The 48,785-nt window shown below is 67.4% G+C and carries 41 protein-coding genes, 1 tRNA gene and 5 pseudogenes (1 of these 47 running past the window's edge); 27 read left to right on the forward strand and 20 right to left on the reverse strand.

All coding sequences use genetic code 11. The annotated features are described in order from the left end of the window. The 15 genes and pseudogenes from VGC18_RS06515 to VGC18_RS16200 all read left to right on the forward strand — a co-directional run. On the forward strand, nt 1-78 hold the final stretch of the coding sequence (locus VGC18_RS06515) for a bifunctional DNA primase/polymerase (RefSeq protein ID WP_331095476.1). Its footprint begins 807 nt before the window's first position; the window shows 78 of its 885 coding nt (coding positions 808-885); the start codon falls outside the window, past its left edge; its stop codon occupies nt 76-78. A 63-nt stretch (nt 79-141) separates the two neighbouring features. Then, nucleotides 142-828, forward strand: a complete 687-nt coding sequence (locus VGC18_RS06520) for a hypothetical protein (RefSeq protein ID WP_331095478.1) — start codon at nt 142-144, stop codon at nt 826-828. A 15-nt stretch (nt 829-843) separates the two neighbouring features. After that, a complete protein-coding gene (locus VGC18_RS06525) occupies nt 844-2,475 on the forward strand; it encodes a M23 family metallopeptidase (protein ID WP_331095480.1) in 1,632 nt (543 codons plus the stop codon). A 5-nt stretch (nt 2,476-2,480) separates the two neighbouring features. Continuing rightward, on the forward strand, nt 2,481-2,747 hold the full coding sequence (locus VGC18_RS06530) for a DUF6112 family protein (RefSeq protein WP_331095555.1): 267 nt from the start codon (nt 2,481-2,483) through the stop codon (nt 2,745-2,747). Nucleotides 2,748-2,819: 72 nt separating this feature from the next. Continuing rightward, nucleotides 2,820-3,089, forward strand: coding sequence for a DUF6112 family protein (locus VGC18_RS06535; protein WP_331095482.1), 270 nt, complete (start codon nt 2,820-2,822; stop codon nt 3,087-3,089). A 34-nt stretch (nt 3,090-3,123) separates the two neighbouring features. Further along, nucleotides 3,124-4,570, forward strand: a pseudogene (locus VGC18_RS06540) (conjugal transfer protein TrbL). A 3-nt stretch (nt 4,571-4,573) separates the two neighbouring features. After that, entirely contained in the window at nt 4,574-6,043 is a 1,470-nt protein-coding gene (locus tag VGC18_RS06545; RefSeq protein ID WP_331095484.1) for an SCO6880 family protein, read from the forward strand. A 165-nt stretch (nt 6,044-6,208) separates the two neighbouring features. Next, complete coding sequence (locus VGC18_RS06550) at nt 6,209-7,696, forward strand: ATP-binding protein (RefSeq protein WP_331095486.1); 1,488 nt, start codon at nt 6,209-6,211, stop codon at nt 7,694-7,696. Nucleotides 7,697-8,096: 400 nt separating this feature from the next. Further along, the gene (locus tag VGC18_RS06555; RefSeq protein WP_331095488.1) at nt 8,097-11,075 is read left to right on the forward strand and encodes a hypothetical protein; all 2,979 of its coding nucleotides are present in this window, start codon (nt 8,097-8,099) and stop codon (nt 11,073-11,075) included. A 179-nt stretch (nt 11,076-11,254) separates the two neighbouring features. After that, a complete protein-coding gene (locus VGC18_RS06560) occupies nt 11,255-11,788 on the forward strand; it encodes a hypothetical protein (RefSeq protein WP_331095490.1) in 534 nt (177 codons plus the stop codon). 193 nt (nt 11,789-11,981) lie between these two features. Beyond that, nucleotides 11,982-13,742, forward strand: a complete 1,761-nt coding sequence (locus VGC18_RS06565; RefSeq protein ID WP_331095492.1) for a type IV secretory system conjugative DNA transfer family protein — start codon at nt 11,982-11,984, stop codon at nt 13,740-13,742. Nucleotides 13,743-13,827: 85 nt separating this feature from the next. Next, nucleotides 13,828-14,376, forward strand: coding sequence for a single-stranded DNA-binding protein (locus VGC18_RS06570; RefSeq protein ID WP_331095494.1), 549 nt, complete (start codon nt 13,828-13,830; stop codon nt 14,374-14,376). 140 nt (nt 14,377-14,516) lie between these two features. Next, complete coding sequence (locus tag VGC18_RS06575) at nt 14,517-15,152, forward strand: hypothetical protein (RefSeq protein ID WP_331095496.1); 636 nt, start codon at nt 14,517-14,519, stop codon at nt 15,150-15,152. After that, complete coding sequence (locus tag VGC18_RS06580) at nt 15,149-15,385, forward strand: hypothetical protein (RefSeq protein WP_331095498.1); 237 nt, start codon at nt 15,149-15,151, stop codon at nt 15,383-15,385. The genes VGC18_RS06575 and VGC18_RS06580 overlap by 4 nt, the downstream gene beginning before the upstream one ends. 187 nt (nt 15,386-15,572) lie before the next feature. Continuing rightward, nucleotides 15,573-16,601: pseudogene (locus VGC18_RS16200) on the forward strand (recombinase family protein); the annotation flags it as partial. 81 nt (nt 16,602-16,682) lie between these two features. On the opposite strand, the gene VGC18_RS06590 reads toward VGC18_RS16200, so the two are convergent. The 5 genes from VGC18_RS06590 to nadD form a co-directional block, all read right to left on the reverse strand. Continuing rightward, nucleotides 16,683-17,093, reverse strand: coding sequence for a hypothetical protein (locus tag VGC18_RS06590; RefSeq protein WP_331095501.1), 411 nt, complete (start codon nt 17,091-17,093; stop codon nt 16,683-16,685). Nucleotides 17,094-17,166: 73 nt separating this feature from the next. After that, nucleotides 17,167-17,239: transfer RNA gene (locus VGC18_RS06595), tRNA-Ala, on the reverse strand. Between the two features lie 136 nt (nt 17,240-17,375). After that, a complete protein-coding gene (locus VGC18_RS06600; protein WP_331095503.1) occupies nt 17,376-18,107 on the reverse strand; it encodes a histidine phosphatase family protein in 732 nt (243 codons plus the stop codon). Nucleotides 18,108-18,111: 4 nt separating this feature from the next. Beyond that, the gene (gene rsfS / locus VGC18_RS06605; protein WP_331095505.1) at nt 18,112-18,474 is read right to left on the reverse strand and encodes a ribosome silencing factor; all 363 of its coding nucleotides are present in this window, start codon (nt 18,472-18,474) and stop codon (nt 18,112-18,114) included. Between the two features lie 271 nt (nt 18,475-18,745). After that, the gene (gene nadD / locus VGC18_RS06610) at nt 18,746-19,345 is read right to left on the reverse strand and encodes a nicotinate-nucleotide adenylyltransferase (RefSeq protein WP_331095508.1); all 600 of its coding nucleotides are present in this window, start codon (nt 19,343-19,345) and stop codon (nt 18,746-18,748) included. A 256-nt stretch (nt 19,346-19,601) separates the two neighbouring features. Between nadD and VGC18_RS06615 the strand changes: the two genes are divergently transcribed. After that, nucleotides 19,602-20,387, forward strand: a complete 786-nt coding sequence (locus VGC18_RS06615; RefSeq protein ID WP_331095510.1) for a DeoR/GlpR family DNA-binding transcription regulator — start codon at nt 19,602-19,604, stop codon at nt 20,385-20,387. 32 nt (nt 20,388-20,419) lie between these two features. On the opposite strand, the gene proB is transcribed toward VGC18_RS06615, so the two are convergent. The 5 genes and pseudogenes from proB to VGC18_RS06640 form a co-directional block, all read right to left on the reverse strand. Beyond that, a complete protein-coding gene (gene proB / locus VGC18_RS06620) occupies nt 20,420-21,568 on the reverse strand; it encodes a glutamate 5-kinase (protein ID WP_331095512.1) in 1,149 nt (382 codons plus the stop codon). Next, entirely contained in the window at nt 21,565-23,118 is a 1,554-nt protein-coding gene (obgE, locus tag VGC18_RS06625; RefSeq protein WP_331095514.1) for a GTPase ObgE, read from the reverse strand. The genes proB and obgE overlap by 4 nt, the downstream gene beginning before the upstream one ends. 82 nt (nt 23,119-23,200) lie before the next feature. Further along, a complete protein-coding gene (rpmA, locus tag VGC18_RS06630) occupies nt 23,201-23,470 on the reverse strand; it encodes a 50S ribosomal protein L27 (RefSeq protein ID WP_331095516.1) in 270 nt (89 codons plus the stop codon). 28 nt (nt 23,471-23,498) lie between these two features. Further along, the gene (gene rplU / locus VGC18_RS06635; RefSeq protein WP_331095518.1) at nt 23,499-23,819 is read right to left on the reverse strand and encodes a 50S ribosomal protein L21; all 321 of its coding nucleotides are present in this window, start codon (nt 23,817-23,819) and stop codon (nt 23,499-23,501) included. Nucleotides 23,820-24,007: 188 nt separating this feature from the next. Then, nucleotides 24,008-26,491 (reverse strand): annotated as a pseudogene (locus VGC18_RS06640) (Rne/Rng family ribonuclease); the annotation flags it as partial. Nucleotides 26,492-27,265: 774 nt separating this feature from the next. Between VGC18_RS06640 and VGC18_RS06645 the strand changes: the two are divergent. From VGC18_RS06645 to VGC18_RS06665, 5 genes are all read left to right on the forward strand, one after another. Continuing rightward, nucleotides 27,266-28,834: a cytochrome ubiquinol oxidase subunit I gene (locus VGC18_RS06645; RefSeq protein WP_331095520.1), complete on the forward strand. Its 1,569-nt coding sequence runs from the start codon at nt 27,266-27,268 to the stop codon at nt 28,832-28,834. A gap of 20 nt (nt 28,835-28,854) precedes the next feature. After that, on the forward strand, nt 28,855-29,976 hold the full coding sequence (gene cydB, locus VGC18_RS06650) for a cytochrome d ubiquinol oxidase subunit II (RefSeq protein ID WP_331095522.1): 1,122 nt from the start codon (nt 28,855-28,857) through the stop codon (nt 29,974-29,976). 145 nt (nt 29,977-30,121) lie between these two features. Then, nucleotides 30,122-31,915 (forward strand): thiol reductant ABC exporter subunit CydD, encoded by a 1,794-nt coding sequence (cydD, locus tag VGC18_RS06655; RefSeq protein WP_331095557.1) that lies wholly within the window; start codon nt 30,122-30,124, stop codon nt 31,913-31,915. Further along, the gene (cydC, locus tag VGC18_RS06660) at nt 31,912-33,687 is read left to right on the forward strand and encodes a thiol reductant ABC exporter subunit CydC (protein WP_331095524.1); all 1,776 of its coding nucleotides are present in this window, start codon (nt 31,912-31,914) and stop codon (nt 33,685-33,687) included. Before cydD ends, cydC begins: the two co-directional genes overlap by 4 nt. Continuing rightward, nucleotides 33,684-35,384, forward strand: coding sequence for a GAF domain-containing sensor histidine kinase (locus VGC18_RS06665; RefSeq protein WP_331095526.1), 1,701 nt, complete (start codon nt 33,684-33,686; stop codon nt 35,382-35,384). The genes cydC and VGC18_RS06665 overlap by 4 nt, the downstream gene beginning before the upstream one ends. Nucleotides 35,385-35,396: 12 nt before the next feature. Here the strand turns inward: VGC18_RS06665 and VGC18_RS06670 are convergent, their stop codons facing one another. The 7 genes from VGC18_RS06670 to rsmD form a co-directional block, all read right to left on the reverse strand. Continuing rightward, nucleotides 35,397-36,011, reverse strand: coding sequence for a response regulator transcription factor (locus VGC18_RS06670; RefSeq protein WP_331095559.1), 615 nt, complete (start codon nt 36,009-36,011; stop codon nt 35,397-35,399). Between the two features lie 174 nt (nt 36,012-36,185). Then, nucleotides 36,186-36,920 (reverse strand): ribonuclease III, encoded by a 735-nt coding sequence (gene rnc, locus VGC18_RS06675; RefSeq protein WP_331095528.1) that lies wholly within the window; start codon nt 36,918-36,920, stop codon nt 36,186-36,188. Then, on the reverse strand, nt 36,917-37,411 hold the full coding sequence (locus VGC18_RS06680; RefSeq protein ID WP_331095530.1) for a DUF177 domain-containing protein: 495 nt from the start codon (nt 37,409-37,411) through the stop codon (nt 36,917-36,919). Before VGC18_RS06680 ends, rnc begins: the two co-directional genes overlap by 4 nt. Nucleotides 37,412-37,517: 106 nt before the next feature. Continuing rightward, on the reverse strand, nt 37,518-38,276 hold the full coding sequence (locus VGC18_RS06685; protein ID WP_331095533.1) for a hypothetical protein: 759 nt from the start codon (nt 38,274-38,276) through the stop codon (nt 37,518-37,520). Beyond that, nucleotides 38,269-38,787: a pantetheine-phosphate adenylyltransferase gene (gene coaD / locus VGC18_RS06690; protein ID WP_331095535.1), complete on the reverse strand. Its 519-nt coding sequence runs from the start codon at nt 38,785-38,787 to the stop codon at nt 38,269-38,271. Before coaD ends, VGC18_RS06685 begins: the two co-directional genes overlap by 8 nt. A gap of 118 nt (nt 38,788-38,905) precedes the next feature. Next, nucleotides 38,906-39,217, reverse strand: a complete 312-nt coding sequence (locus VGC18_RS06695) for a DUF2853 family protein (protein WP_331095537.1) — start codon at nt 39,215-39,217, stop codon at nt 38,906-38,908. Between the two features lie 147 nt (nt 39,218-39,364). Continuing rightward, nucleotides 39,365-39,940 (reverse strand): 16S rRNA (guanine(966)-N(2))-methyltransferase RsmD, encoded by a 576-nt coding sequence (rsmD, locus tag VGC18_RS06700; RefSeq protein ID WP_331095539.1) that lies wholly within the window; start codon nt 39,938-39,940, stop codon nt 39,365-39,367. Nucleotides 39,941-40,030: 90 nt separating this feature from the next. Between rsmD and VGC18_RS06705 the strand changes: the two genes are divergently transcribed. After that, complete coding sequence (locus tag VGC18_RS06705; RefSeq protein ID WP_331095541.1) at nt 40,031-40,774, forward strand: AzlC family ABC transporter permease; 744 nt, start codon at nt 40,031-40,033, stop codon at nt 40,772-40,774. Further along, nucleotides 40,764-41,090 (forward strand): branched-chain amino acid transporter permease, encoded by a 327-nt coding sequence (locus VGC18_RS06710; RefSeq protein WP_331095543.1) that lies wholly within the window; start codon nt 40,764-40,766, stop codon nt 41,088-41,090. Before VGC18_RS06705 ends, VGC18_RS06710 begins: the two co-directional genes overlap by 11 nt. Before the next feature lie 22 nt (nt 41,091-41,112). Here VGC18_RS06710 and VGC18_RS06715 read toward each other — a convergent pair whose 3' ends face one another. Together VGC18_RS06715 and VGC18_RS06720 are read right to left on the reverse strand one after the other, a co-directional pair. Further along, nucleotides 41,113-43,362, reverse strand: a complete 2,250-nt coding sequence (locus VGC18_RS06715) for an ATP-dependent DNA helicase RecG (protein WP_331095546.1) — start codon at nt 43,360-43,362, stop codon at nt 41,113-41,115. After that, nucleotides 43,359-45,002 carry a hypothetical protein gene (locus tag VGC18_RS06720; RefSeq protein ID WP_331095548.1) on the reverse strand — a complete coding sequence of 548 codons (1,644 nt, stop codon included), beginning with the start codon at nt 45,000-45,002 and terminating at the stop codon, nt 43,359-43,361. The genes VGC18_RS06715 and VGC18_RS06720 overlap by 4 nt, the downstream gene beginning before the upstream one ends. A 250-nt stretch (nt 45,003-45,252) precedes the next feature. On the opposite strand from VGC18_RS06720, the gene rpmB reads away from it, so the two are divergent. The 3 genes and pseudogenes from rpmB to VGC18_RS06735 form a co-directional block, all read left to right on the forward strand. Then, nucleotides 45,253-45,444: a 50S ribosomal protein L28 gene (gene rpmB, locus VGC18_RS06725; protein WP_331095561.1), complete on the forward strand. Its 192-nt coding sequence runs from the start codon at nt 45,253-45,255 to the stop codon at nt 45,442-45,444. A gap of 356 nt (nt 45,445-45,800) precedes the next feature. Beyond that, a complete protein-coding gene (locus tag VGC18_RS06730; protein ID WP_331095550.1) occupies nt 45,801-46,352 on the forward strand; it encodes a cysteine hydrolase family protein in 552 nt (183 codons plus the stop codon). Further along, nucleotides 46,349-47,227, forward strand: a pseudogene (locus VGC18_RS06735) (GlxA family transcriptional regulator); the annotation flags it as partial. The gene VGC18_RS06730 and the pseudogene VGC18_RS06735, both read left to right, overlap by 4 nt. Nucleotides 47,228-47,278: 51 nt before the next feature. On the opposite strand, the gene thiL reads toward VGC18_RS06735, so the two are convergent. After that, nucleotides 47,279-48,265, reverse strand: coding sequence for a thiamine-phosphate kinase (thiL, locus tag VGC18_RS06740; RefSeq protein WP_331095553.1), 987 nt, complete (start codon nt 48,263-48,265; stop codon nt 47,279-47,281). A gap of 41 nt (nt 48,266-48,306) precedes the next feature. Here thiL and VGC18_RS06745 point away from each other — a divergent pair. After that, nucleotides 48,307-48,785, forward strand: a pseudogene (locus VGC18_RS06745) (hypothetical protein); the annotation flags it as partial.

Below are 48,785 nucleotides of genomic sequence, written 5' to 3' on the forward strand. Positions count from 1 at the left end.
CGCACCGCCACGCCGCGCCTGCCAACGATCACCACGCCGCTCGACGCCCCGGGACGAGACGGCGGGACCTCGCGGTAGCGGCGCGGACCCAGGTCCGCACCTGCCTGATGACGCACCCACCGTATCGAAAGGCCCCTCACCGTGACCACCGAGCAGCCCTCCCACCGCAGACTCCTCATTCTCCTCTTCGCCGGCGGCCTCGCCCTGCTCCTGCTCGTCGGCATCGGCGTCTACGGCCTGCTGCGCGGACCGGGCAGCGAACCAGCCGACCCAACACAGCCCACGGCATCCTCTACCTCCGCTGCGCCGGCGCCGTCCGCACCCGCGACGACGGGACCTGAGGCGATACCGGCCATCTCGGACCCGGAGACGTTCGCCCGACAGGTCGCCTCCGCACTGTTCACCTGGGATACCACGGGGGGCCACGAACCGGCCGACTACGCCCAGGTGCTCTCCGACGTGGCGAGCGACGCCGAGGCCGATGCCCTGGCCGCCGATGTGCGCTCCTACCTGCCCTCCACAGAGGCGTGGGCCCAGTTGCGCCAGTACCAGACACGCCAGTGGTTGACCATCGACGAGGTGGTCGTGCCGCAGGCGTGGACGACCGCACTGGCGCAGGCCGCCCCGGGCCAGCTGCCGGACGGTGCGGGCGCCTACACGATCACCGGCACCCGGCACCGCGCGGGCATCTGGGGCGCCGAACCCGTCGAGACCTCCCGGCCGGTCACGTTCACGGTGTTCATCGCCTGCACGGCACCGGAACCGGAAGCTGCCGACGACCTGTGCCGGCTGATTCGGCTGTCCGAACTCGACAACGCCCTGCGCTGACGGGTGGTGATCGCGGTGGTGAAGAAGCTGCTCGCCCTGGCCGTCGCCCTGGTGTTCTTTGGCCCCTCGGCCGGGCTGGTCGGCGTCGGAGTATTGATGAACCCGGCCGCGGCTGCGGCCGCGACCTGCGCGTCTTCGTCGTCGTTGACGATCGGCGCCATCCCCGACTCGCTGACTGCGACCACGAAGAACGGGGAGACGATCACCCTGAACAAGACTCAGCTCACCCACGCCGCCACCATCGCCACCATCGGCGGGCAGACCCCCGGCGTCGGCCGGCCCGGCGTGGTCGTCGCCCTGATGGCGGCCCTGACGGAGTCGACGCTGCGGATGCTCGCCAACACCAGCGCCTACCCCGAATCCGGCAATCTCCCGAACGACGGCAACGGGTCCGATCACGACTCGCTCGGCCTGTTCCAGATGCGGCCAGCCTCCGGGTGGGGCACGGTCGCCGAGCTCATGGACCCGTCCTACCAAGCCAGGGCCTTCTTCGGTGGCCAGAGCGGACCGAACTACCCCTCCCCGCGCGGCCTGCTCGACATTCCCGGCTGGCAGCAGATGGACCCCGGCGCAGCCGCCCAGGCGGTCGAGGTGTCGGCCTACCCGGACCGATACCAGAACTACCAGAGCGTCGCCGAGGCGATCCTGACCGCCCTCACCGCCCGCCCGGCGGGCAGCGGGGACGGTTCGGGTGAGACGCCCGTGGTGCCGGAGACCAGCCGGATTGTGTTCCCGCTGCCCGAGGGAACCTGGGTGCACACCAGCCCGTTCGGGTGGCGCACCGACCCGTTCACCGGCGAGCGGGCCTTGCACTCGGGCAGCGACTTCGCCGCCGCGGACGGCACCGCGATCCTCACCGTCGCAGACGGGCTCGTGGTGCGCGCCGACTACAGCGACTCCGGTGGCGGCACTATCGTCATCGAGCACACCGTCGCCGGCCAGGCCGTCGCCTCCACCTACCGGCACATGTGGGAGACCGGCATCCACGTTGCCACAGGCGAAACCGTCACCGCCGGGCAACACATCGGCGACGTCGGCAGCTCGGGCCGGTCCACCGGCCCGCACCTGCACCTGGAGATCCGGCCCGGCGGCCAGGATCAGGAGCCCGTCGACGCGGACGCCTGGCTCACCGACCATCAGGCCACGGGCGTCGGCGACAGTCAGGTGCCCCAGTCGGGGTGCGCGGCGGGCCTGGACGCCGCAGTGCCGGCACCGTTCACCGGAGCCGACCCCGACATGCTGGTGGACGACCCGACCACATCGGGGCGGATCACCGCCCGGATGGCGCACCTGTTCACCCAGTCCAAGGCGGCGTTCCCCGACAGCGGCTGGGCGTGCTGGTCGCCGCGGCCCGGCACCGCCTCCGAGCATCCGCTCGGGCGGGCGTGCGACGTGACCAACGGCAACCGGATCGGGCAGGCCGCCACCGGCGGCTCACTAGAAACCGGATGGGCGATGACGAACTGGCTCCAGGCCAACGCCGACGCCCTCGGCGTGGAGTACCTGATCTGGCAAGGCAAGGTCTGGTCACTAGCCCGTTCCGACGCCGGCTGGCGTCCCTACAACGGCGGCGGGATGCACGACCCGGCCAGCATCACCGGCGGCCACTACGACCACGTGCACATCACTGTCCGGGAAGGGGCGTGACCACGATGGACGTGTTCCCCGACTTCAGCGGCGTCGGCGGCGCCAGCGATCTGCGAGCCATCGTCGGCGCGTTGCTCATGTTCGTGCTCATCATCGCCGTGCTCATGGTGATCGTCTGCGCCATCGTGTGGGCGATCGCCTCGGCGAACGGCAACTACCACGCCGCGACCCGGGCCCGCTCCGGCCTGTGGGTTGCCCTCGGCGCAGCTGTCCTGGCCGGGGCCGCAGTCGCGTGGTTGAACTTCCTCCTCGACATCGGCACTCATCTGTAGCCGACCCCGTCCAGGAGACCGCGAGCGCACCTGAGAGTCGAGAAGCCATCTCGACCCATCAAGGAGCACATCGTGATCGACATCGACCCGAACTCGTCGGGACTTCCCGGCATCGAACAGCTACGCGTCATCGTCGGCGCCGTCATGACCGTCGGACTGATCCTCAGTGTCCTGGCCCTGATCGTCTCGGCGGTCGTGTGGGGCTTCGGCGCCAACAGCAGCAACCCCCATCTGGCGTCGCGGGGCAAGACCGGGGTGCTGGTTTCCTGCGGCGCGGCGATTCTGTGCGGGGCCGCCGTCACGCTGATCAACTTCTTCTGGGGCGTCGGGCAGGCCGTATGAATCCCCAGGCAGCACCGGGCTGGGGGTGGACCCGGTGAGCGTGTGCGACGTCCCGGTGATCTCCAGCGTGTGCGACGCCGTCGGCGAGGGCACGGCCTCCCTGGTGGCGGCCCCGTTCGACTGGCTCGCCCAGGCCATGGGCCAGGCCGCGGGCTGGCTGTTCGAGGCCGTCTGGTCGGTCTTCGATACCACCACCCTCGTGGACGTCACCGGCGCGGAGTATGTCGGTGTCTACAACATCCTGTTCGGCGTCGCCTGCTTCCTGTTCCTGATCTTCTTCTGCCTCCAGTTGATCACCGGGCTGATCCACCGCGACCCGACCGCGCTGTCCCGCGCCGGGCTCGGGCTGGCCAAGAGCGTTCTCGGCTCCTTCGTGCTCCTGACGCTGGTGGGGCTGCTGCTGGAGATCACCGACCAGCTCGCCATCGGGATCGTGCAGGCCACCGGCAACACCATGGAGTCCATGGGTGGCCGGATCGCCCTGCTCGCAGCCGGGCTGACAACCATCAACATCGCCGCGCCCGGGGTCGGAGCGGTGGTCACCATCTTCTTGGCCGGCCTGGCCATCTCGGCGGCGGGGATCGTGTGGTTCTCCCTGCTGATCCGCAAGGCGCTGCTGCTTGTCACGGTGGTCTTCGGACCCGTCGCACTGGCCGGAGCGACGTGGGACGCCACGAAGGGCTGGTTCTCCAAGTGGGCGAGCTTCGTCATCGCCCTGATCGCCTCCAAGTTGGTGCTGGTCGTGATCTTCCTGGTCGCCGTCGCCCAGGTCTCCGCGCCCATCGAGGCCGATCTCGCGTCCATCTCCGACCCCATCGCCGGCGTCGTGCTCATGCTCGTCGCCGCGTTCGCCCCCCTACATTACCTACAAGTTCATCAGCTTCGTCGGCTTCGACATGTACCACGCCATGTCCAGCGAACAGGAGGCCAAGCAGGCCCTGAACCGTCCTGTCCCGATCCCGGCAGCACCCTCGGCCGACACTGCCAAGAAGGTGCTCGACGGCGGCACCACAGGTGGCGGGACCAGCGCGGGCGGTGCACCCTCCACCCCCGGCAGCGGAACTGGTCCGGCGCCCACCGACGGCGGGACACCCGCCACTGGTGGCGCGAGCGCGCCTGGTGCGGGCTCGAGTTCCGCGGCGGGAAGCGGTGCCGCGACCTCCGGGGCGAGCGCAGGAGCTGGCGCTGGTGCTGGTGCAGCGGCAGGGCCGATCAGCGTGGCAGCCGTCGCCGGCGCTGCGGTCATCAAGGGCGCTGCCACCGCCGGACCGAAGGCCGGGAAAGCGGTCGGCGGGGCCGCCGAGGGACATGCCGGGGCCGCAGCCGAGCAAGCATCCCCGCCACCGGTCCCACCCACCCTGCCGCCGCGCGCGGACCCTGCCCCCATCCCGCCGGCCCAGTTCCCGTCGTCGCCTCCGCGTCACGCCGAACCGTCCCCGCCGCCCCCGTCGCCTGCACCGGGCACGCCCGGGAAGGAGTAGCCGATGCCCTCCACCAATCACCACGCCACCGGCGGGTATGGGTTGGCGCCCGTCCAGTTCTCCCGCCTGACCCGGCGCGGCGTCCTGCTCGGATTGTCCCTGCCCCAGCTCGTCGTCCTGGGCGTCGCGCTCCTCACTGTCGTTACCACCTTGTATTCCGGCGGCGGCATAGCGTTCGCCTGGACCGCACCCGTCTGGGTGACCGCCGGCCTGCTGGCCGTCGTCCCCATTGGCGGCAGGAAGCTCATCGAATGGGTTCCCGTCGTCGCCCGCTGGGCGGCCCGCACTTATCTCGGGCAGCTCGTCTACCGCCGCCGCGTCATCAAGCCCCGCCCCGCCGGGACGCTCGCCCTTCCCGGCGACGCCGCGAGTCTGCGCGAGTGGGAGGACCCCGAGACGGGCGCAGCGATGATCTACGACCCGCACGCTCAAACCCTCACCGCGATCCTCGGCGTCTCCCACCCGGCGTTCGTGCTCCTGGACCCGGGTGAACAGCAGCGCCGCGTCTCCGGGTGGGGCCGGGTGCTCGCCTCCGCGTGCCGGTCGGGGCGCATCGCCCGTATCCAAATCTCCGAGCGCACCCTGCCGGACTCGGGGACGGGACTTGAGGAGTGGTGGCGCACGCACGGCACCGACGACGGCTCCTGGGCGGCGACCACATACGCCGAGCTGATCGAGCGGGCCGGGCCCGCCGGGGAACGACACGCGACCACGATCGGCGTGGCCCTGGACATGAAGGCCGCGAGTCGGCAGATCAGAACCTCCGGCGGCGGGATGCGCGGTGCGGCGGCGGTGCTGCGTCAGGAGATGAGCACGCTGACGACGGCGCTGCGCGCGGCAGAGCTGACCTCGACCGGGTGGCTCACCCCCGGCGAGGTCGCCGTGATCCTGCGGTCGGCCTACGACCCGGCCGCCGCCCCGGCGTTGGAACGCCACGGCGACCTGGGTCGCGACCTGGCGATGGCCGGGCCGGTGGCCGTCACCGAGACGTGGGACCGTCTCCATTCCGACAGCGCGTTCCACGCGGTGCTGTGGATCACCGAGTGGCCCCGCTCGCAGGTCTATCCCGGCTTCCTGGCCCCGCTCGTGCTCTCCAGTGGCATCCAGCGGACGATCGCCCTGCATTACACGCCCGTCCGCGCCGACCAGGCCGCCCGGGATCTGCGCAAGAAGAAGACCGAGCTGATCTCCGACGCGGCCCAGCGCCGCAAGATCGGCCAGGTCGAGGACACCGAGCAGGCCGCCGAACTAGACGACGTGCTCCAGCAGGAAGCCGATCTGACCGCCGGGCACGGCGTCCTGCGCGTCACCGGGCTGATCAGCGTCTCCGCGCCCACCGTCGACGACCTCGACGCCGCCGTGTCCGCCGTCGAGCAGGCCGCCATCCAAGCCTCCTGCGAAACCCGCCGGCTAGTCGGCCAGCAGGCGCAGGCGTTCACCGTCGCAGCGCTGCCACTGTGCCGCACTGTCTGAGCCCGGCCAGGGCGGCGTACCTGCCGGGCAGCCTCGATTCTCAGATGTGAGGAGACCGATCATGCCAACCCTCGATGACCGTATCCCGGCACGGAGGCCGCAGTTCACGCGAGCGTGCACATGCCTGGGCAACCGGGCTCCGGCACAGAGCCGGGGGCTGGCGCTGTGAGCGGCGACGAGGAGGGCCGCCTGCACACGAGCATCCTGGTAGGTCCCACGGGTGAGCGGCGGCGACATCGCAAGGCACGGCAGCGGGCCGCCGCGCAGATCGAGGCGGACGCCCGGCAAAAGCGCAAGGCCGAGGCAAGAACGCGCTGGGAGGCCGAACAGATAGAGCGGCGCTCGGTGACCTACCTGCCCGCTGCCGGTGAGCCGGGAACCGCGACGTTGCGCACGCCGGGACGGTTCCGGCTCCCACGCCACCAGGACACCTCCGCCACATTGGCGGGGGCGTACCCGTTCCTCGCCGAGGCCGGGCTGGGCAGTCAGGGCGTGTTCGTGGGCCAGGACCTCTACAGCGGAGGGAGCTTCGTGTACGACCCGTGGGTCCTCTACCAGCGTGGGGTCATCACCGCACCCAACGTGGTCCTCGCCGGGATTGTCGGCTCCGGCAAGTCGAGCCTGGCGAAATCCCTCTACACCCGGTCGCTGCCGTTCGGGCGCCGTGTCTACGTTCCCGGCGACCCCAAGGGAGAACACACGGCGGTCGCGCAGGCGGTCGGCGGGCGGGCGATCATCCTCGGCCACGGGCTGCGCAACAGACTCAACCCCCTGGACGCCGGCTACCGGCCCTCATCGGTGTCGGACATTGAGTGGGCAACACAGGTGGCTTCGCGGCGCCGGGACCTGATCGGTGCGCTCGCAGAAACCGTGCTCGACCGGGCATTGTCCCCGTTGGAGCACACCGCCATCGACCTCGCCCTGACCGACGCAGTGCGCTCTGCTGACGTGCCGATCCTGCCGATGGTCGTCGACCGCATCCTCGCCCCGAACCCCGCCGACGACCAGGACGGGCGGCTCGCCGAAGACGGACGCCTCGTCGGGCACGCCCTGCGCCGCCTGGTCGCCGGGGACTTGCAGGGCTTGTTCGACGGCCCCTCGACGGTGCGATTCGACCCGTCGCTGCCGATGGTGTCCCTCGACCTGTCCCGCGTCGCGGAGAACACCACGCTCGTCTCCGTGCTGATGACCTGCTCCAGCGCATGGATGGAGTCGGCCCTGTCGGACCCGAACGGCGGCCAGCGGTGGGTGATCTACGACGAAGCCTGGCGGCTCATGCAATACCCGGCCCTGCTGCGACGCATGGACGCCCAATGGCGACTGGCCCGACATTTCGGCATCGCCAACATGTTGATCTTCCACAAGCTCTCCGATTTGGACAATGTGGGCGACTCCGGCTCCGCGATGCGCGCACTCGCCTCCTCGCTGCTGGCCAACGCCGAGACCCGGATCGTGTACCGGCAGGAACCCGACCAGCTCGGCTCGACCGCCCTAGCCCTCGGGCTGACCGGCACCGAGCAGAGACTTCTGCCGACGCTGGGCGTCGGCCAAGGGCTCTGGCGGATCAAGGACCGCTCGTTCGTCGTACAACACCAGCTGCACCCCGCGGAGCTCGCCGCGTTCGACACCACCGGCCGCATGACCGGGAAGTGACGGGTTTCGCGGAGTTCGTTCGGAGATCTCGGGAACCTGAGTGTTCGCCGGCGGTTTCAGGCTACTGGAGGGGGGACTCAAGCAGTTCTCCGAAGCACCGTCACCTAATCCCCCAGACGTCGACAAAACCGAACGAACCTAGCGGGCAGAGCGCACCCAGCGAACGTAAAACGGTGCAAAGAACCTGTCGCAGTAGAGACAGACCCGCGATCGGGTTCCCGCGGAAGGTGCCGTAGGTGCGCTGCGACCGACTCAACGAATAGGGCGCCCAGACCTACCTGGTCTCCAGACGGCCCGATGGCCGTCCTTTCGCAGAGAGCCAGGAGGCCAGCCCATGTCACTGTCGACCACTTCCCGACCTATCGCCCGCAAGCACCCGCCGGGCGGGTTGCGGCGCCGGATGGCGTCATTGCTGGTCGCGCTCCTCGTCGCGGCCAGCACGCTGGTGCTCGGGACCGTGCCGGCTCAGGCGGGAAGCCGCGGCGTCGGATACGAGGGCACGCTGGGCTTCCTCGGCGCGTACAGCACGGAGGTGGACGGTCGGCAGGCGTACTGCATCGACCTCGGCGCCGCCTCGCCGTTCGGGCAGACCTCAGGCCCGCGGACTGTGACCTCGCTGGATTCGCTGTCCCGCCAGCAACTCGCTGAACTGAACTATGTCCTGGACAGGTGGGGGCAATCGAGCGATCCGACCATAACAGCGGCGGTCGCGCTGTTCGTGTGGTCGGTGGCCGACTCGGGCACGTACAACAGCCACGGTATATCGGGCGACGATTACTACGTGGCCCGTGCTCCGTCCGGCGTCCGAGGGGCGATCCTGGACAACCTCGCCGAGATGCGGCAGGAAGCCGGAGTGAACGCGGTCACGGACCCGTCGCTATCGCTCGCGTTGGCGATGCAGGACCAGGACGCCGGGACGCTGACCGTCCAGGCACACCCGTCATCCTTGCAGGGCACGGCCACGCTCAGCGATGCCGTGTTCGCCGACGGCGGGTCGTCGCGCACGGTCGGCGCCGGCCAGTACCAGATCACCGGCACCCCGGCGGGCGGAGCAGCCTCCTATCGGGTGGAGGCGTCGATGAGCGTGGCCGCTGCCGGCTACGGCGCCCAGGTGGACCTGTACACGACGGCCGAGTCGCAGCGGCTCATCAGTGCCGTGGCCGGTTCGTCCACGGGCCTGTCGGCCGAGGCGCGGACTCCGGTGATCGAGCTGGACTTCCAGCCCGAGATCGGCACGCAGGTCGCCTCCCGATTCGTCGCTGAGGGCGACGTGTTTGTGGACAACCTGACGGTCACGGTCACCAAGGGCTCCTGGATCAACGTCGATGGCCGCCCGGTGCCAGTCACGGCGACTGGCACGCTCTACGGGCCGTTCGATGAGCAGCCCACCGAAGCCGCCGCCCCGCCGGCCGGAGCTCGCGTCGCCGGGGCCGAGGAGGTGACGTTGATCGGAGCCGGGTCCTACACCTCGCCCGGCACGATCACCGCCCCCGAGTCCGGCTTCTACACCTGGGTGTGGCAGATTGACAAGACCGCCCAAGGCGGCAACAGCAAGTACCTCACCGGGTCGTTCACGGACAGGTTCGGGCGCGTCGCCGAGACGGCAGTAACGCCGTTCCAGCCCAAGGCCGTCTCCGAGGCCGACCAGCACCTTGCCATTCCTGGTGACGCGCTGACCGACACGATCACCGTCGCCAGCTCGAACGGGGCGTGGCTGAAGCGCGACGGCGCGTTCATCCCCGTCGTCTTCGAGGGAACCGCCTACCAGGTACCCGGCACCCTCCCTCCAACGCAGGACGACAGCGTACCGACCGGCGCGGTGGCGCTGGGCACCGTGAAGGTCACCGCAGACGGGCCGGGCGTCTACAGCTCACCGGCGGTGATCGCCCCGACCGGCGGGTTCGTGACCTGGGTGTGGCAGGTGAAGAAGGCGTCGCAGCCGGAATGGGTGCGTGACTACCTCGCCGCCAACTGGACCGACGCCTACGGCATTCCGGTCGAGACGACCTCGGTGCGGTGGCCGGTCACCACGACCTCGCTGATGCGCGAATACAACGTCCACGAGGGAGGCCGGGCGTTCGACACCATGACAGTCACCGGGTTCCCCGCCAATCACGGCGAGTTCGCCGGTGACGGCTACTGGCAGGCCGATGTGGATGAACTGGTCCATACCGTCTATGGGCCGTTCGACACCGACGCGGTGCTCACCGACGACCTCGACCTGAGTTCGGCTCCGGTGCTGACGACGATCACGACCCCGGCACGCAACGGCGTCTACCGGCTCGGGTACACCGACGCGGACCGGATCACCCCGACCGTGCCGGGCTACTACGTGCTGGAGACCACGTTCGCTGGCGACGACCGTGTGCAGCCGTATCAGTCGTCTCCGGCGGACGTGCTGGAACGCTTCTACGTCCCGCCGACCCCCGAGGTCGAGCTGCCCGTCACGGTCATCACCCAGGCCACCCCGGCCGTCCTGGTCGGTGAGCTCTTCGGCGACACGGTGCTGGTGCAGGGCACGGTGCCCGAGGGCGCGACCCTGGTGTTCCGCGCCTACGGACCCCAGGCGGCCAATCAGGGCCCGGTGTGTGAGGCGGCGTTCTACGAGTCCGATCCGATCCCGGTCACCCAGCCCGGCGTCTACACCTCGGGAACGACAAGCGTCGATCAGCCCGGCAACGTGTACTGGATCGAAACCCTGTACGACAAGGACGGAACCATGCTGGTGGAGGGCACCTGCGGGGCACCCGGCGAGACCACCGTGGTCAGCGAGCAGCCCGAGACGCTGACCGTGACCACCATGGCCGTCGCGGAAGTCGCTTTGGGCGAGCCCGCCCACGACACCGCGAAGGTCACCGGCACCATCCCTGCCGACACAACGCTCACCTTCGAGGCATACCGGCAGGACGGCGACACCGCCACCTGCACCGCCGACGAGCTGGTGTTCACCTCCGAACAAATCGAGGTGACTGGTCCCGTCGAGTACACGTCGGCCGCTGTCGTCTTCGACCGGGCCGGCACCTACTACTGGATCGAGACGCTGCACGATGCCGAGGGCGAGGTGATCCACCGGGGCCTGTGCGGGGCACCCAACGAGACCACCACCGTCACCGAGGTACCGGAAACCCCCACTCCGACGCCGCCTTCGACGCCACCTGCCTCTGAGACGCCGGACACCCCGAACCGGCCCACCTCCCTGGCGCAGACCGGCGCAAACGGCCCGCTGCTGCCGCTCGGCATCGCCGGCGGCGTCTTCGCCCTCGCCGGAGCACTGACCCTCTGGTTCGGGCGGCGCCTGGCGCTGTACCGGGAACGCAACGGATACATCCGTGAGGAGGACCAAGCGTTCCTTGACCTCGTCGAGCACGACGAGGGCTGACCAGCGGACGCTGGGAGGGGAGGGGCACCCACACGCGGTGGGTGCCCCTCCCCTCCTGTCCGAGTCCAACTCCCAGTGTCTTAGTGGGGCGCGTTGCCGCACCTGTTCCATATCCGCACAGAAGGAGCCTGGAACATGACGCAGTCCATCCCCGACAGCCAGCACAGCCGAGCAGCACAATGACCCGGCGCCGAGACCACCGTGGCAATGACAAGCAGGATCACGAACAGACGCCCGTGCCGGTCGTCTTACCCCATGTGGTCGTGGAAGTGGCCGAGAACGGCACGATGACCGTCACGGTCGACGGGACCGTCTATGAGCCCGAACCGTTCGCGCCGCCATGGCGGCGCGAGTCCTTCGCGCACGTCCTTGACCGGCTCACCGAGCGCCACCACTGCCCTTTGAGAGTCGAGGTCCACGAGGCGGACGGCAGCGCGTTCACCGACATCATCACGCCCGGGAAACGTCGCCTGAGTCCGCCTGAGCCCACGGTTGCACAGCGAGAAGTCCCTGAGCTCCTGGTGCGGCGCGGTGAGGGGTTCGCCCCCGGAGAGGACGTGGCGATTGCCATCGTCGTCGCCCACGGCGACGCGGCCCCAGACGGTGCCATGCGCGCCGTGCTGGCCACCGACCAGCTCGCCGCGAGCCCGACCCGGGAGGTCATCCTGTTCGGCCGCGTCTCCGGCACCCTCACCATCGGGCGCCCCGAATGAACGCACCCGCGCCACCGCGATCTCGCTCGGGGAAGAGCTGACCGACTGGTATCGGCGATCACGCCGGCACGACTGGGACAACCGGGTCGCTGGATGGCGGGATCACCGTGACCGGCTCGTGTCGCGACACGTGAGATGCGGCGCGTGACCGCACCTGATCACCGATGCGGCAGTCCGAGCACCAGGAGCGACCATGTCTATCCCCCCGTCCCAGCGCCCCACCAACGACGCCTTCGTCAACGTCGCCCTGGGTGGTCTGGTCATCGTGGCGCTGTTCAGTCTGGTGCTTCGCCTGGCCGGGAGCATCGCCGCGTTCCTGACCGGGCGGCCGCAACCGGACGGGGACGTCATCGCCGGTGTTGGTGTCCTGGCCTCGCCGCTGGACCCTGGCACGCCACTGGGCACGCCGGGCCTCAATCCGATCGTCTACTGGGCGATCGCCGCCGTGCTGATCGGCACGGTCATCACGGCTGCGGTGTTCACCTGGCGGCTGATCACCCGTGGGCGGGGACGCGTTGATCCGCGGCGTCTCGACGGGGCCGCGGGGGGCTCGGAAATCTTGGCGGTCGCTTCGCGGCGCGCGTTGCTGCGCCGGGCGAAGACCTTCCGTCCCTCGCTGAACAAGCCCCAACCCTGCGATGTCGGCTACCTGCTGGGCACCTCGCGGGGCCGGCAGGTGTGGGCGACCGTGGAGGACTCGATCTTGCTGATCGGCCCGCCGCGCTCCGGCAAGGGTCTGCACGTTGTCATCAACAGCATCCTGGATGCGCCCGGCGCCGTCGTCACGACGAGCACCAGGCCGGACAACATCACCGCGACTCTGCTGGCGCGTCAGGACAAGGGTCCGGTGGCGGTGTTCGACCCGCAGTGTATCGCGCCCGGTCTGCCCGCAGGGCTGCGCTGGTCGCCGGTGCGGGGCTGTGAGGACCCGCTCACGGCGATGATCCGCGCTGTCGGATTGTCGACGGCGACTGACTTCGGGTCGGTCTCCGGCGGTGACTTCTGGCAGGGCAAGACGACCGCCGCGATCCAGGTGCTGCTGCACGCCGCCGCCCTCGACCACCGCGACGCGGGCGCCCTCTACAGCTGGGCGCTGAACCCGACCGCCGCGGGGGATGCGGTGCGCATCCTCCAGTCCAACCCGCGGGCTGCCGAGGGCTGGGCGGAGTCGCTGGAGTCGATGCTGCAATCCGACCCGCGCACCCGCGACAGCATCTGGCAGGGCGTGTCCCTGGCGTTCTCCGCGCTGGCCGACCCGCGCGTGCTGGACGCGGTGACCCCCCGGCCCGGCGAGGAGTTCGACCCGGAACGGTTCCTCACCCAGAACGGCACCTTGTATTTGCTCGCTACCGGGGCAGGAGCCGGGGCGAGCGCGTCGCTGGTCGCGGCCTTGATCGAGGATCTGGTCGAGACCGCTCGACGGCTCGCGGCACGGTCCCCGGGGGCGCGGTTGGACCCGCCGCTGCTGCTTGCCCTGGACGAGATCGGGAACCTCGCGCCGCTGCCGAGCCTGCCGACGCTGATGGCCGAGGGCGGCGGCACGGGCATCACGACACTGCCCGTGTTGCAATCCCTCGCCCAGGCCAGGGAGAAGTGGGGCGAGAACGCGGCAGCGGCAATCTGGGATGCCTCGATCGTGAAGATCGTGCTCGGCGGCGCCTCCAACTCCCGCGATCTGCAGGACCTGTCCACCCTCATCGGGGAACGCGACGAGATCACCGACTCGGTGACCATCGGCGACTACGGGTCCCGGTCCTCGCAGCGCTCCGTGCGCCGCGTGCCGGTGCTGCCGCCGGACGTGCTGCGCACCATGCCATTCGGCCTCGGCGTCATCCTGCTGCGCGCCGCGCGGCCGATCATCACCGACCTGCGGCCGTGGATGAAGCGGTCTGACGCTGCTGCGCTCGCTGCCGGCCAACGTGACGTCGAGGCGCTGCTGCGCGCCAGTTCCTGACTCACCGCTCTGGGGCTCACGTCCTCACCTGTGCACTGGAGGCGGCCCGGTGGCCGTCCTCGACTCACAGTTGAAGGAGGTAGCCGTGGCTATCAGAACATCGCAGGCAATCAACGGGTTCATCTCGGACGATCCCCGGCTGAGCTACACCCAGGACGGGCAGGCCCGCTTCTACGCGCGCGTCGGCATCAAGCACTTCCAGCGCACCGACGACGGCCAGTTCCACCGGCTCGCGAACACCTACCACGACCTGATCCAGTTCGGTCGGGCCGCGGAGCTGTCCTACGAGCGGTTCTCTAAGGGCGATGAGTTCCTCGCCCAGGGTGAGGTTCGCGAGTACACGCGCGACGTCGATGGGGTCTCCCGCACCGATGAGCAGTTCCTCGCCCGCCGGATCGGCCACGACCCGAACACGACGACCTACACCGTTGAGCGCAGGCCCGCCGCCGACCGCGACGGGACCGAACGTGAGAGTCCCGAGCGCGGGTCCGCGGATCGCGAGCCGGCCGAGAAGGAAGCCGCGCAGCAGGAGGAGCCTTCCCGAGCCCGCGGCAGCCGCCGCGGCCGACAGCTCGGGGCCGCCGAGCCCACCGCGCAGGCCCAGCCCGCCGCGACCGAGGCCGCGGCCCGCTGACCGCCGACCGCTGGCGGTGGCCGCAGGCGTGCCTGGCCTGCCCGACTCCCCCGCTCCGCAGGTGGACCCGCGTACCCGGCCACCGCCAGCCCCCCGAGACATCACCACTACCGCCGTGGCCGCAACGAAGGACGAGACCGATGACCGACGAGACCGAGAACCACGACAACGAGACCGACGACACCCTCGTGCCCCCCGAGGCCGACGAACCCGACGACGTCACCGCGGTGCCCGCCGACGACGACAGAGGCGAGAACGAAGACAGTGGCGGCGACCGGTTCGCCTTCGACGACATCCCGGCCCCGCCGCGCCCGATCAACTGGCGCACCCTCGGTTCATCCGACGCCGAGTACGAATGGCTGGCCCTCAACGAGTGGGTGAACTGGCTGCGCATCGAGTTCGGTCTACCGGCCGCCGTCATCCCGCCGATGTGGCACCGCCACCCCGAGCTCGTCTGGGAGCTCAGCGCCCTACATCTTCGCTGGCTCGGCTGCTACGACCCCCAGCAGGACGCCGCCGGGCCGCTGGCGTTCCTGACCGACTTCCACGCCGCCCAACAGCGGCTGCGGGAATGGGTCTCCATCTCCGGCACCCGCCTGGACCGCGACCGGCCCACCCGGCAGACCGCCTGGCCCGGCGAAGAGCCCACAGCCGAGACCAGCGAACAGCCGATCACCGACCGGGACGAGGACTTCGTCGCGTTCGTGATCGAGGACGTCACCCGCCGGGCGGAGGCCGAGGTCGCCTTCCTTCGAAGCGAGGACGCCGAATCGTGAGCGGGGAACAGGCCCCTGACCCGCGACCTGCCTCGCTCGCAGGGACCCGACGCCTCGGCGTTCGGGTGGTCGAGAAGAGCCAGCCCGACGTGCGGGGCCTGGCACGGGCGTTCGTCGGGGTCATCCTCGCTCGCCGCTTCACCGACCGCGAGGAGGCGAACGCGGCGATGGCCGACTACCCCGCGCGCCACAACCCCCGACCTCGAAATCAGGATGACCGACCGGTAAAGTAGGAAGCGCACACCGCCCCTCGCGTGTGCCGCCAACACATCGTTGCTTGCGCCCCACCGAGCGCATCGACCCCGGCTGACCGGGGACCTCTCTTGTTCAGGAACCGCGCGGCACGCGCCTCGAACAAGATGAGGAACCACTGTGGACCACCACACCAACGATGCAGAACAGTTCACCAGCCCGCTCGCCGTGTCCTACCTGCGCGTCTCCACCAAGGCACAAGCACACCGGGGCGGACGCGACGAGGGCTACTCGCTGCCCGATCAGCGCAAGGTCGTCGACCGGAAGGCCGCCAACCTCAGCGCGGTCATCGTGGCCGAGTTCATCGACCCCGGCGAGTCAGCCAAGACCCGCGACAAGCGCACCTCGCTCAACGAGATGATGGAGTACATCCGGGCCAACACCATCACCTACTGCATCATCCCGAAGCTCGACCGGCTGGCCCGCAACCGCCTCGATGACGCGCTCATCCACGCCGAGCTGCGAGCCGAAGGTGTCAAGCTCGTCTCCGCCGCCGAGAACATCGACGAGACCCCGGCCGGGATGCTCACCCACGGCATCATGGCCTCGATCGCCGAGTTCTACTCCCTGAACCTGGCGATGGAGGTCACCAAGGGCCTACGGACCAAGGCCACCACCGGCGGCACGATCGGCCGGGCGCCGCTCGGCTACCGCAACATCCAGGTCCGCACCGACAACGGCTACGAACTGCGCACCGTCGAACTCGACCCCGAGCGGGCACCACTGGTCACCTGGGCCTTCGAGGCGTACGCCACCGGCGACTGGACACTGTCGACCCTGCTGGAAGAGTTGACGCTGCGCGGCCTGACCTCGGTCGCCAGCCCACGCCGGCCCTCCAAGCCGATCTTCGTCTCCACCCTGCACCGGATGCTCCAGAATCCCTACTACAAGGGAACCGTCATCTACGACGGCGTCCCCTACGACGGGACGCACCAACCACTCGTGCCCGTCGACGTCTGGACCCAGGTGCAAGCCGTGCTGCGCGCCAACAACGTCGCCGGCGACAAGACACAGACCCACGACCACTACCTCAAGGGCTCCGTGTACTGCTCGAACTGCGGCTCACGGCTCGTCATCACCCACGCGAAGAACCGCCACGGCAGCATCTACCCCTACTTCATCTGCGCCGGCCGGCACCGCAAGACCACCGACTGCACCCGCAAAGCCATGCACATCTATCAGGTCGAGGACCTCATCGTGCAGCACTACTCCCGCGTGCAACTTGACCCGGCAACCAGGACGGCGCTGGAGGGAGCGATTGCCGAGGAGTTCGCGATCCTAGGCGCCCAGGCCACACTTGAGACCCAGGACCTGACCAAGCAGAAGCACGACCTGCTCATCCAGCGCGACAAGCTCATGCAGGCCCACTACGCCGGAGCCGTCCCGCTCGACCAGCTCAAAGCCGAACAGGACCGCATCTCCTCCACACTGGCACAGATCACCGGCAGGCTCGACGCCGCCAGCGCGAACTACGCCGAAGCGCAAGCCGAACTGGCCGACTGCCTCGACCTCACCAGCGACTGCTACGCCGTGTACCAGCAGGCACCCGACTCCGTGCGCCGCCTGTTCAACCAGGCGTTCTTCGAGAAGATCTACATCACCGACCAAGACGAGATCCGCGCGGTGCCCACCGGCGCCTTCGCGCTCCTGCTCGACACCAGCACGCAGACCGCCGCCCGCCACCGGCACGACACCAGGCCCCGAAACGCTCAAACCCCCGACCGCTCTTCTGCGGACGAGGGTTTGAACTTGATGCGTTGGGTGGAGCTAGAGGGATTCGAACCCTCGACCTCTTCCATGCCATGGAAGCGCGCTACCAACTGCGCCATAGCCCCGAACCGGACCGCCGCACTCTCATGCGGCGACCCGTCAACTATACCGGGACCTCGCCGAGCCGACAAAATCAACGGCTGTGCCGGTGCTCACTGCAGCACGGAAATACCACCGGCGCTCGGCCTGCCCGACGTCGTCTCACCCACCGATGACATCCTCGACGGCACCAATGTTGTGGGAGACCATCCGCCATTCGTCGTGCCGAGCATCGCAGGCCAACTCCGACCAATGACAGTTGTCCAACCCCCGCAATGCAGTGAAGGTCCCGGCGTCCAGCCCGATCATCGCAATGAGGCCCCGCGCGATCGCGGCACCATGGGAGGCAATCAGCAGCGTCTCGTCTGCCCCAGTCTGCAGGATATGGTCGAGCAGAGCCTCCCGGACCCGCTCCCCCACGGCCCGCGACGACTCGACACCGACCTCAGGAGTCTCCTGGCCTGCGAGCCACCGCGCGTGCGACTCGGGGAAGATCTCCTCGATCTCGGCGCCCGTGTGTCCCTCAAAATCGCCGTAGCTCCGTTCGATCAACCGATCATCCGTCTCGACCTGGATCCTGCCACCCCCGTCAAATGTCGCCCCGACCAGCAAGCCACGCTTGGCCAACGCCTTGGCGACGATCCTGCCGGTCTCGTGGGCACGCCTGAGCGGTGAGGTCACGACACGCACGCCGCCCTCGGGTGTGGCGTTGGGAGTCACCCCGACAGACCCGCCATGCCCGGACAGTCGCCGTGCGAGGACGTCCGCCGCCCGCCGCGCTTGCTCTCGTCCGGTGTCGTTGAGCGGAATGTCCGATGAACCCTGGAAGCGGCCTCGAACATTGAAATCGGTCTGACCGTGCCGCAGGAGGACGATGCGTGAAGAGTGTGCCACCCACTCAGACTGCCACATCACCGAGTTCATGCCCGACGACGCCCAGGTGCTCCAGTGGGATCACGGGGCAATCCCCCCACAGTTTCTCCAGCGCGTAGTACTCCCGGTCCTCGTCCACCAGAACATGGACGGTCAGGTCGCCATAGTCGACGAGGACCCAGCGAGCATCGGAGCGCCCCTCGATCCGATCCGGCAAGATCCCGAACTGCCGGGACATCTCATCCATGACATTCTCCGCAATCGCGCGGACCTGTCGCTCGCTCGGAGCAGAGGTGATGAGGAAGGCCTCCGCAAGATGGAGGCGTTCAGACACGTCAATGACGACCGGATCGGTCGCCAGTTTGCCAAGAGCGGCTTCCGTCGCCACTCGGATCAATCCCTCTGTCTCGCGACTGCAGGTCACGGTGTCTCCCGTCCGTCAATGGGTGCCGACGCACTCAGTGTGGCACGCGCATCGCGTCGCGCCCGAGCTCATCGCTCCGAATGTCCTCGATCGCGTGGAATTGATCACACAGTGGACGGCCACAGTCTCGTGCCGGACGCCGGGCGGACACCAGGTGCACAGTCACCACTTGTTACATGAGAGTGTCGCCAACATGAGCCATGCTGATGAGCAAGCGGCGTGCTTCGCGGTGGGTTCAGTCCCGGTAGAGGTCGTACTTTGCGATGTACTGGACGACTCCGTCGGGCACCAAGTACCACACCGGCTTGCCCTCCTGGACGCGCTCGCGGCAGTCCGTCGAGGAGATCGCCATCGCGGGTACTTCCAGCAGTGAAACGGAGTCGCGCGGCAGTCCGTTCGCATCGAGGACATGCCCCGGACGCGTCACGCCGACGAAGTGGGCCATGTCGAAAAGCCTGTCGGCGTCCTTCCATTGGGCAATCTGCGCCAAGGCGTCAGCGCCAGTGATGAAGAAGTAGTCAGCATCGGGCTCCCGGGCCCTCAGATCGGTCAACGTGTCAATCGTGTAGGTCATCCCCCCACGGTCGATGTCGACGCGCGAGACGTCGAAGGACGGATTCGAGGCCGTCGCGATGACCGTCATCAAGTAGCGATGCTCAGCCGGAGTCACCCGACGCCCGGCCTTGAAGGGCTGCATCGCCGCCGGCACGAAGATCACCTGGTCCAGATGGAACACCTGCATGACCTCCGAGGCTGCCACGAGGTGGCCATGGTGGATCGGGTCGAAGGTGCCGCCCATGATTCCGATGGAACGACGGTGGGTCGCATTCGCCACACGTGCCTCCTGTGGAGGGTCAAGGACCGTCGCGGTCCGGGATGCCCGGGATTCCACGGCCCGGGGCACACGGCAGAGTACCCCTTTCGTCCGCGATGGCAGGTGATCACCCATACATGAGCACATCTCGCGCAAAAACTGCTCAAAACTACCCGAGCGACTGATCACACAGAGCCGTATTGAACAGAAGCTCTCAGGTATCACGCTACGATCGGAGCACTCTATCCTTGTCAGTCCGTCGAAAGCCCTCACCTCCATGAACCGACATGAGCGCCTGTCACTGCTCGCCGACCTCGTCATTCAACGCGGAACGATCCGGGTCGACGACATCATCGAGGAACTGGGCATCTCCGGTGCCACAGCCCGGCGAGATCTCGATGCCCTCGCGAACCAGCAGCTGCTGACCCGCACGCGCGGCGGTGCGATCGCCAACGCCGCCACCGGAGAGCTCCCCCTGCGCTATCGGGCAACCCGTCAGGGCGACCAGAAGCGACGCATCGCCGAGGCCGCGGTCGCAATGGTCCATCCCGGCGAGGTCATCGCACTCAACGGGGGGACCACGACCACCCAAATGGCCCTGGAGCTCGGAATCGCTTCCTCCTCGAATCCAGGATTCACAGAGCTTCCCGTCACCGTCGTCACGAATGCCGTCAACATCGCCGCCGACCTCACTGTGCGGCCCAATGTTCGCGTCGTCGTCACCGGAGGGGTCGCCCTCGCGCGTTCCTATGAGTTGATCGGGCCGCTCGCCCAGGCGAAACTGCCCCGGATCTCCATCGGAACGGCTTTCCTCGGAGTCCATGGGATCGTCGCGGGCGAGGGCCTGTTCACGATCCACGACGGGGAGGCTGTCATCAACGCGGCCTTCGCCGAGGCCGCCCGACGCCTTGTCGTCATCGCCGACCATTCGAAACTCGGCGCTTTCTCCTTCGCGAAGATCGTCGACAACGACCTCGTCGACACGTTGATCACCGATTCCGAGGCCGATCCGGTCCAGGTGCGAGCCTTCGAGGACTCCGGCGTCCACGTCGTCCTCGCCTGAGCACGGGGGACACCCCGGCGGGTTGCCCGCACTCAGACGAGCAAAGCGAGGTCGTCCCGATGGACGATCGGGCGCGGATTCTCCCATCCCTGTTTGAGCAGATCGTGGGCCGACATTCCCGCCATTGACGCAACCGTGTCGGAGTCGTAGGCGACGATGCCACGTGCCACCAGGCCCGCGGGCCCCGCGAGGTCGACGACGTCCCCCGAATCGAAGGTGCTGATGACCTGTCGGACGCCCGCCGACAGCAAGGACTTGTTCCGTTGGGTGATCGCCTCGACAGCGCCCTCGTCCAACAGGAGTTCCCCGCGAGAGGGTGCGGCGTGGGCGATCCACAGGATCCGCGAAGCAGGCCTCGATCCGGTCGGGGCGAACCACGTGCCGACCGACTCCCCCGCCAGCGCCGGACCCAAGTTGTCCGCGCACGTCAGCAGGACGCCGATCCCCGACGAGGTCGCCATTGTCGCCGCCTGGACCTTCGTCACCATCCCGCCGGAGCCGACTCTCGATCCGGCACCGCTGACCAGGACCGATCTCAGGTCGTCGCGAGAGGCCACCACCGGGATCAGCTCGGCACCGGGGCGCCCCGGAGGCGCAGTGAAAAGACCCTCAACATCGGTGAGCAGGACGAGGGCGTCCGCGGCGACCATCTGCGCGACATAGGACGCCAGACGGTCGTTGTCCCCGAAACGGACCTCGCGAGTGGCCACGGTGTCGTTCTCGTTGATGATCGGCACGACCCCGAAGCCCAACAACTTCTCCAGCGCCTGACGAGCGTTCGTGTAGTGGTCACGCCGCATGACGTCATCGGTGGTCAACAGGACTTGTGCAACGTGTCGATGATGCGATTGGAAGGCCGAGGACCACCGAGCCACCAGCAATCCCTGGCCCATCGAGGCGGCTGCCTGGACGCTGGCGAGATCGCGGGGGCGCGACGTCATCCCGAGCGGATCGAGACCGGCCGCCACCGCACCGGAAGAGACGATGAGGATCTCGCGCCCACCCTGACACCATTGCGCGGCGAGTCGGGCCACGACGTCGATCCGATTGAGGTTCAATCCCCCGTCCTCGCGAGTGAGCGAGGAGGATCCGATCTTGACGACAATACGGCGCGCACCCGCCAGCCCGGCGAAGACTCCGGCCCCGTCCTCCGACGTCGCGCGGTCCTGGCCGCTGGTCATCGCCGAGATCCCGACCCGCTCGAGTCGGAGCCGCCCTCGTTCGGGTCGGTCCACACGCCGGCCTCGCGCTCGGTCCACAGTTCTTCGCGCGCAACCGTCTTCGCGTCCATCGAGTCGTGGTAGCGCTCACGACGCTCACGACGGGACGGACGGTCATTACGCTCGACGCGCACATCCGTGCCGCGTTCCCCGAGCAGTTCGGGCCCTGTCGTCAGGCTCGGCTCCCAATCGAAGATCACGCCATCGTCCAGACCACCGATGACGACCGTGTCGCCTGCCGATGCTCCGGCGCGGACCAACTCGTCCTCGACGCCGACCGCCGCCAGACGATCCGCCAGATAACCGACGGCCTCATCATTGGAGAAGTCCGTCTGACGAACCCAGCGTTCCGGCTTGTCGCCGCGGACCTGGTAGACGGTCCCGCCATTCTTCTGGCGCCGCGTAACGGTGACCGCCACGCGCGCGCCGACGGCCTGCGGATGCAACACCGGACGCGACAAAGCAGCAGCGGGAATCTCCGCACGCTGGCGCTCGACCAACTGGGCGAGTCCAAAGGACAGTTCCTTGAGTCCCTCGTGAGTGACTGCGGACACCTCAAAGACCGGCCAGCCCAACTCCTCCAGGCTGGGACGCGCGATGTCCGCCAAGTCGCGTCCGTCGGGGACGTCGACCTTGTTGAGGACGACGACGCGGGGCCGCTCCATGATCGGCACATAGCCCTCGACCTCGCCGAGATCGCCCCGGTAGGCACCGAGTTCTTCCTCGATCGTTCGCAGATCGGACAGCGGATCACGGTCATAGTCGTAGGCGGCCGTATCGAGGACGTGGACGATGACGGCGCAGCGTTCGATATGGCGAAGGAACTCCAGCCCCAGGCCCTTGCCCGAGGATGCTCCGGGGATCAGACCAGGAACATCAGCCATTGTGAAGCGAGTGTCGCCGGCCTCGACGACGCCGAGATTCGGCACGAGCGTCGTGAAGGGATAGTCAGCGATCTTGGGCCGGGCCTGCGACATCGCGGCGATCAGCGAGGACTTGCCGGACGAAGGGAATCCGACGAGCGCCACGTCCGCGACCGACTTCAGCTCGAGGACGACGTCGCGTTCCTGGCCGGGTTCACCCAGTAGAGCAAAGCCCGGAGCCCGGCGCTTGGTCGAGGCCAGTGCGGCATTGCCGAGTCCTCCGCGACCTCCCTCGGCCACGACGAAACGCTCGCCCTCTCCGGTGAGGTCGGCCAGCAGCTCACCGGTTGGAGACTTGACGACCGTCCCGTCGGGGACGGACAGCACGATGTCCTCACCGGCCCGACCCTGTCGATAGTCGCCCATGCCCTGTGTTCCGTTGTCGGCCCGCTGATGAGGACTGTGGTGATAGGTCAACAGGGTCGTCACCTGGGGATCGACGACGAGGACGACGGAGCCGCCGTTGCCACCGTTGCCGCCATCGGGTCCACCCAACGGCTTGAACTTCTCACGGTGGACCGACGCGACGCCGTTCCCTCCGTCGCCGCCAGCGGCGTGGATGGTCACTCGGTCGACGAAGCTCGCCACGATGGTCTCCTGGTGATGGTCGGGATGAAATGAGAAAGGGGCGCCCGGCTCATGCCGGACGCCCCCATGACCGTGCGAGCTGTCAGGCCTCGACAGGCTCGGCAGGCTCAACGATGTTAACGACCCTGCGGTCACGACGCCGACCGAACTCGACGGCGCCCGCTTTGAGGGCGAACAGAGTGTCGTCCTTGCCGCGACCGACGTTGAGGCCGGGGTGGAAGTGGGTGCCACGCTGACGAACGATGATCTCGCCGGCGCTAACGACCTGGCCACCGTAACGCTTGACGCCGAGGCGCTGGGCATTCGAGTCGCGACCGTTGCGGGAGGATCCGAGACCCTTCTTGTGTGCCATCTCAGTGAGTGCTTTCTCTTCGGAGGACTCAGGCGATCTCGGTGACCTTGACCACCGACAGCTTCTGACGGTGACCCTGGCGCTTGCGGTAGCCGGTCTTGTTCTTGAACTTGATGATCGAGATCTTCGGCCCCTTGGCGGAGTCCACGACCTCAGCCTTGACCGTGACCTTCCCCAGGGCGTCCTTGTCGGTGGTGACTGCGTCACCGTCGACCAGCATCAGCGGCTGGAGTTCGATGCTGGAGCCGATCGCGTCGGACAGCTTGTCGACGACGACGACGTCACCGACGGACACCTTTTCCTGACGGCCGCCGGCCTTGACGATCGCGTAGACCACGTTGGAGCTCATCTCTGCTTGATTCGTATGGGACGGGACCACGCCCTCGACATCGGCCCGGAGGCCGGGAACTCGGAAGCGGAACCCGCTGGCGCGTGGGGCGCGCCGACGGTCCAATCTAGCCGATCGCGCACCGGGGCGGCAAGCCGATCTCGCCCCGGACGCGCGTCATGGCCTGTGCGATTCCACACCCACCGGGTTCACTCCTGCGACGGAGTGGCCTCGACCACTCCGGTGGAAGCCACTCGACGACGTCGCTTGCGCGGTGCCGCCTGTGTGACATGCGTATCGGGAAGGGCGATATCGTCGAGTGTCGTCGCCTTGTGTGTGCGCCCGGACTTGTCGCGGGTCATCACCGAGGTCGGTTCGGGATCGGCTTCGGGCGCCACCGGCGCAGACTCGCTCAGAGGCCCGACGACAGCTGTCGCTACCGCACGACGGCGGCGTGGTTTCTTGGCGGGCCCGGCGGTCTCGGCCGGCCCCGTGCTTCCCGTCTCCGGAGCGGGCGTCTCCGGGGCCTCGACGACCGCGGCCTTGGTGGTCCGCGACCGTGAGGCGGCGCGCCTGCGAGACCGCTTCGCGGTCGGGGCCGCACTTTCCTCAGGCTCGGGAGCCGCCGGGACCTCGGGCGTGGATTCCTCTGCGGCCACGGTGAGATCGACAGAGGTCTCCAGACTGGAAGGCCCGGAAGCAGGAGCGCCCGGATCGATGGTTCCGCCCGAGGTCGCCCGACGTCGGCGAGGCTTCCGCTTGGGCTTCACAGGCTCTGAGACCGTGTCTTCCGGCTCCACGGAAGCGCTCGGAGTCTCCGACTCGATCGTGGCGGGCACTCCCTCTGCGTCGGACAGCTTCTCGGTCTCCTTGGCGGGCGTGTGACCCGAGGCCGCAGCAATCGCAGACAGCGCCGTGCGAGTCTGCTCGGCGCCGGGACCCTCGACGGACTTGCGGGCCTCCTCGGAGCTCTTCTTCTGACGCTTCGAGCGCTGGTGTCCACCGGTGTGGTCCTCGGAACCGGTGTGCTCGACGGGATCGTGGTGGACGATGAACCCACGTCCCTCGCAGACCTCGCACGGCGTCGAGAACGCCTCAACGAGGCCCTCTCCCACACGCTTGCGCGTCATCTGGACCAAGCCGAGGGACGTGATCTCGGTGACCTGATGACGAGTGCGGTCTCTCCCGAGGCATTCGACGAGGCGACGCAGGACGAGATCACGGTTCGACTCAAGCACCATGTCGACGAAGTCCACGATGACGATGCCACCGATGTCGCGCAGGCGCAGCTGGCGCACGATCTCCTCGGCTGCCTCGAGGTTGTTACGGGTGACCGTCTCCTCAAGCGTGCCACCGGCTCCGATGTATTTGCCGGTGTTGACGTCGATGACCGTCATCGCCTCGGTGCGGTCGATGATCAGTGTGCCGCCACTGGGCAGCCAGACCTTGCGGTCCATGCCCTTGGCAAGCTGCTCGTCGACGCGGAAGGAATGGAAGACATCCTCGGTGTCGACCCACTGCTCGACGCGGTCCGACAACTCTGGCGAGCGGTCGTCGATGTAGGCCTTGACCGTTTCATGGGTCTCTGCGCCTTCGATGACCAGGCGGGTGAAGTCCTCGTTGAAGATGTCGCGGACCACGCGCAGGGCGAGCTCGGGCTCACCGCGCAGCAGAGTCGGTGCGGACTTCGTGTTTGTCTGCTTGCGCTCGATCTCCGTCCACTGGCGGACCAGGCGCTCGACGTCGTCGGAGAGCTGCTTGTCGGAGGCGCCCTCGGCTGCAGTGCGCACGATGACACCCGAGCCGGCGGGGACGACCTTCTTGAGGATCTTCTTCAAACGCTGGCGCTCTGGTTCGGGCAGTTTGCGGGAGATCCCCATCATCGACCCATGCGGGATGAGGACCAGGAAACGGCCGGCTAACGTGATCTGGCTGGTCAGGCGCGCGCCCTTGTGACCGATCGGGTCCTTCGTCACCTGCACGAGGATGGCGTCACCACTCCTGAGGGCGTTCTCGATACGCCGAGGGTGGCCTTCCAGACCGACGGCGTCCCAGTTGACCTCGCCGGCGTAGAGAACGGCATTGCGGCCGCGACCGATGTCAATGAAGGCAGCCTCCATCGAGGGCAGGACATTCTGGACTCGACCCAGGTAGATGTTGCCCACGGCCGACTGCTGGGTCCGTCGGGCGACGTAGTGCTCGACCAACAGATCGTCCTCAATGACGGCGATCTGGTCGAGGCCGTTGCGGTGACGGATGACCATCTGACGAGTGACGGACTCACGACGGGCCAGAAATTCGGACTCGGTGATGACGTGATGACGACGATCCTCACGACGACCCTCACGACGCCGCATCTTCTTGGCCTCCAGGCGCGTCGACCCCTTGAGGGCGCGAACCTGGTCGGAGGCCTCGCCCCCGAACTCGGTCGAGGAGGAGGAACGGGAACGACGGCGACGACGACGCTTGGTCGTCGACTCCCCTTCGGCCTCGTCCTCGACGGCATCCACGTCCGGGCCAGCTGCCTCGGGTTCGGACTTCTGCGCGTCACCGCCGTCCGATCCGGGGGGAGCTTCCTCCACGGATTCATTCTTCTGGGAATGCCGCGATCGACGCGTGTGCGCGCGAGGACGGGCTTCCTCGTCCTCGGTGGGCGGTTCTGCGGGCGCGTTCTCCCGCTCGGGCGCCGCCTCCTCAGGCTCACTCTCGGACGACACCGCGCGTGGCGCTCGCCGCGACGAGCGGCGTTTGCGGGGTGCAGACGGCTTCTCCTCGTCGGAAGGAGACCCTTTGACGGGTCCCGGTTCGACGAAAGTGGGCGGTTGGAAGGTCGGTGCCTGGAACAGCAGTGACGCCGCTCGGGTCTCGGGTGCCGACGGGGTCTCGGGGGTGGTGCTCACGGTTCTCCAATTGTGAGTGTCCCCCTCACACCTGAAGGACACCGGATGCTCGCCCGCTGGGGGCGGAAATCTGTCCAGGACCGCGCCTTGGTGCGGTGGTACTCAGGGCCCCGGCCGTCTCCGGCCGTTCGGCTCACCTGGCACGCTCGCCGCGGAGGTGCGTCCACGGCGTCCATGTTCGTCGTCATTGTCGCACATCACGGGGCTCCGAGTCGGGTGGGCTCGCTCACCGGCGACAGGATTCCCCGAACGTCACCGGCGGACGCCCCCACCGAGGTCTCCTCCACACGAAGCTTTCCAGCCGGTCGATGAATGAGTAGAATTTCTCAATCGGGGGTCGCATGTCATCCCCGTCGACCGGAAATTGTTTTCACTCTTTGGCCTCCGCAAACCCTCTTGATCAGCCCGGCGACGAGTGAGCCGACCTCGCGTCACATGTCCGTTCACACGCTCCGTTCGGCCACTAACCACTTGGTCAATGCGGTATCTTTTTGACATGGCGTCAGGACAGGCGGCCTGCCGCGTGCCCGCGCCGTCCAACTCCCTCACACCGGAAAGGCGAGCACCATGACACTCCTTCCGGCCGCACTCGATGCGGTGGCGCTGGGTCGGTGGCAGTTCGGTATCACAACCGTCTATCACTTCATCCTCGTGCCGCTCACCATCGGGTTGTCGCTCCTGGTTGCGATCATGCAAACGTTCTGGCACAGGTCCGGCAAGGACGCGTGGCTCCAAGCCACCCGGTTCTTCGGCAAGCTCCTTCTCATCAACTTCGCCTTGGGGGTTGCCACCGGCATCGTCCAGGAATTCCAGTTCGGCATGAACTGGTCCGAGTACTCCCGCTACGTCGGCGACATCTTCGGAGCACCCCTCGCCGTCGAGGCATTGCTTGCCTTCTTCCTCGAGTCGACGTTCCTGGGCCTGTGGATCTTCGGCTGGGGGAGGCTGTCCAAGGGATGGCACCTCGCCTGCATCTGGTTCGTCGCAATCGGCACGATGCTGTCGGCGGCCTGGATCCTCTCCGCGAATGCGTGGATGCAGCATCCGGTGGGGGCGACCTTCAATGCAACGACCGGCAGAGCCGAGCTCGACGGCGCCGCCGGATTCCTCAAAGTCATCACGAACTCCGTCTTCATCTGGGAGTTCAGCCACGTCATCACCTCCTCCTGGCTGGTCGCCGGCACGTTCGTCGCCGGATTGGCGATCTGGTGGATGGTGCGCGCCGCCCGTCGCGGTGGCGAGGCCGGCGAAACACAAGCACGTGAGGTCTGGCGCCCCATCGCCCTTTTCGGACTCGTGATCGTCATCATCGGCGGCCTGGGAACTGCTGGCACCGGACACATCCAGGGTCAGGAACTCGTCAGGGCCCAACCGATGAAGATGGCTGCGGCCGAAGGCGTGTGCGTCGACACGAAGGGCGCTGCCTTCACCATCGCCCAATTCGGGTCCTGCCCGCTGGGTGACGACGGCTCTGAACCGACCAAGTTCATCGAGGTTCCCGGAGTCTCCGCTTTCATGGCGACCAACAGCTTCTCTGGCACCGTCGAGGGAGTCAGCTCCGAGCAGGCTCGCCTGGTCGAGACCCTCAACGCGAACCCCGACTTCGTCGCCAAGTACGGCGACGCCTCGCAGTACGACTTCCGCCCCCCGCAGATGGTCGTCTTCTGGTCCTTCCGCATCATGATCGGTCTGGCCGGCTTCGCCGCCGTCCTCGCCCTGTGGGGACTGTGGGCGATGCGCAACGGGGCCGTGGCAACAAACAAGTGGCTCGGGATCTTCGCCCTGATCACGATCCCGACCCCCTTTCTGGCAGCCTCCTTCGGATGGATCTTCACCGAAATGGGTCGCCAACCTTGGGTGGTGGTCCCCAACCTCGACGCGTTGGCCGGCGGTGATGCCGTCGGCTCCGTGATGATGATGACCGAGTCGGGAATCTCGACGGCCGTCCCGGCGGGACAGGTCCTGGCGACGATGATCATCTTCACACTGCTCTACGCGGCGCTGGGCGTGGTCTGGTTCCTTCTCATCAAGCGCTACTCACTCGAAGGGATCCATTCGTCGGGGGACTCCGGGACGAGCGAGACCCAGGCTGCCCCCGGCGACGCTCCCGTCGGCGCCCTGTCGTTCGGTTACTGAGAGGAAACGGAGACATTCCCATGACACTCAGCATCCTCTGGTACATCCTCATCGCGGTCCTGTGGACCGGATACTTGGTCCTCGAGGGCTTCGACTTCGGCGTCGGCATGCTGCTGCACATCGTCGCCAAGAACGACCGCGAGCGCACCGCCGTCGTGCGCACGATCGGCCCACACTGGGACGGCAACGAGGTCTGGCTTCTCACGGCTGGTGGCGCGACCTTCGCGGCCTTCCCCGAGTGGTACGCAACGATGTTCTCGGGCATGTACCTGCCCCTGTTCATCATCCTCGTGCTCCTGATTCTGCGGATTACCGCCATCGAATGGCGCTCGAAGATCGCAACCGAGAAGTGGCGTGCGACCTGGGACTGGTTCCACACCGTCGCCGCCCTCGGAGTTCCGCTGCTGCTTGGCGTCGCCTTTGCGAATCTTGTCCAGGGCATGAAGATTGAGGTGATCGACCGCGCGACGCAGACCGCTGTTCCAGTCGCCGACGCCGCTGCGGCCGCTGCCACGTCGTCGCACCAGTTGACCGGTGGGTTCTTCTCCCTGCTGACTCCCTTCACTCTGCTGGGCGGAGTGGTCATCGTCGCGATCTGCCTGATGCATGGCGCCCAGTTCCTCACGCTGAAGACCGACGGGGTCATCCGCGAGCGCGCGAACGCCTTCATCGCGCCGGCCTCGGCCGTCTCGACGGTGCTGGCTGCTGTCTTAGTCCTGTGGGGCCAGTTCGCCCACACCGACAACCTGCTCGCCTGGATCCCGCTGGTCATCGCTGCCCTGTCGCTCATTGCATCGGCGGCGTTCTCCCAGGCCGCGACCCGGCGCGAGGGGCTCTCCTTCGTGCTTTCCTCGGTCGGCATCGCTGCGGCGGTCGCGTGGATCTTCTCCGCGATGGCTCCTGCGGTCATGAAGTCGAGCATCGATCCGGGCTACTCGCTGACGATCTCCCAGGCATCCTCCACCCAGGGCACCCTGACTGTGATGACCATTGTCGCGGTCTGCCTGGTCCCGATCGTCTTGATCTATACGGCGTGGTCGTACTGGGTCTTCCGCAAGCGCGTCACCCCCGGTGACGTCGACGCGAACGCTGGTCTGCTCCCCGACAAGATCAGGCTTGGCGAGAATTTCCTCACCGGCTGAGATCCAGCACGCTCTTCGGGCCCGTATCTCCTCGGGGGTGCGGGCCCGAAGTGTTGGACAGACCACGGATCGTCGAGCACGACACCCGGAAGACTGACGGTCCAACTGGCACAATAGTGGGGTGAGACCCCTTGACCCGCGACTAATGCGTTATGCACGGTCGTCTCGGGGATACATTGTCGCGACCGCTGTCTTCGGTCTCCTCACATCGATCCTCGTTATCGCCCAAGCCTTTCTGATCTCCCGTTCGCTCGCGCCCGTTGTCCGTGGAGCCTCCGAGCTGTCCGGCGTGTTCCGTCCCATCGGGATCCTTCTGATCGTCGTGCTCGTGCGCGGCCTGCTCGTGGCCGTGCGTGAGTCCCTGGCGCACCGCGCCGCCGATTCAGCAATCCGCGAGCTGCGCGGGGCGGTCATCTCCAAGGCTGAAAGGCTGGGGCCACGGTGGCGCGCCGCCCACGGCACGGACACCGCGACACTGGTGACCCGAGGGCTGCAGGACCTCGGCCCGTACTTCGTCGATTTCCTCCCCCAACTCCTTCTGTCGGCGACCGTCACCCCCTTGGTGCTCGCGACAATCCTCCTGCTCGATTTCTGGTCGGCCCTGATCGCGGCCCTCGTCATTCCACTGATCCCGCTGTTCATGATCCTCATCGGGCGCTTCACCCAGGACTCCTCCGAACGCAAGCTCGCCTCGATGGAGCGGCTCGGTTCCCAGATGCTCGACCTCATGGCCGGGCTGCCAACACTGCGTGGTCTGGGGCGCGAGGCCGGACCACGCGCCCACCTCAAGCGCCTCGGTGAGGAGAACACCCGCACGACCATGGCAACGCTGCGAGTCGCCTTCCTGTCGGGAGGTGTCCTTGAGTTCCTGACGACGCTGTCGGTCGCTCTCGTTGCCGTCGAGGTCGGGATGCGTCTGGTCAGCGGCAACATCGGCCTGGAGACCGGTCTGGCCGTCATCATGCTCGCCCCCGAGGTCTTCGAACCGCTGCGCCAGGTCGGCGCCCAGTTCCACGCCTCGGCCAACGGAGTCGCCGCCGCGAACTCCGCCTTCGACATCCTCGAGACTCCTGAGCGTCCCGACGGTCACGTTGCAGCTCCCGACCTGCACGGCTCCGAGATCGTCCTAAAGGACCTCTCGGTTGCGGCGCGCGGTGTCTGGGCCCCGCATTGCCTCGAGGCCGTCATCCGACCCGGGACCCTGGTCGCTCTGCGCGGGCCTTCGGGCGCGGGCAAGACGACAACGGCAATGGTCGCCCTCCGCTTGGAGGATCCGACGCTCGGCCACGTCCTCATCCGTCCCGCCCGGCCGGGACGTGGCGAGGACGAGGAGTCGGTCGACCTCGCGGACATTGAGGCCGCCTCCTGGTGGAGTCAGGTCTCGTGGGTCCCCCAGACCCCTGTCCTCCTGCCCGGAACTGTCCGCGAGGCACTTCCCGAGGACGTCGGGGCGACCGACCTCGCGCGTGCCGCCGGTTCGACCGGACTGGAGCAGGTCGTCGCCTCCCTCCCCCAGGGCTGGCAGACCCCGATCGGTCAGGGCGGTGTCGGGCTCTCCGTCGGTCAACGTCAGCGTCTGGCACTGACTCGCGCCCTCCTCGATGATGCGCCCCTGGTCGTCCTCGACGAACCGACAGCCCACCTCGACGCGATGAGCGAGGAAACGATCGTCGATGCCCTGCGCGCCATGCGGGCCGAAGGACGCACCATCCTGGTCATTGCCCACCGCGCCGCCGTCGTCGCGGCCGCCGATCACGTCATCGACGTCGTGGCGCGCCCGGCGACGCCCGCCGAGTTCGAGGCGCATCCCGAGCTCGGTCACATCGACGAACTCACGGACCTGCGAGTCGAGCTTCCGGGCTTCCTCGACGACTCGGAGATCGCGCCCGCTCCGTCCGGCACCCACCGGTCGGACCCGATGGCGGGAGGCGCCCGGTGAGGTTCCTGCTCACGGCCTCGGAGCGCCGATCCCTGCGCCGGGTCCTCGGGTTGCTCGACATCGACGCCCGAGGCGTCGTCCTGTCCGTCGTCCTGGGGTCCCTCGGGCTGGGCTCCGCCGTCGCTCTGTCCGCAACCTCGGCCTGGTTGATCGCGCGCGCCTCCCAACAACCCCCCGTTCTCTATCTGACGGTCGCGGCGGTCGCCGTCCGCATGTTCGGTATCCTGCGGGCCCTCATGCGTTACCTCCAACGCCTGGCCAGCCACAAAGTGGCGCTGACCGGCATGGACGCACTGAGACAGAATCTCTACGGCATTCTCTCGACCTCACGCGTCGACCGTGTCGTCGCCCTGCGCCGCGGCGATCTGCTGGCCCGCACCGGCGCCGACGTCGACGAGGTCGGCAACCTCGTCGTCAAATCGCTCCTCCCGGCGGCCGTCACTCTGCTCGTTGGTGTCGCAACCGTTGGGGGAATTGCGATGCTCTCCCCCGCCGCGGCCCTGATCCTGGCCATCTGCCTCCTGGTCTCCGGCGTCGTGACTCCGCTGCTGACCGGAAAAGCGACCCGCACGGTCGAGGCCGACTCCCGGAGTGCCCGCACCGGCTTGTCGGAGACGACGGTCAGCCTCATGGACGGCGCTGCGGAACTCCAGACCTCCGGACGCATCGACGGAATCCACACACACCTCGGCCGCATCGAGGACTCGCTGACCGATGCCACGGCCCGCGCCGCGCGTATCTCGGGCCTCGCCGCCGGAGTCGACCGTGCAGCGATGGGTCTGGCCGTCGTCGGAGCCCTGCTCGTCGGGATCCCGGAGACCACGGCCGGTCTCGTCGCAGCGGTCGCCCTCGCCGTCCTCGTCCTCACCCCCCTCGCCTCCTTCGAGGGCACCTCGGAGTTGTCGGCCGCGGCCTCCCAGCTGGTGCGCTCCGCCGCAGCAGCGGAGCGGATCGATCATCTGCTCGGCACCGATCGCCTCCCCGAGGAGCATCACCTGCCGACGGTTCCGCCGACCGGTCCCCGATTGGTCGTCCGGAACCTTGCCATCGGCTGGCCCGGAGGACCGATCATCGCCCGCGGCATCGACCTCGATCTGGAGGTCGGCTCGCACCTGGCAGTGGTCGGCCCGTCCGGCATCGGGAAGTCGACCCTGCTCTACACACTGGCCGGAATGCTGCCGCCCGTGGAGGGCACCGTCACGTTGGACGGAGCCGACGTGTGGGCGGCCGACCGCGGCGACGTCGCCTCCCGCGTGACGGTGACCGCCGAGGACGCCCACATCTTCGCCACGACCGTGTATGAGAACATCCGGGTGGCCGACGCCGACCTGACCCGTCCGGCGGCCGCGGACCTGCTGGATCGCGCCGGACTGTCGGAATGGTTGGGTGAGCTTCCCGCAGGACTCGACACGATGATCGGATCGGGTGGGACGACCGTCTCCGGAGGCGAGCGACGCCGACTGTTGCTCGCGCGCGCGCTGGCCTCTCCCGCTCCCTTGTTGCTGCTGGACGAACCCGCGGAGCATCTCGACCCGGATACCGCCGATGCGTTGATGGCCACCTTGCTCGGTCCCGAGGATTCAGCCCGTGGCGTCCTCGTCGTCACCCATCGGCTGTCCGGCCTCGCCGGAGCCGATGCGGTGCTGGTCCTCGATCATGCGGACTCCGCTGCGGATCTGTTCCCCGCGACGATCGTCGAACGAGGAACACATTCAGACCTGAGTTCCCACCGGACGAGCTATCGGTGGGCACTCGAACAGGAGGCACGATGAGCAGGGATCCACGAGATCTTGCTCTGCTCAAGGCGGCACTCGACCTCACCTCGAACCTGCACCTGAGGCCCGCTCTGCAGAACTTCGTCAACCAGGCCTGTCGTCTGACGGGCGCCCGCTATGGCGCTCTGTCCGTCCTCGACAACTGGGGCGAGACCTCGATGTTCATCCAACACGGGCTGTCGGAGGCCCGTGCCCAACGTCTGGGACACCCGCCCCTGGGGCACGGCCTGCTCGGGGAGATCCCCACCGAAGGCGCCCTCATCGTCAACGATCTCGCCCACTCCGACCACACTCCTGTCGCGCTTCCCCCCGGTCACCCCATCATGGAGAACTTCCTCGGAGTGCCGGTCCAGGTTCACGAGCAGGTCTACGGACGGCTCTATCTGTCCGACAAATTCGGTGGTTTCGATCAAAGTGACGTCGAGATCGTCTCCGCGCTGGCATCGGCTGCGGGGGTCGCGGTGGAGAACTCCGAGCTGTACGCCCAGGCTCGAAACCGAGAACGGTGGATCGCTGCCTCCCAATCCCTGACGACGACGATGCTCGAGGGCGCCGACGAGGAAGAGGCTCTGGCGCTGATCGCGAAGACCGTCCGAGAAGTCTCACGCGCGGACACCGCTCTGATCGTCCTGCCCTCCGTCGGCAACACGTGGGCCGGAGAGATCGCCGACGGGTACCACGCGGACCAACTAGTCGGCGTGGTCTTTCCACCCGAGGGACGGGCCATGTCCGTCCTGCGCGAGGAGACGGGCATGATCGTTGACTCGATGGCACGTGCCCAGACGATGCGCGTCCACCAATTCGCGGAGTTCGGGCCGGCTCTCTACGCACCCCTGCGCTCGCGCGGACAATCCTCCGGCGTGTTGATCCTGCTGCGCAAACCCGGCCGCCCCGAGTTCGACGGCTCGGACCTCCCGATGGCCGAGTCCCTCGCCTCACAGGCCACCCTCGCTCTGGAGCTGGCCTCCGCCAGGCACGCCGAAGACGTGGCGAACCTCCTCGACGAGCGCGACCGCATCGGCCGTGACCTCCATGATTTCGCGATCCAACAGCTCTTCGCTGCCGGAATGCAATTGGATGCCACCAAGCAGAAGGTCGGGACCGGCGAACTGACCCGGGACGAGATCATGGCATCGATTGACGAATCCCTCTCCCAGGTCGACGAATCAGTGCGCCAGATTCGCGCGATCGTCCACAACCTGCGCGAGCCGGACCAGAATGTCGGCGTGGTTGAGAGGATCCGACGCGAGGCTTCCCTGTCTCGTAATTTCCTCGGCTTCGCGCCTTCGCTGGTCATTTCCTTGAACGGAACCCCGATCAACGCCGTCGAAGCCGAGGAGGAAGCGATGATCGATCACGTCGAGGGATGCGTCGGACTCGATGTCTCCGACGACGTCGTCGCCGTCGTCCGTGAAGGGCTGTCGAACATCGCCCGTCACGCCCACGCCACCGCCGGGCGTGTCACCGTCGAGGTCGAGACGCCGGAAGAACCCGCCACCGACGGAATCCTCGGCGTGATCACCGTCTCGATCGCCGACGACGGCAAGGGCATCGACCCGAACCGCACCCGCAACTCGGGCCTGGGGAATCTCGCTGCTCGCGCCCGCCGTCACGGAGGGTCCTTCGCCTTCGGTCCCGGCATTGGGGGGTTGGGCACGGAGATCATCTGGACGGCGCCGCTCAAGCAGGAGTGAGGCGCACGTCCCTCAGTTGCGCCACGCGGCCGCGCGCTGGCCGGCGACCCATGCCGCGACCTGCGTGCGGCGCTGCAACCCCATCTTCGACAGCAATGACGTGATGTGGTTCTTGACCGTCTTCTCCGCGACGCCGAGCTTGTCTCCGATCTCGCGGTTCGACAGGCCGTCCCCGATCAGCTCGAGGACCTTGCGCTCCGAGGGCGTCAGGTCGGACGTCGGGTCGTCGTGATCGGCGCGTCGGCGCGTCACCGTGCGCTCGTCGAGCAGGATTCTCCCGGCAGCCACGACGCGGATGATGTCAGTGATCTCCGCGCCGCGCACAGTCTTGAGGATGTAGGCGCGAGCGCCCTTCTCCAGAGACTCCGCCAGGGCTTCGTCGTCGTCAAAGGAAGTGAGGACGATGGGCCGGATCTCGGGATGGGTCTTCCCAAGCTGGTCCATGATGTCGATGCCGGTCCCGTCGGGGAGCTGCAGATCGACCAGTATCACGTCAGGCAGGACGAGGTCCGCCCGGCGCAACGCATCGGCGACGGTCCCGGCTTCAGCGACGACTTCCAAGCCCTCGGCCCGATCGACGATCTCCGCGATCCCCCGGCGCACAATCTCGTGGTCATCGACGATCATCACGCGGATGTTGCCGTCGGACTTCTTCTCGTTCGCTAACACGCCCTCATCGTAGCCAACAGCGAGACTCGTCATCACATCGCCTCGCCCCATGCGGGGGAATCACCGGCCACGGGCGCCCGGTCGCGGACGGATGTGCACCCGGACGTGCGGCAACCCGCACCACCGCATCGATCAGTCGTGGTGATGGATGAAGTCAGGATCCAGCCGCAGCATCGCGTCGCGTGCCGCCAAGTTCTCCGCGTGCTTCTTCGAGCTTTCCGAGGCCGCCCCGACCGTCTCACCCGAGCCGAACGCGACGGCGGCCGCAAAGGTTCGACTGTGGTCGGGTCCGCGCCCGGTGACCGTGTAGACCGGATCGTCGGCACCCTGGGAGCGCGCGTACTCGGCGAGGATCGTCTTCCAGTCCTGCGTCTGGCCGCGCTCCACCGCATGGTCGAGCAGACCCGAGAGTCGCTCGAGGACGACGCGCCGAGCCTCCTCCATGCCAAGCGACAGATAGGTGGCCCCGATCAAGGCCTCGACCGTGTCGGACAGGATCGAATCCTTGTCGCGCCCACCGGTCAGGCCCTCGCCACGGCCCAGACGAATGAAATCACCCAGGCCGATCGAACGGGCAACGATCGCGAGGGGCTCCTGGGAAACGGTCGCTGCGCGCATGCGCGAAAGATCAGACTCGGGCAGATCGGGAAACTCGTGGTAGAGGTGATCGGCCACGACGATCGACAGCACCGAGTCCCCGAGGAACTCCAGACGCTCGTTGTGGGCAATCCCCCCGGCCTCGTAGGCATAGGAGCGGTGGGTGATCGCCAGGTCCAGCAGCTCGGGATCGATCGTGGCTCCCCACAGGCGCGCGAGCTCGGCTTGGTCGCTGTTGGGGGGAACCGGCGGAGCGGAATGACGGCTCATTGGTGCTCTGCCTCCTGTGCATCGTCGTTCGAGAGGTCCTCCTCCACGTCGTCGGACTCAAGGAGGGCGGCAAGGCCCGCCAGGCGTGGGTCGATGACATCGTGGTGGTGGTCAGGCGGCAGGTCGTCGAGCTTCTCCCCGCACACCGCGCACAGGCCTGCGCAAGTGGGACGGCATAGCGGGCGGTCGTCGACCAAGGGGATGATCGCGTCACGCAGGACGGGCTCCACATCGACGGTGTCGTGAAGGCCGATGATACGCAGTCCGTCCAGCGCATCGCTGTCCTCGTCCTCGGGCCCGCGAGCAAGAGGGGAGGACGGCTCAACGAAGACGTCGGTGGTGTGGACCTCACGGTGGGCGCGAACCAGATCGAGGCAGCGCACGCACTCCCCCACCAGGTCGACCGCGGTGTCCAGGGAGACGAGGACTCCGTCATCGACGGACGTCAGATCGATCGACAGGGGGATCGCTGCGCCGGCCTCGAGAGCCATCGAGGAGGTCCCGAAACCAGAAGGCGCCTCCCACACGACCTCCCGATGGGCCGTCGAACCGATCTGGCGCGAAAGATCACGCAGGTCAAGAAGCAGGGGTGATGTGTCAGTCGTGGTCAATGCTGATGTCCGTCTGGTCGATTCCGTTGCGTTCGGCGATTGCCCGCCGGCCGGCGTCCGTGCGCCGCTGAAGGTCCGTGAGCAGGTGCGCGAGTTCCGCCAACGAGGTCGCAGCATAGTCGTCCGCACCGCGCCGGAGCTGTTTCTCCTGGTCGCGGGCCTCGGCGACGATCTGGCGGGCCCGGTCCTCCGCGAGCTGGGTGATGTTCTCCGTGGAGACGAGGCGCTCGACCTGGGCGTTGGCATCGGCGAGCGACGACTGGGCGTCCGACCGAGCCTGGGCGCGGGTCGCCTCCGCCTCTTCAGTCGCGGTGCGAACAGCGCGCTCGGCCTGGTCGCGAGCCTCCTCAATCATCTGTGAGGCCTTCTCGCGAGCCTCTTCCACGGTCGTCCGGGCACGGGTGTTCGCCTCAGCGATCGTCACCTCGGCGGCAGAATCTGCGCGACCGAGGACAGCATCTGCATCGGCGACCACGGCGTCCGCAGCCACGAGGTCATCGGGCAGCGCCTCACGCGCCTGATCGATGAGGTCGAGCAGTTCCGCCCGATTGACCATGACGGCCGCCGACAGGGGTACAGCCCGGGCCTGGGTGATGAGGTCCTCAAGTTGATCGAGTGCCGCGATGACTGTCGACGGGCCGTAGACCGCCTGGCCTCCCCAGTCGGAGCCCTCGGGCACCTCGGTCGAGACTGACTCGTCCTCCGTCTGCTCGACCTGGTCCTCGGTCTCGTCCTGCTCAGGCATCGGACCCTCCTTCGCTCGTCCCCGGCCATGTGTTGCGCACTGACCCATTGTCCGCCAACGCCGCCGCAACCGCGGGAGGAACATACCGGGAGACGTCCATTCCCCACGAGGCGAGTTCTCGCACAATTGACGAGGAGACATGCATGAGATCCGGACGCGTCGGCAGGAACAGCGTCTCAACGTCACCGATCTCCCGGTTGACGCTGGCCTGGGTGATCTCCCAGGAGATGTCCGCGGAGTCACGGATTCCCTTGATGATGAGATCGGCGTGATGAGATCGACAGAAGTCGACGACCAGGCCGTCAACGGGTTCGACCGCCACGCCGGAGATATCGCTCAAAGCGTCGCGGATGAAGCCAACTCGTTCCTCGACGGTGAAGTGCTGGTTCTTGCGAGCGTTGACCCCCACCCCGACGATGATGTGATCGGCCACACGCGTGGCCCGGCGGATGAGGTCGACGTGCCCGATGGTGATGGGGTCGAAGGATCCCGGCAACACGGCAGTGGTCATGGCGTCAGTCTAGGCGGGGCCACCGGGTGCAGAACCCCAGCCCGGAGTGAACGCCCTCGAACGGCCATGGATCCATGAACGAGAGTGTCGACACCGCGGACAAGAATCCTCGGAACGACTACTTGAGGACGTCAAGTTTTCCAAAATGCTCGGCGAGGAGGTAATAGACAGTCAGCCGGTTCCTGCGGCTGACACCCTTCATTTTCGCGCCGACCTCGGCGATCGCCCCATCCAGGTCATCGGACTCGGAGAGGCCCAGCTTGCGGATCAGGAAGTTCTTCTTCACCCTGGCCAGTTCCCCCGGGTCGCCGAAGGCGATGACCGCCGAATCCGCTCGACTGAGCACGAGGCGGTACGTGGCGGCCATCGCTTGGACAACGGACTCGTCAACTGCGCTCGTGTACTTCTGGACGTCTGCAATGTAGTCCATTGAGGTTTCCTCTCCATGACATCGGGGCGACACCATCCAGATGCGCGTGGACCCCATCATGGCCCCCATGTGACAGTCGATACTCCCGAATGGGATCCCTCTGTGAGTTGTCGCAGGTCAACGCGCAAATCTCTCCGGCCCGACGACTCACTCGGACTGGGATGGACCCGCGAACCAGACGACAGTCTCACCATAGGTCCGCTTGTCCTCGCGGTGGAGATGCTCCGGCCAGGTCGGCTCCGGGGTACGGGACGACCGCTCGACGACGACCAGGCCATCGGGACCGATCCAGGGTTCAAGCAGACCGAGGACCTCCGTCAGATCGTTCTCGGCAATGTCATAGGGAGGATCGAGAAGGACCAGGTTCGCGTCGCCCGCGAGCGCGGCCGTCCCCGTGCGGGTCGCAAGGAACGTCCGGACGTCGACCGTATGGACGCTGGCACGTTCCCCGAGTTCGGTGGACCTGATGTTGCCGGCAATGATCTGGGAGGCCGGACGCGAGCGTTCGACGAGGTCGACGTGCGCCGCGCCTCGAGAAGCCGCTTCCAGTCCGAGCGCGCCAGAGCCCGCATAGAGGTCGAGGACACGCGAGTCCTCCAGAATGTCCAGGTGATCGAGCCGAGAGAACAGCGCCTCTCGGACTCGCTCCGAGGTGGGCCTCGTTCCCTTGGGCGGCACCTTCAGGGTCCGCCCGCCTGCCTCGCCTGCGACGATCCTGGTCATGGTCACACTCTACGGGGTGGCCGGTACGTCGATCGTTCCCTGGGGTGGACGCAAGGACGATGTGGCGTCTCAGCGAGTGAGAATGGCTCGGTGAGCACCGATTCCCTCTCCTGCGCGCGCCAGGCTGACCCCAGCTCCTCCCATGAGGTCCATGCCGGGATCCGCATCGCGTTGAGCGCGGCGCTGGGTGTCGGAGCGACGGGCGTGACCTTCGGCGTCCTGGTCGTCCAGACCGGACTGCCGTGGTGGTGGGCACCCCTGTGCCAGACCGTCGTTTTCGCCGGATCGCTCGAGTTCGTCCTGGTCGGACTCGCGGCCGCGTGTGCCCCGTTGTCGACGATCGCCCTGAGCTCCCTGCTCGTGAATTCCCGTCACGTCTTCTACGCCCTGTCGTTTCCCCTCGACCGGGTCAGGGCTCCTCTCGCCCGCGCCTACTCCGTCTACACGTTGACCGACGAGGCCTATGCGCTGACGAGTGTGCCCGAGGCGCGGATCTGGTCGGGCACACGCATCGTCGCGATCCAGGCGACGCTGCAGATCTCGTGGGTCGGCGGCGGTCTGATCGGCGTCGGACTCGGCAGCCTGCTGCCCCCAGAGATCCCCGGCCTGAGTTTTGCCTTCACCGCACTTTTCGTCGTCCTCGCGATGGACGCCTACCGTGCCTCGGCCTCGCCACCGCTGCCGCTGCTGGCCGCGGCGTGCGCGACAGCCGCAGCCATGTGGACACCGGGCAACATGTTGCTCGTCGCAATGACCGCCTACACAGTCGTGCTCATCACAGCACGGCCGGTCGCTCGGCGAGGTGGACGGAAGGCGGTTCCGCGTGCCCACTGACGCTCATCTGGTCGCTGCAGTCCTCGTCGCGGCGGCCGTCACCCTCGCCCTGCGAGCGCTCCCCTTCACGGTCATCACTCGGCTGCGATCGGCTCCGATCGTCCCGTGGCTGGCCGCCCGCATGCCGGTCGGGATCATGGTGATCCTTGCGATCTATACGTTCCACGATGTCGACATCCACGAAACCGGTCAGATCGCGCCTTTCCTGGTCGCACTGATCATCACCGTCGGCCTGCAGCTGTGGCGCCACAACGCGATCCTGTCGATCGTCGCCGGGACGCTCGTGTGCATCGGTGTGTCGATCGCGTTGGGGTGACGAGGGCGCGAGACGCACCCGGCTACGACCTCTCCATCCACACGAGATCCGACCCCGCCCGTTGGCGCACCGCTGCGGCAAGGTCCGGGTGGGCGCGCAGCGTGGGGTCTGCCTCGACGAGGACGGTGGCTTCCTCCCGCGCCTCGCGGATGACGGCCTCGTCGCGCTGGACGGAGAGGAAGCGCAACCCGGAGGTCCGCCCGGATTGGTCGGCACCGAGGACGTCGCCCTCACGGCGCAACTTGAGATCCTCGTCGGCCAGGTCGAACCCATCGGTCGTCGAGACGAAGGCATCCAGCCGCTTGATCGACCAATCCGAGAGCTCGTGTCGGTGAACCGCCATGCACACCGACGGACGCTGCGAACGCCCAACCCTCCCTCGCAGCTGATGGAGTTGGGACAACCCGAATTGCTGGGCGTCGAGGATCACCATCATCGAGGCGTCCGGAACGTCGACCCCGACCTCGACGACGGTGGTCGCCACGACCACGGGAGCACGACCGGCGGCGAAGTCGTCCATGACGCGCGACTTGTCGACGGCTGTCATTCGCCCGTGCAGTTCATGGATCCCGAGACCGGCCAGCGGCGACCGCGTGCGCAGGTACTCGGCGACGGACTGCACATTGGCCAGCGGAGGGCCCTGGGCAACGTGGGCCGCGGCTCCCGAACGCGCCCCGACATCGTCGACTCCGAGCAGGATGCCGGGCTCATCCTCCTCCGCGTCGGCGACCGAGTCGGCCTCGTCGATGCGCGGGCACACGACGTAGACGCGCCCGCCGGAATCGACCTCTTCGCGGGCACGAGCCCACAGGCGCTGCATCCACACGCCGTTCGCGGAGTCCACGAGGAAGGTCTCCACCGGCGTGCGCCCCGGCGGCAAACCGATCAGGCGCGTCTCGTCGAGATCGCCGAAGACCGTCATCGCGACCGTGCGGGGAATCGGCGTGGCCGTCATGACGAGCTGGTGGGGCACGCGGGACCCGGTGAGCTTCTCCCCATCCGTGGCCTCACCGGACGGCCTCCGCAGGCGGTCACGCTGGGCGACACCGAAGCGGTGTTGCTCGTCAACGACGACCAGCCCGAGGTCTCCGAAGGACACGGCATCCTGGAGCAGCGCGTGCGTACCGACGACGATCAACGGGTCCCCCGACCGCAGGGCGAGATCAACCTCCCGACGCACCGGCGCGTGACTGGACCCGGTGAGCAGGCGCAACTGGACGTCGATCCCGCGGGCAGCCATCGGTGTGAGCAGGCCACGCAGGGACTCTGCATGTTGCTCCGCAAGAATCTCGGTGGGGGCGAGCAGGGCGGCCTGGTGGCCGGCACCGATCACCTGGCACATGGCTGCCAGCGCCACCACGGTCTTGCCTGAGCCGACATCGCCCTGGAGCAGTCGCTGCATCGGACGCGTTTGTTCGAGGTCGGAGCGGATCTCCGAAAGCGCCTGTTCCTGGGAATCGGTCAGCGCGAAGGGCAAGGTGTCGAGGAGTCCGGCGAGGACGGTGTTCCCCACGACCTCGCAGGCAGGAGCCCGCTCCCCCGATGCTCCGACGTGGGCGGCCACCAGGCCGGACTGGAGCACAAAGGCCTCCTGCCAAGCCAGTGCCGCACGCGCCACGCGGTGTTCCGTGTCGTCAGCGGGGTAGTGGAGCAGCCTCAGGGCACGTGCGTGGGTGGGCAATCCGTGACGGGACCGGACCTCAGACGGCACAGGGTCCGGGACGTCAGCGTCGTCGAGGGCATCGAGCACCATCGTCACAGCTCGGGCGATCGTCCAGGAATTGAGCTTCGCGCTGGCCGGATAGATCGGGATCGGCCGCTTCTGGCGCTCTCGGATCTCGTCCTCGCTCTGTCCCTCGGTGGATTCGAACTGGGGGTGGGTGAGCTGCAGGGCCCCCCGGTAGCTGCCGACCTTCCCGGCGAACAAGACGCTGGCCCCGGGAACCAGCTGACGCAGGTGGGGAGCGAGTCGGTACTCGTTGGTCGCGAAGAAGATCGCGGTCATGACGTCCGTCCCGTCGGTCAGACCGACTTCCAGGCGCACCCCCTTGCGGGATCGATTCGGGATGATGCGTTGGGAAATGACCTCGGCCAGGATCGTCACATCCTGCCCCTCCCGCAGGCTCGACATCCGGGTCAGCGCACCCCAGTGATCGTAGCGCCGGGGGGCGAGGTCCAGCAGCTCGCCGACCGTGGCGAAGCCATGTTCGGCAAGCTTGCGAGCGGTCGGCTTGGGCAGACGCAGATCGAGTGGGATCTCGAGGGCGTTCATCGCACGCCCTGGAGCAAGCTGGGGCCTGGCTGGGCGCCGTCGATCGCCTCAAGGTCGGGGGTCTGGGGCTCCCCGGATCCGGTCGACGCGAGGACCTGGCGCAGCATTGCCACGAGGAACGGCCCGTCCTGACCTGCGCCGACCAGGACGCGGAAGTGGCGGGGCTCGCGGGAGACGATCTCGTGGACGGCTGCACCGAAACCGGGATCCTCGCCGGGCACTGGAAGCACCACGGTCCTGGATCGTTCGATGGCCTGCGCAGCCGTGCCTTCCAGCATCGGAGCGATGATCCCCGCCACCGACGGACCCCCCGGACGCGGGACGAAGAGCGTCGCACATGCCTGGGAGACCGAGAGGACACCGAGGTCGTCATCAGACGTCGCCACGAGAACGCGAAGCGTTCGCGCCATCCGCGCCGCCGCCGCGTCCGATTCTCTCGTCGATCCCAGATCCGAGGCGACCCGACGGGCCAGGTCCGCGGAGCCCTCGTCGCATGGGGCTACCAGGCACACACCCGTCGAGGACCGCCGGGCCTGGGTCGCGATCGCTGTCGTGTCGTCCCCGCCGGGATCGAGCAGGACGACGGCACCGGCTTGTGCAAGGTCCTCGACGAGGCCGGGCGCCCTCGTGCACGCCACGACGCAGGCCCGTTCGACGCGGGTCAGCGTCGAGCGCTCCAGCAACCGGGCTCCACGGTGTGTGACGACGTCGGACAGGGGATCCTCCCCGATCAACTCGTCGGGCCGCGCGTCGCAGACCTGGAAACGCCACACGAGGCCGGAACGAGGACGCACCGCCAGCGGCGCCGATGTGTCGACGTGAACCCGCCACTCGCCCACCCCGAACAGATCGGAGAACCCCACACTCGAGTACCGCACACCGAGCGAAGAAAGATCCACGAAGACGCGGGTGGCCTCGGCCCGAGTGCCACGCAGGACGATGTCGACGCCGAAGGCCCGGTCGGGAGAGGGCGCCTGGGGCCGGGGCGAGGACGCCCCGGGTGAGCCGGCCAGATCTGCGAGCATCTGGGTCAAGGAGATCAGCACTGCGGTGTCCTCACGAACGGCCGCGTCCAGCGAAGTGAAGAGCACCGCGAGAACCGCGGCTCCCGCGTCGACGCGGCCGGTTCGCTCCGAAGTCGCATTGACGAGTCCGTACTGGGCCTGGGAGGAGAACAGGGAGACGATCCCGGCGACGTCAGGCAGTGTGTCGCCGAGGGTCTCCAACTCCGAGGTTCCCTCATCGATCATTGATTCCACGGCGACGCTCCACACCATGTGAGTGCCATCGACCGTCCACGGCTCGCGTCGCAGCATCGCACGAGTGGCGACCGGGGTGAGCTCACCGGCCTCACCCTCACCCATCCGTGCCAAGGCGTCCGCCCACGCGGCCAGCACCGACGACACGAGAACGCCCACGTGGCCGATGCCTTCACGGATTCCTGCCGCCACTGCGGCCTCGAGCATTCCGGCCAGCGATGTGTTCCCATCCAGTGCCAAGGTCGCCCGAGCCATCGCCTCGAAGGTGAGCAGAGCGTTCGTTCCCGTGTCACAGTCCTGTCCGTCCCATCCGTCGAGGTCGTCGACGAACGCCCGCAGGCGCCGGGATTCCCCCGCTGCGATCGATAGGGCCTCGGCCATCGTCCGAGTGTTCACTGGCACTGAGGGTCCTTCCGACGAAGATCCGGGTCGTGGCGAGCGCACCGGTCATGGGGGCAATTGTCCGGATCGGGACGCCTGTGTGCCACCTGACACGCTGGAACCGGCGTGCGGACTTGGATTGCGGGGTGTTGATCGGATACTCTGCTGTGGTTGCGCGCGGTGGGTGACCATCGCTGCATGGACCGACCCCTTCCGTGGGGACACAGGATCTGGAACCGAGGAGAACATCGTGGCTTCCGTATGCGACGTCTGCGGCAAGGGCCCGGGCTTCGGCAAGAGCGTTTCGCACTCGCACATTCGTACGAACCGCCGCTGGAACCCGAACATCCAGCGCGTCCGCGCTCTGGTCAACGGGACGCCCAAGCGTCTAAACGTGTGCACCAAGTGCCTCAAGTCTGACAAGGTCGTCCGCGCCATCTGACGGACGGTCTCACTCGACCATTGAATCGGGGGTCGCCGGGAAACCGGTGGCCCCCGATTCGTGTCCGCGTAGTTGAGGATCCCGAGCGGAATGAGGGGCAGACGATCATCGCCGCCATTCAATTCACCCCGAAAGGCCGTCACGGAGTTCGAGTATCAGACCATGATCAGCATGGGCGGGTGGGCGTGCCGGAGGGCCGGACCACTACGTCGGGTGGATGGAGAACTCGGCAGGTTTCAAGGCCGAGGTCGTCGCCGACGAGGCGTGACACCGGCGAGATCTTCATGACCAGATCGGTCCGCAGATCAACGTGATCGTGCCTGGTATCAACGCCCGCGCACATTCAGACTGGAGCCATGACCACAGCGCTCCTCGTCATCGACGTCCAAGAATCGTTCCGCCAGTCCCCCGACTGGACCGAGGTTTCCAACCCGAAAATCATCTCCGACGTTGCGCGCCTCATCAAGCGCGCGCGAGCGGACGGCCATGAGGTCATCTGGATTCTTCATGCCTCCCCGGGCTCTGGATCTGTCTTCGATCCGACGTCCGGATATGTCCGCCCCATCGAGCCGCTCCGTCCCCTCGGCGATGAATCCGTCTTCACCAAGACCTCACGCAATGCCTTCACCACGACCGCACTCGGACAGCATCTGACTCGTGGTGGCATCACCGACCTCGTCATCGCGGGAATCCAGACCGAACAGTGTTGCGAGACGACGGCGCGCCTGGGCGCCGACCTCGGCCACACAGTCACGTTCGTCACCGAGGCCACGGCCACATTCCCGATCACCCGGCCCGACACGGGCCAGCGACTGGAGGTCGACGACATCATCACCCGCACGGAGTTCGCACTTGCCGGCAGGTTCGCGCGCATCGCCTCGATCGAGGAGGCGTTCGCGGCCGCATGACGACCGTCGTCTTCCTGCTTCATCCCCGGGTGCACCTGCTCGACCTAGCCGGTCCCGCACAGGTCTTCGGATCGGTGGCCGATGCCACGGGCGCCTCCTGGCCGATGGTCTACGTCGCCGACAGCTCACCGGTGCTCTCGCACCAGGGCATTGCTCTGGACGCGCGAACCACCTGGCCCGAGCTGTCACCGGACGACCTTGTCGTCATCCCTGGATGGCGAATGGATCCGAGGGACCATCAGCCGTCGTTTCACAGGAAGACCCTGGACATCCTGCGCGCGCATTACACGGCCGGCGGATCCCTGATGAGCGTGTGCGCCGGGGCCTTCGCCCTGGCCGAAGCCGAGATCCTCGACGATCGTCGGGCCACGACTCATCACGATCTGCAAGATGCTCTGTCCCGTCGTTTCCCGCAGGTCCGTGTCGTCCCAGACGTCCTCTTCGTTAACGACGACCGGGTCCACACCTCTGCCGGGATCGCCTCGGGGATCGATCTGGCGCTGCACCTCGTGGCGGCTCAACTGGGTCCGATGGCGGCCTCCTCCATCGCGCGAACCATGGTGGTCTATCTACGGCGCAACGGCTCTCAGCCCCAAGAAGGCATCTTCCTGCGTTCCCGCAATCACGTGGATGACCGTGTCCACCGAGTCCAGGACATCATCGATCAAGACTTTGCACGTGCTCTTCCTCTCGCCCAACTCGCAGAAGCCGTTTCCGTGAGTGAGCGCTCATTGACGCGCGCCTTTGTCCGCGCCACGGACACGACGCCGCTGCGCTATCAGCAAGCAATCCGCGTGGAGCACGCTGAGCACCTCATCGCGTCCGGCACGACCGTCGAGGCCGCCGCGCGAGCGGTCGGATTCACCGACGCGCGGATGCTGCGACGATTGCGCTCGCATCGGCGCATCGAGGACTCAGACTCTCGTTCACGCGTGCCTGAAGTGGTCCCAGCCTCCGGAGATCTCAACTCCATCCAGGCGCACACGCGGACGGCCCTCGGGCTCGACCGCACCCACCACGCCGATGGGCCGAAACGAGGGAGGAAGCGTGGCTGAAGACGGGAAGGCCGCCAGCATCGGGTGGTCCTCCCCTCCGAAGAGCACCCAGTCCAGAGCCGGATGACCGCACAGCTGGGCCGGTGTGTCCAGGGCGCGGACATCTGACGCCAGTAGTTCCGAGTCGAGTTCGAGGACAACCCCGGATGCCGACGCGATCCTTCCAGCATCCATGATCAGACCGTCGGAGACGTCGAGCATCGCGGACGCACCGCGCTTCGCCGCTTCGGGTCCCGCCTCGAGCGGCGGTTCCGCGGCTCGGAAGATTCGCACCGGCTCCCTCAGGTCTCCGAGGAGGACGTCATCGTGAATCGAGGGATCGACCATGCCTCGAGAAAGCAGTTCTAACCCCGCGCCCGATCGGCCCAGCGTCCCTGCTACCGCCAGGACGTCCCCGGCATGCGCACCCGAGCGCAAAACCGGCGCAACCGTCGACCATCCGAGCGCTGTCACGGAGATCATGAACCGATCCCCCGCCGAAAGATCGCCTCCCACCACGCCCGCGCCCGCTCTACACGCCCGGTCCCCGAATCCCGCGACGAGGGCGACAAGCCAGTCAACATCCGTGTCCTCGGGCAGGACCAGAGACACGACCATCGAGGACGTTCGAGCGCCCATCGCGGCGATGTCGGCAAGGTTCTCGGCTGCCGAGCGGGCGCCGATCTCGTCGGGAGCCGACCAATCCAAACGGAAATCACGACCCGCGACCATCACGTCGGTGGTGACCAGAACAGATCCCTCCGGCACCGCCACGACCGCGCAATCGTCGCCGGGCCCGAGCAGCGTGCGCTCACCCGTCGGCAGGACCGCCGCAAAGCGGGAGATCAACTGGCCCTCATCGAGTTCGTCCACGCGCATGAGACCAGACTATCGGGGCAATCAGCGTTTACACATGCCCAGTGTCCGGGCAACCCGGATGCGCGCTGGACGGCCACGCCATGCTCTGGACCGAACACGGCATGACCTGCGTTCGTGTTCATTCAACACCCGATCCGGGAGCTGCCGCAATGTCAAGCACTGTGCTGGTGGATCCTCTTCCACCTGCGAAGAAGGTCGATGGAGGACCGGCCGGTCTGGCCGCTGTCCGAGGCAGATTCAGCCGACTCAACCGCGCCGTCGTCATCGGCAGCGCCATTGTCCTGTTCTTCATCCTCCTGGCGATCTTCGCCACTCCGTTGGAGCACCTCACCGAAAACAACCCCTATTCCGAGCACCCGGAGGCCCTAGGAGCCAGCTCGATTCCTCAGGGCTGGGGAGGCGGGATCAGCGCCGAGCACTGGTTCGGGGTCACTCCACTGCGGGGCGTGGATCTGTTCTCGATCGTCGCCCACGGCGCCCGGATCTCCCTTGGCATCGGCTTGGCTTCCTCCGTTGTCTC

Source organism: Lacisediminihabitans sp. (assembly GCF_036404185.1).
Classification (GTDB): Bacteria; Actinomycetota; Actinomycetes; order Actinomycetales; family Microbacteriaceae; genus Lacisediminihabitans.

Excerpts from the sequence above, each read along its gene's own strand:
- VGC18_RS06530 (WP_331095555.1), top strand. The coding sequence starts at position 2,481 with ATGGACGTGTTCCCCGACTTCAGCGGCGTCGGCGGCGCCAGCGATCTG.
- VGC18_RS06545 (WP_331095484.1), top strand. The coding sequence starts at position 4,574 with ATGCCCTCCACCAATCACCACGCCACCGGCGGGTATGGGTTGGCGCCC.
- VGC18_RS06555 (WP_331095488.1), top strand. The coding sequence starts at position 8,097 with ATGGCGTCATTGCTGGTCGCGCTCCTCGTCGCGGCCAGCACGCTGGTG.
- VGC18_RS06560 (WP_331095490.1), top strand. The coding sequence starts at position 11,255 with ATGACCCGGCGCCGAGACCACCGTGGCAATGACAAGCAGGATCACGAA.
- VGC18_RS06565 (WP_331095492.1), top strand. The coding sequence starts at position 11,982 with ATGTCTATCCCCCCGTCCCAGCGCCCCACCAACGACGCCTTCGTCAAC.
- VGC18_RS06575 (WP_331095496.1), top strand. The coding sequence starts at position 14,517 with ATGACCGACGAGACCGAGAACCACGACAACGAGACCGACGACACCCTC.
- VGC18_RS06615 (WP_331095510.1), top strand. The coding sequence starts at position 19,602 with ATGAACCGACATGAGCGCCTGTCACTGCTCGCCGACCTCGTCATTCAA.
- proB (WP_331095512.1), bottom strand. The coding sequence starts at position 21,568 with ATGACCAGCGGCCAGGACCGCGCGACGTCGGAGGACGGGGCCGGAGTC.
- rpmA (WP_331095516.1), bottom strand. The coding sequence starts at position 23,470 with ATGGCACACAAGAAGGGTCTCGGATCCTCCCGCAACGGTCGCGACTCG.
- rplU (WP_331095518.1), bottom strand. The coding sequence starts at position 23,819 with ATGAGCTCCAACGTGGTCTACGCGATCGTCAAGGCCGGCGGCCGTCAG.
- VGC18_RS06645 (WP_331095520.1), top strand. The coding sequence starts at position 27,266 with ATGACACTCCTTCCGGCCGCACTCGATGCGGTGGCGCTGGGTCGGTGG.
- cydB (WP_331095522.1), top strand. The coding sequence starts at position 28,855 with ATGACACTCAGCATCCTCTGGTACATCCTCATCGCGGTCCTGTGGACC.
- cydD (WP_331095557.1), top strand. The coding sequence starts at position 30,122 with ATGCGTTATGCACGGTCGTCTCGGGGATACATTGTCGCGACCGCTGTC.
- VGC18_RS06665 (WP_331095526.1), top strand. The coding sequence starts at position 33,684 with ATGAGCAGGGATCCACGAGATCTTGCTCTGCTCAAGGCGGCACTCGAC.
- VGC18_RS06670 (WP_331095559.1), bottom strand. The coding sequence starts at position 36,011 with ATGATCGTCGATGACCACGAGATTGTGCGCCGGGGGATCGCGGAGATC.
- rnc (WP_331095528.1), bottom strand. The coding sequence starts at position 36,920 with ATGAGCCGTCATTCCGCTCCGCCGGTTCCCCCCAACAGCGACCAAGCC.
- VGC18_RS06680 (WP_331095530.1), bottom strand. The coding sequence starts at position 37,411 with ATGGCTCTCGAGGCCGGCGCAGCGATCCCCCTGTCGATCGATCTGACG.
- VGC18_RS06685 (WP_331095533.1), bottom strand. The coding sequence starts at position 38,276 with ATGCCTGAGCAGGACGAGACCGAGGACCAGGTCGAGCAGACGGAGGAC.
- coaD (WP_331095535.1), bottom strand. The coding sequence starts at position 38,787 with ATGACCACTGCCGTGTTGCCGGGATCCTTCGACCCCATCACCATCGGG.
- VGC18_RS06695 (WP_331095537.1), bottom strand. The coding sequence starts at position 39,217 with ATGGACTACATTGCAGACGTCCAGAAGTACACGAGCGCAGTTGACGAG.
- rsmD (WP_331095539.1), bottom strand. The coding sequence starts at position 39,940 with ATGACCAGGATCGTCGCAGGCGAGGCAGGCGGGCGGACCCTGAAGGTG.
- VGC18_RS06715 (WP_331095546.1), bottom strand. The coding sequence starts at position 43,362 with ATGAACGCCCTCGAGATCCCACTCGATCTGCGTCTGCCCAAGCCGACC.
- VGC18_RS06720 (WP_331095548.1), bottom strand. The coding sequence starts at position 45,002 with ATGGCCGAGGCCCTATCGATCGCAGCGGGGGAATCCCGGCGCCTGCGG.
- VGC18_RS06730 (WP_331095550.1), top strand. The coding sequence starts at position 45,801 with ATGACCACAGCGCTCCTCGTCATCGACGTCCAAGAATCGTTCCGCCAG.
- thiL (WP_331095553.1), bottom strand. The coding sequence starts at position 48,265 with ATGCGCGTGGACGAACTCGATGAGGGCCAGTTGATCTCCCGCTTTGCG.